This window comes from Streptomyces canus, from assembly GCF_001514145.1.
Lineage (GTDB): Bacteria > Actinomycetota > Actinomycetes > Streptomycetales > Streptomycetaceae > Streptomyces > Streptomyces canus.
The window spans coordinates 1,948-53,766 of the sequence record NZ_KQ948664.1 but is presented as its reverse complement, the minus strand read 5'-3'; the positions used below and the strand labels follow the sequence as shown (position 1 = coordinate 53,766).

The 51,819-nt window shown below is 70.9% G+C and carries 44 protein-coding genes, 1 tRNA gene and 5 pseudogenes; 22 read left to right on the top strand and 28 right to left on the bottom strand.

All coding sequences use genetic code 11. From position 1 onward, the window contains the following. Window positions 1-122 precede the first annotated feature (122 nt). The 8 genes from AQJ46_RS27230 to AQJ46_RS27195 all read left to right on the top strand — a co-directional run bounded on the left by AQJ46_RS27230 (window position 123) and on the right by AQJ46_RS27195 (window position 10,224). Complete coding sequence (locus AQJ46_RS27230) at window positions 123-998, top strand: DUF2797 domain-containing protein (protein WP_079072438.1); 876 nt, start codon at window positions 123-125, stop codon at window positions 996-998. A gap of 18 nt (window positions 999-1,016) precedes the next feature. Continuing rightward, complete coding sequence (locus tag AQJ46_RS27225) at window positions 1,017-1,508, top strand: hypothetical protein (RefSeq protein WP_059208089.1); 492 nt, start codon at window positions 1,017-1,019, stop codon at window positions 1,506-1,508. Between the two features lie 144 nt (window positions 1,509-1,652). Then, window positions 1,653-2,393 (top strand): response regulator transcription factor, encoded by a 741-nt coding sequence (locus AQJ46_RS27220; RefSeq protein ID WP_054235077.1) that lies wholly within the window; start codon window positions 1,653-1,655, stop codon window positions 2,391-2,393. Next, the gene (locus AQJ46_RS27215) at window positions 2,390-4,000 is read left to right on the top strand and encodes a sensor histidine kinase (RefSeq protein WP_167368229.1); all 1,611 of its coding nucleotides are present in this window, start codon (window positions 2,390-2,392) and stop codon (window positions 3,998-4,000) included. The genes AQJ46_RS27220 and AQJ46_RS27215 overlap by 4 nt, the downstream gene beginning before the upstream one ends. A gap of 14 nt (window positions 4,001-4,014) precedes the next feature. Further along, window positions 4,015-5,499, top strand: a complete 1,485-nt coding sequence (locus AQJ46_RS27210) for a bifunctional glycosyltransferase family 2/GtrA family protein (protein WP_059208087.1) — start codon at window positions 4,015-4,017, stop codon at window positions 5,497-5,499. Beyond that, complete coding sequence (locus tag AQJ46_RS27205) at window positions 5,499-7,721, top strand: ArnT family glycosyltransferase (RefSeq protein ID WP_059208086.1); 2,223 nt, start codon at window positions 5,499-5,501, stop codon at window positions 7,719-7,721. Before AQJ46_RS27210 ends, AQJ46_RS27205 begins: the two co-directional genes overlap by 1 nt. A 116-nt stretch (window positions 7,722-7,837) precedes the next feature. Next, window positions 7,838-9,319: an MFS transporter gene (locus AQJ46_RS27200; RefSeq protein ID WP_059208355.1), complete on the top strand. Its 1,482-nt coding sequence runs from the start codon at window positions 7,838-7,840 to the stop codon at window positions 9,317-9,319. Window positions 9,320-9,462: 143 nt separating this feature from the next. Continuing rightward, window positions 9,463-10,224 (top strand): TetR/AcrR family transcriptional regulator, encoded by a 762-nt coding sequence (locus tag AQJ46_RS27195; protein WP_059208085.1) that lies wholly within the window; start codon window positions 9,463-9,465, stop codon window positions 10,222-10,224. A 17-nt stretch (window positions 10,225-10,241) separates the two neighbouring features. Here the strand turns inward: AQJ46_RS27195 and AQJ46_RS27190 are convergent, their stop codons facing one another. The 5 genes from AQJ46_RS27190 to AQJ46_RS27170 form a co-directional block, all read right to left on the bottom strand. Then, a complete protein-coding gene (locus AQJ46_RS27190; protein WP_057609263.1) occupies window positions 10,242-10,715 on the bottom strand; it encodes a PPOX class F420-dependent oxidoreductase in 474 nt (157 codons plus the stop codon). Window positions 10,716-10,719: 4 nt separating this feature from the next. Continuing rightward, window positions 10,720-11,319, bottom strand: a complete 600-nt coding sequence (locus tag AQJ46_RS27185) for a class I SAM-dependent methyltransferase (RefSeq protein WP_059208084.1) — start codon at window positions 11,317-11,319, stop codon at window positions 10,720-10,722. Window positions 11,320-11,353: 34 nt separating this feature from the next. After that, window positions 11,354-12,175, bottom strand: a complete 822-nt coding sequence (locus AQJ46_RS27180; RefSeq protein WP_059208083.1) for a YceI family protein — start codon at window positions 12,173-12,175, stop codon at window positions 11,354-11,356. Window positions 12,176-12,264: 89 nt separating this feature from the next. Continuing rightward, window positions 12,265-14,808: an MFS transporter gene (locus AQJ46_RS27175; RefSeq protein ID WP_107117341.1), complete on the bottom strand. Its 2,544-nt coding sequence runs from the start codon at window positions 14,806-14,808 to the stop codon at window positions 12,265-12,267. 13 nt (window positions 14,809-14,821) lie between these two features. Further along, entirely contained in the window at window positions 14,822-15,328 is a 507-nt protein-coding gene (locus AQJ46_RS27170) for a MarR family winged helix-turn-helix transcriptional regulator (RefSeq protein ID WP_057609269.1), read from the bottom strand. A 195-nt stretch (window positions 15,329-15,523) separates the two neighbouring features. Between AQJ46_RS27170 and AQJ46_RS27165 the strand changes: the two genes are divergently transcribed. Next, window positions 15,524-15,730: a hypothetical protein gene (locus AQJ46_RS27165; protein WP_057609271.1), complete on the top strand. Its 207-nt coding sequence runs from the start codon at window positions 15,524-15,526 to the stop codon at window positions 15,728-15,730. Window positions 15,731-16,443: 713 nt separating this feature from the next. Here the strand turns inward: AQJ46_RS27165 and AQJ46_RS27160 are convergent. From AQJ46_RS27160 to AQJ46_RS52495, 8 genes are all read right to left on the bottom strand, one after another. Continuing rightward, a complete protein-coding gene (locus tag AQJ46_RS27160; RefSeq protein ID WP_057609273.1) occupies window positions 16,444-17,337 on the bottom strand; it encodes an RNA polymerase sigma factor SigF in 894 nt (297 codons plus the stop codon). Window positions 17,338-17,649: 312 nt separating this feature from the next. Next, a complete protein-coding gene (locus tag AQJ46_RS27155; RefSeq protein WP_059208082.1) occupies window positions 17,650-18,507 on the bottom strand; it encodes an RNA polymerase sigma factor SigF in 858 nt (285 codons plus the stop codon). Between the two features lie 145 nt (window positions 18,508-18,652). Next, window positions 18,653-18,946, bottom strand: coding sequence for a Dabb family protein (locus AQJ46_RS27150; protein ID WP_057609276.1), 294 nt, complete (start codon window positions 18,944-18,946; stop codon window positions 18,653-18,655). Window positions 18,947-18,965: 19 nt separating this feature from the next. Beyond that, window positions 18,966-19,142 (bottom strand): hypothetical protein, encoded by a 177-nt coding sequence (locus AQJ46_RS56285; RefSeq protein ID WP_167368228.1) that lies wholly within the window; start codon window positions 19,140-19,142, stop codon window positions 18,966-18,968. 107 nt (window positions 19,143-19,249) lie between these two features. Next, window positions 19,250-19,334, bottom strand: a tRNA-Ser gene (locus AQJ46_RS27145). Between the two features lie 45 nt (window positions 19,335-19,379). Further along, the gene (gene tadA, locus AQJ46_RS27140) at window positions 19,380-19,805 is read right to left on the bottom strand and encodes a tRNA adenosine(34) deaminase TadA (protein WP_057609278.1); all 426 of its coding nucleotides are present in this window, start codon (window positions 19,803-19,805) and stop codon (window positions 19,380-19,382) included. Between the two features lie 47 nt (window positions 19,806-19,852). After that, complete coding sequence (locus AQJ46_RS27135; protein ID WP_057609280.1) at window positions 19,853-20,395, bottom strand: tRNA adenosine deaminase-associated protein; 543 nt, start codon at window positions 20,393-20,395, stop codon at window positions 19,853-19,855. Between the two features lie 320 nt (window positions 20,396-20,715). Continuing rightward, on the bottom strand, window positions 20,716-20,898 hold the full coding sequence (locus tag AQJ46_RS52495) for a hypothetical protein (RefSeq protein ID WP_007383124.1): 183 nt from the start codon (window positions 20,896-20,898) through the stop codon (window positions 20,716-20,718). Between the two features lie 95 nt (window positions 20,899-20,993). Here AQJ46_RS52495 and upp point away from each other — a divergent pair, with 95 nt between their 5' ends. Continuing rightward, window positions 20,994-21,629, top strand: a complete 636-nt coding sequence (upp, locus tag AQJ46_RS27130; protein WP_057609479.1) for a uracil phosphoribosyltransferase — start codon at window positions 20,994-20,996, stop codon at window positions 21,627-21,629. Between the two features lie 425 nt (window positions 21,630-22,054). Here the strand turns inward: upp and AQJ46_RS27125 are convergent, their stop codons facing one another. Both AQJ46_RS27125 and AQJ46_RS27120 read right to left on the bottom strand, forming a co-directional pair. Next, on the bottom strand, window positions 22,055-22,696 hold the full coding sequence (locus tag AQJ46_RS27125) for a LytR C-terminal domain-containing protein (protein WP_225887405.1): 642 nt from the start codon (window positions 22,694-22,696) through the stop codon (window positions 22,055-22,057). A 99-nt stretch (window positions 22,697-22,795) separates the two neighbouring features. Beyond that, window positions 22,796-23,092 carry a type II toxin-antitoxin system VapB family antitoxin gene (locus AQJ46_RS27120; RefSeq protein WP_003999914.1) on the bottom strand — a complete coding sequence of 99 codons (297 nt, stop codon included), beginning with the start codon at window positions 23,090-23,092 and terminating at the stop codon, window positions 22,796-22,798. A gap of 170 nt (window positions 23,093-23,262) precedes the next feature. Between AQJ46_RS27120 and AQJ46_RS27115 the strand changes: the two genes are divergently transcribed. Beyond that, window positions 23,263-24,804, top strand: a complete 1,542-nt coding sequence (locus AQJ46_RS27115) for a helicase HerA-like domain-containing protein (RefSeq protein WP_059208353.1) — start codon at window positions 23,263-23,265, stop codon at window positions 24,802-24,804. A 190-nt stretch (window positions 24,805-24,994) separates the two neighbouring features. On the opposite strand, the gene AQJ46_RS27110 is transcribed toward AQJ46_RS27115, so the two are convergent. The 4 genes from AQJ46_RS27110 to AQJ46_RS27095 all read right to left on the bottom strand — a co-directional run bounded on the left by AQJ46_RS27110 (window position 24,995) and on the right by AQJ46_RS27095 (window position 28,119). Further along, window positions 24,995-25,312 (bottom strand): hypothetical protein, encoded by a 318-nt coding sequence (locus AQJ46_RS27110; RefSeq protein WP_059208080.1) that lies wholly within the window; start codon window positions 25,310-25,312, stop codon window positions 24,995-24,997. A 740-nt stretch (window positions 25,313-26,052) separates the two neighbouring features. Continuing rightward, window positions 26,053-26,703 (bottom strand): HdeD family acid-resistance protein, encoded by a 651-nt coding sequence (locus AQJ46_RS27105; RefSeq protein ID WP_059208079.1) that lies wholly within the window; start codon window positions 26,701-26,703, stop codon window positions 26,053-26,055. Window positions 26,704-26,760: 57 nt separating this feature from the next. Then, window positions 26,761-27,348, bottom strand: a complete 588-nt coding sequence (locus tag AQJ46_RS27100) for an HhH-GPD-type base excision DNA repair protein (protein WP_059208078.1) — start codon at window positions 27,346-27,348, stop codon at window positions 26,761-26,763. A 33-nt stretch (window positions 27,349-27,381) separates the two neighbouring features. Continuing rightward, window positions 27,382-28,119 carry a siderophore-interacting protein gene (locus AQJ46_RS27095; protein WP_059208077.1) on the bottom strand — a complete coding sequence of 246 codons (738 nt, stop codon included), beginning with the start codon at window positions 28,117-28,119 and terminating at the stop codon, window positions 27,382-27,384. Window positions 28,120-28,197: 78 nt separating this feature from the next. Between AQJ46_RS27095 and AQJ46_RS27090 the strand changes: the two genes are divergently transcribed. The 5 genes and pseudogenes from AQJ46_RS27090 to AQJ46_RS27070 all read left to right on the top strand — a co-directional run bounded on the left by AQJ46_RS27090 (window position 28,198) and on the right by AQJ46_RS27070 (window position 33,655). After that, window positions 28,198-30,288, top strand: a complete 2,091-nt coding sequence (locus AQJ46_RS27090; protein WP_059208076.1) for a penicillin acylase family protein — start codon at window positions 28,198-28,200, stop codon at window positions 30,286-30,288. 7 nt (window positions 30,289-30,295) lie between these two features. After that, window positions 30,296-30,907, top strand: a complete 612-nt coding sequence (locus tag AQJ46_RS27085; protein WP_059208075.1) for a GNAT family N-acetyltransferase — start codon at window positions 30,296-30,298, stop codon at window positions 30,905-30,907. Continuing rightward, entirely contained in the window at window positions 30,897-31,364 is a 468-nt protein-coding gene (locus tag AQJ46_RS27080) for a cupin domain-containing protein (RefSeq protein WP_059208074.1), read from the top strand. Before AQJ46_RS27085 ends, AQJ46_RS27080 begins: the two co-directional genes overlap by 11 nt. Continuing rightward, window positions 31,361-31,762, top strand: a pseudogene (locus tag AQJ46_RS56280) (SDR family oxidoreductase). The gene AQJ46_RS27080 and the pseudogene AQJ46_RS56280 overlap by 4 nt, the downstream one beginning before the upstream one ends. 123 nt (window positions 31,763-31,885) lie before the next feature. Then, window positions 31,886-33,655, top strand: coding sequence for a copper resistance CopC/CopD family protein (locus tag AQJ46_RS27070; RefSeq protein WP_059208072.1), 1,770 nt, complete (start codon window positions 31,886-31,888; stop codon window positions 33,653-33,655). Here the strand turns inward: AQJ46_RS27070 and AQJ46_RS27065 are convergent. Next, window positions 33,621-34,458, bottom strand: a pseudogene (locus tag AQJ46_RS27065) (DUF72 domain-containing protein). The gene AQJ46_RS27070 and the pseudogene AQJ46_RS27065 sit on opposite strands and share 35 nt — an antisense overlap. A gap of 30 nt (window positions 34,459-34,488) precedes the next feature. On the opposite strand from AQJ46_RS27065, the gene AQJ46_RS27060 reads away from it, so the two are divergent. After that, on the top strand, window positions 34,489-35,268 hold the full coding sequence (locus AQJ46_RS27060) for an SDR family NAD(P)-dependent oxidoreductase (RefSeq protein ID WP_059208071.1): 780 nt from the start codon (window positions 34,489-34,491) through the stop codon (window positions 35,266-35,268). Window positions 35,269-35,363: 95 nt separating this feature from the next. Here the strand turns inward: AQJ46_RS27060 and AQJ46_RS27055 are convergent, their stop codons facing one another. After that, complete coding sequence (locus AQJ46_RS27055) at window positions 35,364-37,793, bottom strand: helicase-associated domain-containing protein (protein WP_059208070.1); 2,430 nt, start codon at window positions 37,791-37,793, stop codon at window positions 35,364-35,366. Window positions 37,794-38,315: 522 nt separating this feature from the next. On the opposite strand from AQJ46_RS27055, the gene AQJ46_RS27050 reads away from it, so the two are divergent. Beyond that, window positions 38,316-39,404, top strand: coding sequence for a collagen-like triple helix repeat-containing protein (locus AQJ46_RS27050; protein WP_059208069.1), 1,089 nt, complete (start codon window positions 38,316-38,318; stop codon window positions 39,402-39,404). 27 nt (window positions 39,405-39,431) lie between these two features. Next, window positions 39,432-39,683 carry a hypothetical protein gene (locus AQJ46_RS27045; RefSeq protein ID WP_059208068.1) on the top strand — a complete coding sequence of 84 codons (252 nt, stop codon included), beginning with the start codon at window positions 39,432-39,434 and terminating at the stop codon, window positions 39,681-39,683. A 674-nt stretch (window positions 39,684-40,357) separates the two neighbouring features. Here AQJ46_RS27045 and AQJ46_RS55530 read toward each other — a convergent pair. The 6 genes and pseudogenes from AQJ46_RS55530 to AQJ46_RS27020 all read right to left on the bottom strand — a co-directional run bounded on the left by AQJ46_RS55530 (window position 40,358) and on the right by AQJ46_RS27020 (window position 43,525). Next, complete coding sequence (locus AQJ46_RS55530; protein ID WP_159064050.1) at window positions 40,358-40,522, bottom strand: hypothetical protein; 165 nt, start codon at window positions 40,520-40,522, stop codon at window positions 40,358-40,360. Between the two features lie 260 nt (window positions 40,523-40,782). After that, window positions 40,783-41,208 carry a PIN domain-containing protein gene (locus AQJ46_RS27040; RefSeq protein WP_059208067.1) on the bottom strand — a complete coding sequence of 142 codons (426 nt, stop codon included), beginning with the start codon at window positions 41,206-41,208 and terminating at the stop codon, window positions 40,783-40,785. Further along, the gene (locus AQJ46_RS27035) at window positions 41,205-41,483 is read right to left on the bottom strand and encodes a CopG family transcriptional regulator (RefSeq protein WP_225887404.1); all 279 of its coding nucleotides are present in this window, start codon (window positions 41,481-41,483) and stop codon (window positions 41,205-41,207) included. The genes AQJ46_RS27040 and AQJ46_RS27035 overlap by 4 nt, the downstream gene beginning before the upstream one ends. Before the next feature lie 271 nt (window positions 41,484-41,754). Further along, the gene (locus tag AQJ46_RS27030) at window positions 41,755-42,177 is read right to left on the bottom strand and encodes a PIN domain nuclease (protein WP_059208065.1); all 423 of its coding nucleotides are present in this window, start codon (window positions 42,175-42,177) and stop codon (window positions 41,755-41,757) included. Then, a pseudogene (locus AQJ46_RS59095) lies at window positions 42,174-42,311 on the bottom strand (type II toxin-antitoxin system VapB family antitoxin); the annotation flags it as partial. The pseudogene AQJ46_RS59095 and the gene AQJ46_RS27030, both read right to left, overlap by 4 nt. 251 nt (window positions 42,312-42,562) lie before the next feature. Beyond that, window positions 42,563-43,525, bottom strand: coding sequence for a LysR family transcriptional regulator (locus tag AQJ46_RS27020; RefSeq protein ID WP_059208063.1), 963 nt, complete (start codon window positions 43,523-43,525; stop codon window positions 42,563-42,565). A gap of 96 nt (window positions 43,526-43,621) precedes the next feature. On the opposite strand from AQJ46_RS27020, the gene AQJ46_RS27015 reads away from it, so the two are divergent. Continuing rightward, entirely contained in the window at window positions 43,622-46,969 is a 3,348-nt protein-coding gene (locus tag AQJ46_RS27015) for a S8 family serine peptidase (protein ID WP_059208062.1), read from the top strand. 45 nt (window positions 46,970-47,014) lie between these two features. On the opposite strand, the pseudogene AQJ46_RS27010 reads toward AQJ46_RS27015, so the two are convergent. Further along, window positions 47,015-47,263 (bottom strand): annotated as a pseudogene (locus AQJ46_RS27010) (aminoglycoside phosphotransferase family protein); the annotation flags it as partial. Window positions 47,264-47,967: 704 nt separating this feature from the next. Here AQJ46_RS27010 and AQJ46_RS27005 point away from each other — a divergent pair. Then, window positions 47,968-51,036 (top strand): FG-GAP repeat domain-containing protein, encoded by a 3,069-nt coding sequence (locus tag AQJ46_RS27005; RefSeq protein WP_059208061.1) that lies wholly within the window; start codon window positions 47,968-47,970, stop codon window positions 51,034-51,036. Window positions 51,037-51,102: 66 nt separating this feature from the next. Further along, window positions 51,103-51,310, top strand: a pseudogene (locus tag AQJ46_RS52475) (site-specific integrase); the annotation flags it as partial. Between the last annotated feature and the right edge of the window lie 509 nt (window positions 51,311-51,819).

Sequence of the window (51,819 nt, the reverse complement as noted above, 5' to 3'; positions counted from 1 at the left end):
GACGGATCTCCGGCTCCCGGGGACCAGCCTCCGGCTTCCGCGGACCGTGTCAGGACCCCGCGGACCGGTCTTGGACCCTCGCGTGAACCCGTTGTCAGTGGTGCCCCCTACCCTCGTGAGAGATGGCACAGGCGTGGAGATGCTCGGGGCTGCGGTGGTCGGCGGGTGGGCCCGTGCTGCGGTGGGTCGGCGGTCGGAACAGTGCGCTGACCTGGGGGAAGCGGGTGGCCTTCGGGGTCGCGGAGGGGGGTGTGCGGACATGTGTGGGAGCGCGGGGGCATGCGTGTCCGGCGCGGGCCGCGGTGTCGGGGCGGAGCACGGGGGCGCGGTGCGAGGAGTGTGCGCGGCTGGACCGGGCGCACTCCGTGGCCGCCGACACCCTCGCGGACGACCCCCGTCCATACCGGGTGTACCTGGCGTGGTTCGGGCCCGGCATGGTCAAGGTCGGCATCACGGCGTACGAACGTGGGAGCGCGCGCCTGTGGGAACAGGGCGCCGTCTGCTTCAGCTGGCTCGGCACCGGTCCGCTCATGGCCGCCCGGCGCACCGAGGAACTGCTGCGGGCGGCGCTCTCGGTGCCGGATCGCATTCCGTACGGCGACAAGCGGGCCGTCCGGTCCGCCCTGCCGGCATCGGCCACCGAGCGGGCCGCCGAGATCGCCGCACTGCACGCGCGGGCGGTGGCACTGGGCGGCTGGCCCGAGTCCCTGGAGCGCGCGCCCTACGAACCGGTCGATCACGTCGAGGTCTTCGGCCTCGCCGGCCTGCCCACCGCCGTCGGTGAGGTGAGCGGGCTCGTCGCGGCCGGGTCGGTGGGCGGCCGGCTCGTCGCGGCCGCCGGTCCGGACCTGCACCTGGAGACGGAGAGCGGGGGAGTCGTCGTACTGGACACACGGCTGATGACCGGGTGGGATCTGGTTCCGGCCGACGGGGCGGAAATCACCGTGCCGATGAGAGAGTTCAAGGAGACGCCGGGGGTGCAGGACGGGTTGTTCTGATGAGGGGGAGGGCCGGGGATGGACGTCACCGTGCAGTGGATACGCACGTCGTGGACGAAGCAGTCCCGTGGCGGCGAGGCCGCGACAAGGAGGAACGCGGCTCCGGTCGGCTTCGTGTTGCCGCCGTCCGCGGTGGGGCGCGACGGAGAGCCGTTCGTCCACGCGGTCCGGATGGACGAGCGGGACGACTTCGTGCCGCACGACCACCAGGGCGACAACCTCAGAGGCGTCGACGTCCAACTCCGTGAGGCCGACGGGCGGTTGCGGGTCCTGCCCAGGGTGAGACCGATGTTCGGGGTGCCGCCCCGGCCGCGACGGCGTCCGGGCGTGCGGCTCGAGCCCGGGCAGTGGGTGCGGTGGCGGCTCAACTACCGCTTCAGCAGTGCCGTCGGGCTGCGGGACTGGTCGTACTGGCTGGACACCTTCAACATCGCCTACGGCCCGGTCGGCACCGAGGTGTTCCTCGGAGCGCCGACGGTTCATGTGGACGAGCAGGGGCCGGTCCGTTAGCGGTCGGAGGCTCGGGCGGACGCCTCGTCCGCCCCGTCGAACAAGGGATTCTCCAGGGGTTTACTGAGAGCCGCCTGTGCGTTTCTCAGGAAAATCACAGATATCCGAAAGGGTGCTCTCAGGGGGCCCCGACATGGTGGCGCCATGACCACGACCTCGCCCCAGGGGCGCACCGAACTGCTGAGGCCGGACGGGAGCCCCGTCCGAGTGCTTGTGGTGGACGACGAGCTGTCGATCACCGAACTGCTCTCCATGGCCCTTCGCTATGAGGGATGGCAGATCCGGAGTGCGGGAGACGGCCAGGGGGCCGTTCAGACCGCGCGGGAGTTCCGGCCCGACGCCGTCGTTCTCGACATGATGCTTCCCGACATGGACGGACTGGCCGTCCTCGGGCGGCTTCGGCGTGACCTGCCGGACGTGCCGGTGCTGTTCCTGACCGCGAAGGACGCCGTCGAGGACCGTATCGCCGGGCTCACCGCCGGTGGCGACGACTACGTCACCAAGCCGTTCAGCCTCGAAGAGGTCGTGGCCCGGCTGCGTGGGCTCATCCGCCGGTCCGGTGCCGCCGACCGCCGCAGCGACTCCGTGCTGGTCGTCGGTGACCTCACCCTCGACGAGGACAGCCACGAGGTCTCGCGCGCCGGAGAGAACATCCACCTCACCGCGACCGAGTTCGAACTGCTGCGCTTCCTCATGCGCAACCCGCGGCGGGTGCTCAGCAAGGCGCAGATCCTCGACCGCGTGTGGTCGTACGACTTCGGCGGCCAGGCCAACGTCGTCGAGCTCTACATCTCCTACCTGCGCCGGAAGATAGACGCGGGACGTGAGCCGATGATCCACACCCGGCGCGGAGCCGGCTATCTGATCAAGCCCGCCGCCTCATGAGCGGACGACGACGGCCGCGGGCGCAGAAGCGAGCAGGGCGAGCAGGCAAGCCGCGCACGCTGCGGACGCGGCTCGTCGTCGCGTCGGTGGTGCTGATCGCCGTGGTCTGCTCGGTGATCGGCACCGTGACGACAGTGGCGTTGCGGACCCATCTGTACGACCAGTTGGGCGACCAGGTCTTCGACGCGGGGAAGCGCCTTTCGGGGCCGCCGTTCGGAAGGCCCGGGCAGGGCGTGAAAACCGACGACCAGGACCAGCTCGACGCGTTCGTCACCAACGGCCCGACACAGGAGAACACCGTGGCCGCCGAGGTCGGCGCGAACGGCACCATCTCCAAGGCGGTCGTCGCCGTACGGGAATCCAGCGACACCGGCCAGCGGATGAAGGCCAACGAGCTGACTGCGGCCCAGCGGGCCGTTTTCGCCGGCGTGTCCACCACCGGCAAGCACGTCGTGAACATTCCCGATGTCGGTGAGTACCTCGTGATGTACACCACGTCGTCCAGGGACAACACCGGCTACTACGTGGCGCTGCCCACCGACTCCGTGAGCAACACCATCAACACCCTGATCCTGGTGGAGATCAGCGTCACCGCCGCCGGTCTCGGCGCGGCCGTCATCGCCGGTTACGTCCTGGTCGGGCTCGCCACCCGCCCCCTGCGCAGGGTCGCCAACACCGCCACCCGGGTCTCCGAACTCCCGCTCCACACCGGCGAGGTCAACCTGAGCGAGCGGGTCCCCGAGTCGGAGTGCGATCCGCACACCGAGGTCGGACAGGTCGGCTCCGCGCTCAACCGCATGCTGGACCACGTCCATGGCGCCCTGCACGCCCGCCAGCAGAGCGAGATGCGGGTGCGCCAGTTCGTGGCGGACGCCAGTCACGAGCTGCGGACCCCGCTCGCCTCCATCCGCGGCTACGCCGAGCTCACCAGACGCGGCAGAGAAGAGGTCGGCCCCGACACCCGGCACGCCCTGGGCCGTATCGAGTCCGAGGCGGGCCGTATGACGCTGCTCGTGGAGGACCTGCTGCTGCTCGCGCGTCTGGACGCCGGGCGGCCGCTGCAGTTCGAGCAGACCGACCTCATCCCGCTCGTCGTGGACACCATCAGTGACGCCCGAGCGGCCGGCATGGACCACAACTGGCGCCTGGACCTGCCCGACGAGCCCGCCCTCGTCTCCGGTGACGCGGCCCGTCTCCAGCAGGTGCTCATCAACCTGCTCGGCAACGCCCGCAAACACACCCCGGAGGGCACGACCGTCACGGCGCGGATCCAGCGGCGCGGCCCCTGGATGTGCGTGGACGTCGAGGACAACGGCCAGGGCATCCCGTCCGACCTGCTCCCGCACGTCTTCGAACGGTTCGCGCGCGGTGACTCCTCGCGCTCGCGTGCCTCCGGCTCGACGGGTCTCGGCCTCGCCATCGTGCAGGCCGTCGCGACCGCGCACGGCGGCGCCGTGACCGTCGACAGCGTTCCCGGGCGCACCGTGTTCACCATGCACCTGCCCGCTCTCGGTCCCGTGACCCCGCGTCCGGCGCCCGAAACGAACTGGCAATCGCACTCACAGGCACAGCACAGCGCCGCCATATGGGTGCAACAGGGGGCTTGACCAGAGTCGTTCACATGCGAACCGACTCTTCTCCCGGCACCCTGCCGGCGCGGGAGCACCTCCCGGCCGGCGACGCCGGTACGCCTGTCCTGGACGTAGTGATCCCCGTCTACAACGAGGAGAAGGACCTCCAGCCGTGTGTGCTGAGACTGCACGAGCACCTCAAGCGCACCTTCCCGTACGCGTTCCGCATCACCATCGCGGACAACGCGTCGACGGACACCACTCCCCTGGTGTCGCAGCGGCTGGAGGCGGAGATCCCGGAGGTCAAGGCCTTCCGGCTGGAGCAGAAGGGGCGCGGCCGGGCCCTTCGGACCGTCTGGTCCGCCTCGGACGCCCCGATCCTCGCGTACATGGACGTGGACCTGTCCACCGACCTCAACGCCCTGCTGCCGCTGGTGGCCCCGCTGATCTCGGGCCACTCCGACCTGGCGATCGGCTCCCGGCTCGCCCGCAGCTCCCGGGTCGTACGCGGGCCCAAGCGCGAGTTCATCAGCCGCGCCTACAACCTCATCCTGCGCGGCTCCCTCCAGGCCCGTTTCTCCGACGCGCAGTGCGGCTTCAAGGCGATCCGGCGTGACGTGGCGCAGGTCCTGCTGCCGCTCGTCGAGGACACCGGCTGGTTCTTCGACACCGAGATGCTGGTCATCGCCGAGCGCGCGGGCCTTCGTATCCACGAAGTGCCCGTCGACTGGGTCGACGACCCCGACTCCACCGTCCACATCGTGAAGACGGCGACCGAGGACCTCAAGGGGGTGTGGCGGGTGGGCAAGGCCCTGGCGAGCGGATCGCTGCCGCTCGACCGGATCACCCGGCCGTTCGGCGACGACCCGCGCGACCGCGAGATCCAGGACGTGCCCAAGGGGCTGGCCCGCCAGCTCGTCGGGTTCTGTGTCGTCGGCGGTCTGTCGACCCTCTTCTACCTGGTGCTCTACAGCGCCTTCCGCCAGTTCGGCGGCTCCCAGATCGCCAACGCGCTGGCCCTGCTGGTCTCCGCGGTCGCCAACACCGCCGCCAACCGGCGCCTGACCTTCGGGGTGCGCGGGCGCGGCGGCGCCGTTCGGCACCAGGCGCAGGGCCTGGTCGTCTTCGGTATCGGCCTCGCGCTGACCAGCGGCTCGCTCGCCGCGCTCAACGCGGCCAGCAGCGACCCCGCGCACTCCACCGAGCTGGCGGTGCTGATCGCCGCCAACCTCGCGGCGACCGTGCTGCGCTTCCTGCTCTTCAGGGCCTGGGTCTTTCCCGACCGCGACGACGACCAGCCCGGCTCCACGGTGGTGGCCGCCCACACCCCGTCCTCGCCGACCTACTCCACCCAGCAGCCCTACCCGCCGCTGCCCCAGCGCCCCAGCGCGCACCAGTACGCCACGGCGCCGCAGTCGCCGTACGAGACAACCGAGTTCCGCGCCGGTGAAGCCGCGGAGCAGCGCTCCTGGAGGGACGCCACCGTGCAGTTGCAGCCGGTGCGCCCGACCGACACCGACCCGAGGAACTCCTGATGACCACGCAGACCGACCATCCGACCCAGCAGGGTTCCGGGTGGGGTCCGGCGGCGACGGCCCCCGAGGCGCCGGTCGCTCCCCCGGCCCCCGAGTCCGGTGAACCCCAGCAGCCCTTCGCGCGGAGACTGTGGCGCGGCCGCCCCGAGGACCCGCGCTGGGCACGCCCGGCCTTCTGGGGCCTGCTGCTCGCCACCGCGGCGCTCTACTTCTCCAACCTGAGCGCCTCCGGCTATGCCAACTCCTTCTACTCGGCGGCCGTCCAGGCCGGCACCAAGAGCTGGAAGGCGATGTTCTTCGGCTCGCTGGACGCGGGCAACGCCATCACCGTCGACAAGCCCTCGGCCTTCCTGTGGCCGATGGAGATCGCGGCCAGGATCTTCGGCCTGAACGCGTGGACGATCCTCGGCCCCGAGGTCCTCATGGGCGTCGGCACGGTCGCCGTCGTCTACGCGTCCGTGCGCCGCCGGTTCAGCCCCGGGGCCGGTCTGATCGCGGGCGCCGTGCTCGCGCTCACCCCCGTCGCGGCGCTGATGTTCCGGTTCAACAACCCCGACGCCATGCTGGCCCTGCTGATGGCGCTGGCCTGCTACTTCGTCGTCCGTGCCATCGAGGACGGCAAGACGAAGTGGCTGGTGTGGGCGGGTGTCGCGATCGGCTTCGCGTTCCTCGCGAAGACCCTCCAGGCCTTCCTGATCCTGCCGTCGCTGGCGATCGTGTACGCGGTCTGCGCGCCGGTGTCCCTGAAGAAGCGCTTCGGTCAGCTGGCCGCCGCGACCGGTGCCCTGATCGTCTCCGGCGGCTGGTGGGTCGCGATCGTCGAGCTGTGGCCCGCCTCCTCCCGCCCCTACATCGGCGGCTCGCAGAACAACTCGTTCCTCGAGCTGACCTTCGGCTACAACGGCCTCGGCCGTCTGAACGGCGAGGAGACCGGCAGCGTCGGCGGCGGTGGCGGCGCGGGCGGCACCGGCCAGTGGGGCGAGACCGGCTGGAACCGGATGGTCAACTCCGAGATCGGCAGCCAGATCTCGTGGCTGCTGCCGGCCGCGCTGATCCTGCTGGTCGCGGGCCTGGTGGCGACGCGCAAGCTCAGGCGGACGTCGGTGACCCGTGGTTCGTTCCTCGTCTGGGGCGGCTCGCTGCTGATCACCCTGGTGGTCTTCAGCTACATGGCGGGCATCTTCCACCAGTACTACACGATCGCCCTCGCCCCCTACATCGCCGCCGTGGTCGGCATGGGCGCCGGGACCCTGTGGGAGAAGCGCGCCGAGATGTGGGCCTCGCTCACCCTCGCGGCCGCGGTTGTGGCGGGGAGCACCTGGGGGTACGTCCTCCTCAACCGCACCCCCGACTACCTGCCCTGGCTGAAGTGGCTGGTCCTCATCGGCGGCCTGACCGCCGCGCTCGGCCTGATCTTCGTGGCCAGGCTCGGCCGGCAGCTGGCGCTCGGTGCCGCGGCCCTGGGCATCGTGGCCGCGCTCGCCGGTCCGACGGCGTACACGCTGAGCACGGTCAACTCCGCGCACACCGGGTCCATTCCGACGGCCGGCCCCGCGGGCGCGAGCATGATGGGCGGCGGTCCCGGGGGCGGCGGGCGCGGCGGCTTCGGCGGCGGCACCGGCGGCCCGGGCGGCCAGACCCAGAACGGCAACGGCACCACCCAGGGCCAGGGTCAGCAGGGCCAGGGCTTCCCGGGCGGCGGCACGGGCGGTACCGGCGGCTTCGGCGGCGGGATGCCCGGCCAGAACGGCAACACCCAGGGCAACGGCACCACCCAGAACCAGCAGGGCGGCATGCCCGGCGGCACCACGGGTGACGGCGGCGGCATGGGTGGTGGCGGCGGTGTCGGCGGCCTGCTCAATGGCGCGTCCGTCTCCGCCGAGGCCAAGAAGCTGCTGAAGGCCGACGCGGACGACTACACCTGGGCGGCGGCCGCGATCGGGGCCCAGAACGCCGCGAGCTACCAGCTGGCCACCGACGAGTCCGTCATGGCGATCGGCGGCTTCAACGGCACCGACCCGTCCCCGACGCTGGCCCAGTTCAAGGAGTACGTGGCGGACGGCAAGATCCACTACTTCATCTCCAGCGGCTCCGGCGGCGGCATGGGCGGCAGCAGCAGTGGTACGTCCTCGCAGATCACCTCCTGGGTCGAGGCCACCTTCAAGAAGGTGACGGTCGGTTCGGCCACCTTCTACGACCTCACCCAGAAGGCGAGCGGCTGACGTAGGACCGGATCAGGGCACAGGGGCGGCGACCGCGTGGGGTGCCGCCCCTGTGCCATGTCCATGGCCGGAAAGTTTGTTGTACAGCGTATGGGAACCGTTCTACGGTGTACGGCATGTCCGCTCCCGCTCCCGTCACCGTCTCCCAGGGCCATCCCCAGCGCTGGCTGATACTCGGCGTCATCTGTCTCGCGCAGCTGACCGTGCTGCTCGACAACACCGTCCTGAACGTCGCGATCCCCTCGCTCACCCGGGAACTGGGCGCGGCCACCTCCGACATCCAGTGGATGATCAACGCGTATTCGCTGGTGCAGTCCGGTCTGCTGCTCACCGCGGGCAGCGCCGCCGACCGCTACGGCCGCAAGAAGCTGCTGATGGCGGGCCTGGCCCTGTTCGGCGTCGGCTCCCTGGTGGCCGGTCTCGCCACCACCAGCGCACAGCTGATCGCGGCCCGCGCCGGCATGGGCGTCGGCGGCGCGCTGCTCATCACCACCACGCTCGCCGTCGTGGTCCAGATCTTCGACGACAGCGAACGCGTGAAGGCGATCGGCCTCTGGTCGACGGTCAACTCGCTCGGCTTCGCCGTAGGACCACTGCTCGGCGGTGTGATGCTCGACCACTTCTGGTGGGGCGCGATCTTCCTCGTCAACATCCCGGTCGCGGCCATCGGCCTGGTGGCCGTCCTGGCCCTGGTGCCCGAGTCCAAGAACCCGCAGGGCGACCGCCCCGACCTGCTCGGCGCACTGCTCTCCACGATCGGCATGACGAGCCTCGTCTACGCGATCATCTCCGGCCCGGACCACGGCTGGACCTCCGCCACCACCCTCACCTCCGCCGCGGTCGGAGCCGTGGTGCTGACCGGGTTCGCCATGTGGGAACTGCGCGCCCCGTACCCCATGCTCGACATGCACTTCTTCCGCAACCAGCGGTTCACCGGGGCCGTCGCGGGCGCGATCCTCGTCGCCTTCGGCATGGCGGGCTCGCTCTTCCTGCTCACGCAGCACCTGCAGTTCGTCCTCGGATACGACCCGCTGGAGGCCGGACTGCGGACGGCGCCGTTCGCCCTCACCATCGTCGCCCTCAACCTCACCGGGGTCAGCGCGAAGCTCCTGCCGAGGGCCGGCACACCGCTCACCATCGCCCTCGGGATGACCTGTCTGGCCGTGGGCCTCGCGGCGATCGCCGTGCTCGGCCGTCACGGGTACGGCGGCATGCTGGCCGGCCTGGTCGTCATGGGCGCCGGGGTCGCCTTCGCGATGCCGGCCATGGCCAACGCCGTCATGAGCGCGATTCCTCCGGAGAAGGCGGGGGTGGGAGCCGGTATCAACGGAACGCTCGCCGAGTTCGGGCAGGGGCTCGGCGTCGCTGTGCTGGGCGCGGTGCTGAACTCCCGCTTCGCGGCGCTGGTCTCGGTGGCGGCGGCGTCCCTGCCGGCGGCGCTGGCGCAGGCGGGGTCGGCACAGGAGCGGGCGCGGATCACCGAGGCGTTCGCCTCCGGCCTGGAGAGCAGTCAGTTGGTGGGGGCGGGCGCCGTGTTGCTGGGCGGAGTGGTCGCCGCGGTGTTGCTGCGGCGGGCTGAGCGGGCAGAGGGAGCCTAGGGATGGGGGCTTCGGGCCGTCGGCGGGTGCGAGTCCGTCGTGGCTGGTCGCGCCCGCGCGGCGGAGCCGCACGTCGATGCGGCTCGCACCCCGGTAAGGCCTAGCATCTTCGCAAGTGGACGGATGTACTCGAAAGGTGCGCCATGCCTAACGCAGGCCAGAAGGCCTCGAGTCGGACCAGTGTGTGGCTGGAGGGCAAGGTGCGCCGGGGCGGGCGTGGCGGCGGGCAGCCGTCGGGACTCGACCGGGACCGGATCACCGAGGTGACGGTCCGTCTCCTGGACGCCGAAGGGCTGGCCAAGTTCTCCATGCGGCGGCTGGCCGCCGAACTGAACGTGACCGCGATGTCCGTCTACTGGTACGTCGACACCAAGGACGACCTCCTCGAACTCGCCCTGGACGCGGCCTTCGGCGAACTGGAGCTGCCGGACCCGGAGGCCGACGAGGACTGGCGGGACCAACTGCGCACGGTCGCCAAGGAGTACCGGAGCCTGCTGGTCCGGCACCCCTGGGTCTCACCGCTGGCCGGGACGTTCCTCAACATCGGCCCCAACTCCCTGGCGCTCTCCCGGATCGTGCACCGGGTCGTCCGCAGGACCGGCCTGCCCGCACACGGCATCACCGGCGCGATCTCCGCCGTCTTCCAGTTCGTCTACGGCTTCGGCACCATCGAGGGCCACTTCATCGCCCGCTCCGCCCAGGCCAGCATGACCCAGGAGGCCTACTTCCGCCACGCCATGACCACCGCCACCCGGGCCCCCGGTGCCGCGGAGATCCTCAAGGAGAACGAGGAGATCATGACGGCGAGGGGAGGCGACACGGTGGAGGAGATGAGGGACAGGGACTTCACGTTCGCCCTTGACCTGTTGATCAAGGGAATCGAGGCGATGGCCGAACGCCCCTAGGCGCGCTCACCGCTCCCTCAGGCGTCCGGCGAGGCCAACCGCTCGGGAAATCCACCGGTAGCCACGGGACCCCACCGCACCGGAGTGACCCGAATGATCGACTTGCCCTGCTTCACCATCGCCGCCCGGTACTCGTCCCAGTCGGGATGCTCCCCGGCGATGTTCCGGTAGTACTCCACCAACGGCTCCACGGACTCCGGCGAGTCGACGACCTCCGCGGTCCCGTCGACCTGGACCCACGGTCCGTTCCAGTCGTCGCTCAGCACGATCACGCTGACCTGGGAGTCCCGCTTCGCGTTCCGCGTCTTGGCCCGCTCGGGGTATGTCGAGACGACGATCCGCCCGGAGTCGTCCACCCCGCAGGTCAACGGCGAGGCCTGCGGTGACCCGTCCCCCCGCCGCGTCAGCAGGATCGCCCGGTGCCGGGGGCGTACGAAGTCCAGCAACTCGTCCAGCGAGACGGCCTTGTTGGTAGCAATGTTCGGTGCCATGACGTCAGCCTAGTTGGAGCGCCACGGCGTTCCAGTGAACCGCGTCCCGGCCGAGTCGGTCCGCCTTCTCGTCCACGATCCGCAGCAGCCTCAGCCCCGCCGCTGCCCCGTGCCCGGCGACCTCCTCCGGCGCGATGTCGAACATCCGCCGGTCCACCGGCGGCTCACCGCGCCGCAGGGTGATCAGCAGGATGCCGCCGGGGCCGAGGAGTTCGGCCAGGCGCCGCATGGCGATGGGCCGTTCCTCCGGCCGCAGGTGCATCCACACCGCGGACAGCAGGACGATGTCGTACGGCCCCTGGACGCCGGGTATCTCCGGGAGCGCGCCCGCCCGCCAGGTCACCCCGCTGCCCGGATGCAGCCGCTCGGCCAGGTCCCGCAGCTCCGGCACCGGCTCCACCGCGTCGACCGTGAACCCGCGCCGGGCCAGCGCCGCCGCGTCCCGCCCCGTCCCCGCGCCGACGTCCAGCGCCCGCGCGGGCGGCTCCGGCAGCAGATCCAGCAGCGCCTCGTGCACCGACTCGAAGGAGACGCTCTCGTACACCCTTCCCAGCCGCTGCGCCGACTCGGCGTAGTAGGCCTGCACCCCCGTGGTTCGCTCCATGCCAGAACGGTACGACCTGCCACTGACAACGCCCTCAGGCCTGCGGCAGCGACTCCCCCTGCACCGCCTGGACATCGAGCTCGACCTTCAGCGTCGTACCGATCGCCGCGATCCCCGCCTGCACGACCTGGTTGTAGTTCATGGCGAAGTCCTCCCGCCGAAGCTGGGTGGTGGCCCGGAAGGCGGCACGGGTCCCGCCCCAGGGATCGGCCCCCGTCCCCAGATACGCCAGGTCCAGGTCGACGGGGCGCACGACACCACGCATCGCCAGCTCACCCCGTACGGTCCACCGGTCCGTGCCGGCCACGGCCAGCCCCGTGGACCGGTACGTGATCTCCGGGTGCCGCTCGACGTCCAGGAAGTCGGCCGACCGCAGGTGCTCGTCCCGCATCGCGTTCCCCGTGTCGATGGACGCCGCCCGGATCACCGCCTCCACCCGCGACTTGGTCACGTCGTCCGGGGCGACCTCGATCGCCGCCGTGAAGTCGGTGAAGCGGCCGTGCACGCTGGAGATCCCCAGGTGCTGGGCCACCGCGCCCACGCTGGAGTGGGCCGGGTCCATGGTCCAGGGCCCCGGCGGCGGAAGTTCGGCCCCGCCGATGCGGGCGAGTGTGACCGTGCCGACCTCGGCCCGGCCGCTCGCGGTGACGATCGCGCTCGACGCGGCGGGCGCGTAGCCGACGGCCGTGACGATGATGGTGTACGGCCCCGGCTCCAGCGGTGTGCCGTCCCGTACCGCCCCTTCGGCATCCGCCTCCGCGCGCAGCACCTGCGTCCCGGTCATGTCGGTCACCGTGACGACCGCGTGCGACACGGCCCATCCGTCCCGGGTCCGGATCCTCGCGCTCAGTCCCATTTCACGTAACTCCTCGAAGAAGACCGGCCCGTGGCGGGCGCGCACCTCCGCTCGGAGCGCGCCCCCTGCCACGGGCCGGAGTCGGTGGACTACTCGCCGGGGTGGGCGAGTTCGATGTCGTGGCCGTCGACCGCGGGGCCGTTCACCGTCAGGGCCGTCGCCTGCGGCGGGTAGCCCGTCGCGATGACCGTGTACTCGCCGCCGTCCAGGTCGGTGAAGGCGTACGCCCCGTCCGTCCCCGTGGTGGCGGTACCGACCACGTTGCCCGCACCGTCCACGAGGGTGACCCGTGCGTCGGCCAGCGGACCGTGCGGCGCCCGTACGACGCCCTGGAGGCGGGCCCCCGTATCGAGGTCGACCTCGATACGGGTGACGCCGGTGCCACCGACCTCGACGGGCAGCGCGCGCGGCCGGAACCCGGCGGCGTTCACCGCGACGGTCACCGCACCCGGCACCAGCTCGCCGAAGGCGAACTCGCCCTGCTCACCGGTGGTCCCGGTGGCCAGCAGATCGCCGCGCACATCGGTGACGATCACCATCGCGTCCTTGACCGGCTCCCCGCTCCGCGCGGCCCGCACGAGCCCGTTCAGCCCGCTGGTGCCGCTGAGGAGGACGTCGTAGGCCACCGGCTCGCTGTTCACGAGCACCGTGGACGCCTGCGGCTGGAAGCCGTCGGCGGAGGCGATCAGGACGTACGACCCCACGCTCGGCGCCTCGACCGCGTAAGAGCCGTCGGCCTGCGTCACCGACCGGCCCAGCTGCCGTCCCGCGAGCGAGATCAACGTGACCGCGGCCTGCGGGACCGGCGCGCTCTCGTTGCCGCGCACGAAGCCGCGGACCGGGATGCCGCCGGAGCCGGCCGAGGACTCCTCGGGGCGGGTCAGGGTGGCGACGGCGGACAACCGCTGCGTGCCGTCGGGAGCGGTCTCGGTGTCGGAGGTGGTGGTGGCCCAGCTGGGCGTGTGCCCTGCAGTCGTCGGAGCCGCAGCTTCCGCGGGGGCCGCGGCCTCCACGGGGGCCTCGGCGGGCGCGTCCTCGCCGGCCGCCTGCGCCAGTGCGCCCTTCGTCTTCAGCGGAACCTCCTTGATGAACAGCGTGATCAGGAACGCGACGGCCGCGAGGCCACCGGCGATCAGGAAGACGTCCGCGATGCCGTGGCCGTAGGCGCTCTCCATGAGGGTGCGCACCGGGGCCGGCAGCTTGGCCAGGTCCGGGATGCTGTCGGTGGACGAGCCGGAACCGGACAGCGCGGCCTGGTACTTGGGGTCGAGGGCGGCGACGCCGTCCGTGACGTAGTGCGTGATCCGGTGGGACATGACCGCGCCGAGCGCGGAGACGCCGACCGCACCACCGAGGGAACGGAAGAAGGTGACCGTCGAGCTGGCCGAGCCGAGGTCGCTCGGGTCGACCTGGTTCTGCGTGCACAGCACCAGGTTCTGCATCATCATGCCGATGCCGAGACCCAGCAGGGCCATGAAGATCGACATCTTCCAGTACGCCGTGTCGTACCGGATGGTGCCCAGCAGGCCCAGTCCGGCCGTCACCAGGACACCACCGCTCACCAGCCACGCCTTCCAGCGTCCGGTGCGGGTGATGAACTGCCCGGAGACGGTGGAGGAGACGAACAGACCACCGATCATCGGGATGGTCATCACACCCGACATCGTCGGGGACTTGTCGCGGGCCAGCTGGAAGTACTGGCTGAAGAAGACCGTGCCGGTGAACATCGCGACACCGACGAACAGCGAGGCCAGCGACGCGAGCGTGATGGTGCGGTTCCTGAACAGGCGCAGCGGGATGATCGGCTCGCGCACCTTGGACTCGACCAGCACGAACACCAGACCGAGGACGATCGAACCACCGACCATCGCGTACGTCTGCCAGGAGATCCAGTCGTACTTGTCACCGGCGAAGGTGACCCAGACCAGCAGCAGCGAGACGGTGGCGGCGACGAAGAACGCCCCGGCCCAGTCGACCTTCACGTCCCGCTTCACGACCGGCAGGTGCAGGGTCTTCTGCAGCACGATCAGCGCGATGACGGCGAAGGGGACGCCGACGTAGAAGCACCAGCGCCAGCCCAGCCACGAGGTGTCGGTGATGACACCGCCGAGCAGCGGGCCGCCGACGGTGGCGACGGCGAAGGTCGCGCCGAGGTAGCCGGAGTAACGGCCGCGCTCACGCGGGGAGATCATCGCCGCCATGACGATCTGCGCGAGGGCGGACAGACCGCCGACGCCGATGCCCTGGACGACGCGGCAGGCGATCAGCATGCCGGCGTTCTGCGAGAGACCGGCGGCCGCGGAGCCCAGGACGTAGATGACCAGGGCGATCTGGACGAGTGCCTTCTTGCTGTACAGGTCGGCGAGCTTGCCCCACAGGGGGGTGGCCGCGGTCATCGACAGCAGGGCGGCGGTGACGACCCAGGTGTAGGCGGACTGGCCGCCGCCCAGGTCGCTGATGATGTGCGGGAGCGCGTTGGTGACGATCGTGGACGACAGGATCGCCACGAACATGCCGAGCAGCAGCCCGGAGATGGCCTCCATGATCTGCCGGTGCGTCATGGGGGCGTACTCGGTGGAGCCTCCCCCGTGCTTGGCGTGAGCCCGCACACCGGTTGGTGTGGTCGTAGCCATGGGCTTCCTTCTCTTACTGGGTGGTCGCGGGTGTACGGGTTGTCTGTTCGAGTACGGGGGGTACGGGCGGCCGCGGTTCGGGGCCGTGGGCGCGCGTGTCGTCGAAACTCGCCCGGAGGCGGGCCATCAGCGCGGTCAGCTGGGTCACCTCGTCGTCGCTCCAGTCGCTCAGCCGTTCGGCGAGCAGCTGGCAGGTCCGGCGGGACAGCTGGTCCAGGAGCGCCTGGCCGGCCGGCGTCAGCCGCAGGATGCGTGAGCGCTTGTCCGCCGGGTCGGGGGAGCGTTCGATCCAGCCGCGCGCGGCGACGTGCGCCACGTGCCGGCTGGTCACGGACATGTCCACGGCGAGCAGCTCGGAGAGCCTGCTCATGCGCATGTCTCCGTAGCGCCCGAGCAGGGTCAGCACGGCGGCGGAACCGGAGGGGCACTCGGACGGCATCATCCGTCCGATCTCCCTCTTCACGGCGCCGAAGGCGCTGAACTGACGGATCAGCTCCTCGTAGCGCGTCTGCTCGGCCATCACACCTCCCGTATTCGTTGCTTAGGGCAACCATAGATGTGCTTGGTTGCTACAGGCAAATTAAACGGGGTGAGTGCGGCATAAAAACTTGGCAAAGGCAAGTATTGCGAACGTAAACCTGCGGGTGGCGGCCTGTGCTACCCCCTTGAGCCCCGCACTTGGGCCCGGCTCCCGGATTCGCTAGGGTCTCTGGGCATGGCTGAGAACCAGGTCCCCCAGGGCAACCACGACCCCGCCGGCAGCACTCAGATGTTCCGCGCGTTCGTCGACGAGGGCCCGCAGGGCCGCCGGCAGCAGACCGCTCCCGCCGCTTCGGGCGGCGGCCCGCGCATCGGCCTCATCATCGGCGTGGTGGTCGCAGTGGCGATCGTCGCGGCGGTGGCCTGGCTGGCGCTCAAGTAGCGGTTCCCTGCGGTTCCCTGCGGGGCTTGTGCGGGTTCGGTGGGGGCGGGCGTTGTGCGCAGTTCCCCGCGCCCCTGGATGCCTGCGGCGGCCTGTTTCGGCTTCGGTGGGGGCTGGTGTAGCGCGTGCGGGTGTGTTGTGGGTCGGGGCCGGGGTGGGGGTGTCCGTCCTCGGTCCGGCGGTTGCTGTTGCTTCGGCTGTACTGGATAATGGACGCCGGCCGCTGCGGGCGGACACCCCCCACCCCGGCCCCTTCGCGCCGTACGCGGCGAACGGTCCGTCGTGGCGCGCGAGGTGACGATCGGGCCGTCGTGGCGCCGGTGACTGCAGCTCCCCAGGGACGCGGGGAACTGCGCGACCAGCCCCCACCGGCCCGCACCCGCCCGGCTACCCGACCCGGCACATCCGTAGGGCGACCGGCCCAAGCTCCTGTGGTGGGCGGGGTGGGGATCGGTCCGTCGTGGCGCCCGTGACTGCAACTCCCCAGGGGCGCGAGGAACTGCGCGACCAGCCCCCACCGGCCCGCAGCCGCCCGACTACCCGACCCGGCACCCCCGTAGGGCGCTCCGCCAAGCCCAGCGCAGCTGCCCGCGGGGAACTGCGCGACCGGCCCCCACCGGCCTGCAGACGCGCAAGGACCCGGTGTGGCACCCCCATAGGCGCCCCACGACCTGACCGGGTGCACCCTCGGGTGCACCCGGTCAGGTCACAGGTCAGTCCGAGATGAGGCCCTCGCGCAGCTGCGCCAGTGTGCGGGTCAGCAGACGGGAGACGTGCATCTGGGAGATGCCGACCTCCTCGCCGATCTGTGACTGCGTCATGTTGGCGAAGAAGCGCAGCATGATGATCTGCCGCTCACGGGGTGGGAGTTTGGCCAGCAGCGGCTTCAGGGACTCCCGGTACTCGACGCCCTCCAGCGCCGTGTCCTCGTAGCCGAGGCGATCCGCGAGGGAGCCTTCGCCGCCGTCGTCCTCCGGGGCCGGGGAGTCCAGCGAGGAGGCGGTGTAGGCGTTGCCGACCGCGAGGCCGTCGACGACGTCCTCCTCGGACACGCCCAGGACGGAGGCGAGTTCGGCCACCGTCGGAGAGCGGTCCAGCTTCTGGGAGAGCTCGTCGCTGGCCTTGGTGAGGGCCAGCCGCAGCTCCTGGAGGCGGCGCGGGACGCGCACCGACCACGAGGTGTCGCGGAAGAACCGCTTGATCTCGCCGACGACGGTCGGCATCGCGAAGGTCGGGAACTCCACGCCGCGTTCGCAGTCGAAGCGGTCGATCGCCTTGATCAGGCCGATGGTGCCGACCTGGACGATGTCCTCCATCGGCTCGTTGCGCGAGCGGAAGCGGGCCGCCGCGTAGCGCACCAGCGGGAGGTTGAGCTCGATGAGGGTGTCCCGGACGTAGGCGCGCTCCGGGCTGTTCTCGTCGAGTGCGGCGAGCCGCAGGAAGAGGGAGCGGGACAGGGTGCGGGTGTCGATGGCTCCGGACACCGTCGGGGGAGCCGGGAGGGCCGGGGCCGGTGCGGCCTCGACGGCCGTGATGTCGTCGAGCACTGGCTCGGCCTCGCTCTTGGTGAGCGTAAGCACCTTCGAGCTGCCCTGATCTGCGGACATGCCACCCCCTTTGGGTCGCGGGACGGTCGTGGCGAACGCCCCGGGTGGAACGTCAGCCTTCACCTGAATACCGGAGCCGAAGCCTCGGCAAACGCGCTTCCCGCAGAATGTCACATGTCGGCAACACGCTGTAGTGACATGTCGACATGTGAGACCCGAATACGCCCTGGATAAAGGGGGTCTGACGGTCTTTCGGCACAGAAGTGTCGGGAACGGCGCTGGTGAGCGATTCGCTCGTGCCGGTTACGCCTCGATACTGCTTGCGAACTGCGGTGTTCCGGAACGTGCGACCGTGCGCCCCTTATGCATCGGCTAAGCGTCGATCCGATTGGCGGATCGCAGCCGCTGGAAGCTACGCGCGAGTAGCCTCGAAACGTGCATCTGCGAGACGCCGAGTTCCGCGCTGATTTGCGACTGGGTGAGATTGTTGTAGTAGCGCAGCAGCAGGATTCGCTGTTCGCGTTCCGGGAGTTGGACCAGTAGATGGCGGACCAGGTCGCGGTGCTCCACGCCGTCCAGTGCCGGGTCCTCGTAGCCGAGCCGGTCGAGCAGGCCCGGCAGTCCGTCGCCCTCCTGGGCCGCCTCGAGCGAGGTGGCGTGGTACGACCGTCCGGCTTCGATGCAGGACAGCACCTCGTCCTCGGTGATGCGCAGCCGCTCGGCGATCTCGGCGGTCGTCGGGGTCCGTCCGAAGGCGGTGGTCAGATCCTCCGTCGCGCCGTTGACCTGCACCCACAGCTCGTGCAGCCGGCGCGGGACGTGGACCGTGCGGACGTTGTCGCGGAAGTACCGCTTGATCTCGCCGACGACGGTCGGCATCGCGAAGGTCGGGAACTGCACGCCCCGGTCGGGGTCGAAGCGGTCGATGGCGTTGATGAGCCCGATGGTGCCGACCTGGATCACGTCCTCCATCGGCTCGTTGCGGGAGCGGAAGCGGGCGGCCGCGTAGCGCACGAGCGGGAGGTTGGCCTCGATGAGCGCCGTCCGCACCCGGCTGTGTTCCGGCGTGCCCGGCCGAAGCCCTTTCAACTGGCCGAAGAGCACCTGGGTGAGCGCCCGGGTGTCGGCGCCGCGGCTGCGTGGAGCGGCCTCCTGGGTGGCCTCCTGGGGAGGCGCGGTACTGGCCGACACGGTCAACGCCACCTCTTCGTTGATCAACCCATCCGTCAAAAGCGGTCATAGCATCACAAGACATGTGCACTGTGTGCAAGCACCGCATAACGTTGGGTTACGCCGTGTTGAAAGGGGCAAGTTGGGGTGGTGACGCAGAAAAGCCTCCCACCGTTCCCGGCGGGAGGCTTCGGAGCGCTCGGGCTCAGTACGCGTAGTCCGCGATCACCCAGGTGGCGAACTCCTTCCACAGCGCAACGCCCGCCTGGTGCTCCGGGTGCTCGACGTACGTCCGCAGCGCGGTCGCGTCCTCGAAGCCGGAGTTGATGGCGAAGTCGTAGGCGATGGGCCGGTCGCTGAGGTTCCAGCCCAGCTCCCAGAAGCGGATCTCGGGGATCTTGCTCTCCAGAGCGCGGAAGGCCTCGACGCCCGCCACCACGCGCGGGTCGTCGCGCTCGACGCCCTCGTCGAGCTTGAAGAGGACGAGGTGGCGGATCATGGGCGCTCCCTTGGTTCTGTCAGTGCGCCCCGTCGGCCAGCCAGGTGAAGAAGTCGCCGACGGCCCGGGCGGCGTCCGATATGCCCTCGAACCCTATCTGGACGTAGTCGGCTGCCTTGGCCGGGTCCGTGATGATCACATACAGCACGAAGACCACGAGCACATAGACGGCGATCTTCTTTCCGTTCACCGCCACCGCGGCCTCCCCCGCTTCTGGTGTGTCTGTTCCTTCTGGGGCGCGAGTGTAACCGGGGTGATCAGTACGCACGAAGGGCCCCGTCTCTCGACGGGACCCTTCTCAAGCGGTAGCGGAGGGATTTGAACCCTCGGTGACTTGCGCCACACTCGCTTTCGAGGCGAGCTCCTTCGGCCGCTCGGACACGCTACCGAGGGAGACCTTACAGCAAGGTGGGGCGTGGTTTGAAATCGGAATTCAGCGCTCGCGGAAGAACTCCGTGAGGAGTCCGGCGCACTCCTCCGCGAGGACACCTTCGATGACTTCGGGCCGGTGGTTGAGGCGCCGGTCGCGGACGACATCCCACAGGGAACCGGCCGCGCCCGCCTTCTCGTCCCGGGCGCCGTAGACCACCCGGTCCACCCGGGACTGGACGATCGCGCCCGCACACATCGTGCAGGGCTCCAGCGTGACGACGAGCGTGCAGCCGGTCAGCCGCCACTCGCCGAGCTCCGCCGCCGCCCTCCTGATCGCGAGGATCTCCGCGTGCGCGGTCGGATCGCCGCCGGCCTCGCGTTCGTTGTGGCCGGCCGCGAGCACGGTCGTACCGTCCGGGGACAGTACGACGGCGCCCACCGGCACGTCCGGGCCCGCCTTGCCGGCCTCCTCCAGGGCGAGCCGCATCGCGGCCCGCCAGCGGTCACGTACCGGGTCTGCCGCTGTGGTTCCGGTCAGCGGACGGTCTCCAGGACCTCCGAGGCGCCCAGGGATTCGGCGATCTCGGTGACAGCGTCCTCCGACAGGGACTTCAGCTGCTTCTCGCTGACCCCCAGGTCGTCGAGGACCTGGGCGTCGCCGACCGGGCCGTGCGGCACGATCTCTCCGGAGACGCCCGCCTCGGCGGCGGGGGTGTCGTCGTCCTCGTCCTCGTCCTCACCGTCCTCGGTGCCGTCGAGGTCGAGGGCGTCGAGGTCCGGGTCGTCGTCGCCGGGCTCCCTTCCGAGCAGTTCGTCGGTGAGCAGGATCTCGCCGTACGAGCTGCGGGCAGCGGCGGCGGCGTCCGAGACATAGATGCGAGGATCCTCCTCGCCGTCGATGCGGACGACGCCGAACCAAGCGTCTTCCTGCTCGATCAGTACGAGCACCGTGTCGTCCTCGGCCGCGGCTTCCCGGGCGAGGTCGGCCAGATCCGACAGGGTCTCCACATCGTCGAGCTCTGTGTCGCTCGCTTCCCACCCGTCTTCGGTGCGCGCGAGCAGTGCGGCGAAGTACACCGTGACTCTCCCACTGGTCATAGGCGTGCCGGTTGGGGGTCCCCCCGGCGGAGGTTGTAGGCGGGGAGAGCTCGGCTCCGAGCCCCGCCCACTCGGAATCGTGGCAGAAACAAGGCGTTCAGGGGACGTCTTCGGCACCCTGTGTCCGGTGGTTTTGATCGCACGTGCGTCGGCACGTCGGTGAAGGACCACCAGCGCACTCGTCGCCGCCACGAGCGGGATCGTACGCGGCTTTCCCAAGGACCCACGCACGGCCACCTGTTCAGCGCGCCGTCGGTGCGCCGCCGGTGCGCCTCCGGGCTCGGCGCGTGTGATCCTCCTTACCAGCGGAACGTCCGCATACGCATCGCGTGTCGCAGCCGGGCCACCTTCGCCCGGCGTGGCTGTACCCGGTCGCGCAGTTCTCTGGCCTCCGCGAGATCGCGCAGGAACTGCGCTCGACGGCGCCGGCGCTCGGCATCGGTCTCCTGTGACGACGGTTCGTGCTCAGGCAGGTCAGGCATCGGTTCACCACCCCAGTCCGTCCCTCCCACTTTCCCCCGGTCGGGCGGTTTGACGCCAGCGCGAGGGGGCGGTGGACCCGGCTACTGTTGTGGCCATGCGTCTCCACGTCGTCGACCACCCTCTGGTCGCCCACAAACTCACCGCGTTGCGCGACCAGCGCACCGACTCCGCGACCTTCCGCCGTCTCGCCGACGAGCTGGTCACCCTGCTCGCCTACGAGGCCACACGCGACGTGCGCACCGAGGCGGTCGACATCCGCACGCCGGTCGCCCCCACGACCGGTGTGAAACTGTCGTATCCGCGCCCGCTGGTGGTGCCGATCCTCCGTGCCGGGCTCGGCATGCTGGACGGCATGGTCCGTCTGCTGCCGACCGCCGAGGTGGGTTTCCTCGGCATGATCCGCAACGAGGAGACGCTGCAGGCCACCACGTACGCCGCGCGCATGCCGGAGGACCTGTCCGGGCGGCAGGTCTACGTCCTCGACCCGATGCTCGCGACCGGTGGCACGCTTGTCGCCGCGATCCGTGAGCTGATCAAGCGCGGCGCGGACGATGTGACGGCGGTGGTCCTGCTGGCCGCCCCGGAGGGCGTGGAGATCATGGAGCGCGAGCTGGCGGGCACTCCGGTCACGGTGGTCACCGCCGCGGTCGACGACCACCTCAACGAGCACGGCTACATCGTCCCGGGGCTGGGCGACGCGGGAGATCGCCTGTACGGCGCGGCCGAGTAGGGCGTGCGTGCGGCGCCCGGCCTGTGCGGGTTCGGTGGGGGCGGGCGTTGTGCGCAGTTCCCGCGCCCCTGATGCCTGCGGCGGCCCGTTTCGGCTCCGGTGGGGGCGGGTGTAGCGCGTTGCTGTTGCCTCGGCTGTGCTCGGCAACGGACGCCGGCCGCTGCGGGCGGACACCCCCCACCCCGTCCCCTGCGCGCCGTACGCGGCTAGCGGCCCGTCCGCGGCGCGCGGTACGGCGAACGGCCCGTCGTGGCGCGGGGTGCGAACGGTCCGTCGTGGTGCGGGTGACCGCAACTCCCCAGGGGCGCGGGGAACTGCGCGACCAGCCCCCACCGGCCCGCAGCCGCACAAGGACCCGGCGTGGCACCCCCATGGGCGCCCCGCCCAAGCCCGGCGCAGCTGCCCGCGCCGCGCCCTACGACACCTCAGCAGCTCTTCTTCGACGCCGTAGCCGTCGGCTCGGGTGCGCTCAGTGCGGCCAGTGCCTTGTCCGCGGAGGCCTTGCTGGTCAGGCTCTTGAAGCCCGTCCCGATGATCAGGTCGACCTCGGTGCCCTTGCGCGTGTCCGTCCGGGTCTCCGCGGCGGCCAGCTGCGTCGCGAGGACCGGCAGTGAGGTCTTGAGGGCGGATGACGGACCGAGCAGCACCCCTGTGCCCTTGACCTTCTTGTCGTAGGTCGCCGTCGCGTTGCCCACGTCGCCGATCTTGAAGCCCCGCTTCTTGAGCTCGTCCGCCGTCTTCTTGGCGAGCCCGCCGCGAGCCGTGGCGTTCAGGACGTTGACGGTGATCTGGCCCGGCTTGGCGAGAGGGGCAGTGGAGGCGGAGGGGGACGCGTCGGCCTTCGTCGTGCAGTCACCCTTGGAGCCGACCGCGGAGGCCTCGTCCCCGCCGCCCGTGAACACGTCGATGAGCTGGAGCGTGCCCCAGCCGACCAGGCTCAGCGCGGCGACGGAGGCCACCACGCCGAGCACGAGCCTGCCGCGCCGCCGGGGCCGACGCATCCGGGGGTATTTGTCGCCCGTGATCCGGTACTTACCGCCCATGCCGGGGGGCGTCAGCATGCTCATGGGCGCAGCGTAGTGCGCCCGGGCGGCAATGCCTACTAGATGATCATTGACCACGGCGCAGGTGAACCCGAAAGGGCGAAACCTTTACAGCGCGGTCACTCAGTCCAGTTCGAGCACGCGCGCGTGCAGCACCTGTCGCTGCTGGAGCGCCGCCCGCACCGCGCGGTGCAGCCCGTCCTCCAGATAGAGGTCGCCCTGCCATTTCACGACGTGCGCGAACAGGTCGCCGTAGAACGTGGAGTCCTCGGCGAGCAGGGTCTCCAAGTCGAGCTGGCCCTTGGTCGTCACCAGCTGATCGAGGCGGACCGGGCGCGGTGCGACGTCCGCCCACTGCCGGGTGCTTTCCCGGCCGTGGTCGGGGTACGGCCGGCCGTTTCCGATGCGCTTGAAGATCACACGGAAAGCCTACCGGTCAAGACCTTCCGGGCGCAGCCATGGCGACCGAGTGTGACGCTGGAAAAAAGCTGCGAAAAGGTGCGTAACGGGAGCAGGGGTTTGGCATGAGCGAGCGAAAGACCCCGCCGGAGGGCGTCACGGGGGCCGCCGCGGGAACCACCGACCGGTCCATGCCGGAGGCACAGTCCGGCTCCGCAGCCCTGCCCCGGGAGGCCCTGAAGATCGCCTCCGGCTACGCCTTCACCGGCCCCGCCCTTGATCTGGGCGCGCTGCTGTGGGACGGCGTCTGTCTGCCGGACGCGCAGGTCAGGATCCCGCTGCCGATGCTCAACCGGCACGGGCTCGTCGCCGGTGCCACCGGCACCGGCAAGACCAAGACGCTCCAGCTCATCGCCGAGCAGCTGTCGGCGCAGGGGGTTCCGGTCTTCCTCGCCGACATCAAGGGCGATGTGTCGGGGATCTCCGCGCCGGGTGTGCGCAACGAGAAGGTGCAGGCCAGGGCTGCGGAAGTGCATCAGACGTGGGCCGCCACCGGGTGTCCCGCCGAGTTCTACGCCCTCGGCGGCATCGGTCACGGCATCCCCGTCCGCGCCACCGTCACCAGCTTCGGGCCGGTGCTGCTGTCCAAGGTGCTCCAGCTCAGCCAGACCCAGGAGCAGTCCCTCGGCCTGATCTTCCACTACGCCGACCAGAAGGGGCTCGAGCTCGTCGACCTCAAGGATCTCAGGGCCGTCGTCGCCTTCCTGACCTCCGACGAGGGCAAGGGGGAACTGAGGAACATCGGTGGCCTCAGCACGGCCACGGCCGGGGTGATCCTCAGGTCCCTCACGGCCTTCGAGGCGCAGGGCATGGCCGACTTCTTCGGGGAGCCGGAGTTCGACACCGGTGAGCTGCTGCGGACACAGGACGACGGGCGCGGGCTGGTGTCCGTGCTGGAGCTGGCCGCCGTACAGGACCGGCCGCAGCTCTTCTCGACCTTCCTGATGTGGCTGCTCGCCGATCTGTTCCACGATCTGCCGGAGGTCGGTGACGCCGACAAGCCGAAGCTCGTCTTCTTCTTCGACGAGGCGCATCTGCTCTTCAACGGGGCCTCGAAGGCCTTCCTCGACTCCCTCACCCAGACCGTCCGGCTGATTCGCTCGAAAGGGGTCGGCGTCTTCTTCGTCACGCAGACCACGAAGGACGTACCTGCCGACGTCCTCGCCCAGCTCGGCAACCGGGTCCAGCACGCGCTGCGGGCCTTCACCCCCGATGACCAGAAGGCGTTGAAGGCGACCGTGAGGACCTTCCCCGACTCCGCGTACGACCTGGAGGAACTGCTCACCGGTCTCGGGACGGGGGAGGCCGTGGTGACGGTGCTGAGCGAGAAGGGGGCTCCCACGCCCGTCGCCGCGACCCGCCTGCGCGCTCCCGAGTCCCTGATGGGCCCTGTCGACGCCGGTGCGCTGGACTCGGCGGTCAAGGCCTCGCCGCTGTACGGGCGTTACGCACAGGCTGTGGACAGGGAGTCGGCGTACGAGAAGCTCAGCTCGCGTGGCGCCAAGGGCCCGGACGAGATGAAGGCCCCGCCCACGTCTCGCCGGAAAGACCCCTCCGTCGTCGAACAGGTCGTCGACAGCGGCATGTTCAAGTCGCTCGCGCGGTCGCTGGGCACGCAGATCGGGCGGGAGATCACCCGCTCGCTCTTCGGTACGGCCCGGAGGAGGCGGTAGTCCCGCCTCCTCCGGAGGATCAGCCGCGCTTCTCCTCCCCCGACGGCGGCTTCTTCTTCGTGCTCTGCGGTTTCGGCGCACTGCGCGCGGCCTCCGCGCGCAGCAGGGCGCGCAGGATCGCGTACGGGTCGTTGGGCATGACGGTGTTCCTTGCGTGAGTGCTGAGCAGACCTGCGGGAAGCGGGCTCTGTCAGCAGCGCAGGACCACGGAACGCAGGGCGCGCAGCACGTACGGCGGCCGCGGCAGCGCCGGGACGGGGCGGTCCGCCGGCACTCCGGGAGCCGTCTGCGGTCGCGGAGCGGGGCGCAGAGGTACGGCCGTACGGTGGACGGCCCGGGCCGGTGGCCGCAGGGGGGTGTCGAGGACGTCGTACTCGACGAGCTCCCCGGCCGGAACGGACGGCATCGCGTGCGCCTGGAAATGCGCCCCGGGAACCACCAGCGCGAGCAGCAGCACGAGCGTCCGCAGCCAGTCATGGCTGCGCGGGGCACGTCGTACGGAACTCACACAGGTCGTCTCCCCGCCCGGCGCACGGGATTCATCACTTCGGCGGCGGGATTCACCCGGTCGCAGCAGTGGGTCCGTTGGTGGTGCGGGGGGTGACCCTCACCGGTACCGGCCGGGGGGTGTGGCCGTCGGGAGGGCAGTGGTGTGGCGAGGGCGTGGCGGAGGCTCGCGGGTGGCGCCCCGGTTGCCGTCCGCGGGTGTGGCTCGTCGTCGGTGCGGCAGCCCGCATGCCGGGACGGGGCGGCGGCTCCGAGGCACCCATCGGTTCCCCGCCGGGGGTGTGACTCGTGATGTCGGCTGTGGGGTTCGTCCGGTCGAGGTGGCGTGCCCGTCGACCGTGTGCGGCGGGGTTGTGGCCGTCGGCAGGGCGAGGGCGTGGCGGAGGCTCGCGGGTGGCGCCCCGGTTGCCGTCCGCGGGTGTGGCTTGTCGTCGGTCGCGGTAGCACGCAGCCAGTGGTGGTGCGGAGGTGACTGAGGGGCGCCCATCGGTTCTCGTCCGGCGCGCGGTTCGGGATGTCGGCTGTGGGAGTTCGTCCGGTCGAGGTGGAGCGTCAGTCGGCCGTGCGGCGGGGCTGTGGCGGTGAGGGGCGGGGGGTGGCGCTCGCCGGTGACCGACCCTCGCCTGACGGCAAACACGTGGGATTCACCTGGTCACAGGCGGCCGGGGCATGACCGTGGGGGGCACATGCCGGCACCAGGGGCGGACCCAGGTCATGCGGTGCCGTGGTCTGCCGTCGCCGTCACAGCGCGCGCGGTACCTCCCCGGCCCGGCTGCGGATGCCGAGCGCGGTGATGATTTCCACGGCTCCGACGACGACCAGCCAGATGCCGCCGACCAGGGTGAGTACGGCGACCGATTCGAAGGGGGAGTCGATCAGCACGATCCCGGCGACGAAGGTGAGCGCGCCGAGGAAGATCTGCCGGCCGCGGGCCGGCATCGACCGGTCGGACGCGGCGGCCAGGGTCTGGGTGATGCCGCGGATCAGCCAGCCGATGCCGATCCACAGGGCGAGCAGCAGGATCGACCGCATCGGGCCGCGCAGACAGAACAGGCCCAGCAGGATGGAGAGGGCGCCGCTGATGAAGGCCAGGACGCGCAGGGCCGTCGTCCGGTGGGTGCCGAAGGCCGCGACCAGCTGGAAGACACCGCTGATCAGGAGGTAGACGCCGAAGAGGACACCGGCCGCGAGCAGGGTGGCGTCGGGCCAGACCAGGACCAGGACGCCCAGGATCAGGGAGGCGACGCCGGTGAGCAGGACGACCTGCCAGGCGGCCTTTGCGAGGGCGTGCAGGGGACCCTCGAAGGGCGTTTCGGGCGCGTGCGGCGAGACGCCCGGCGGGCGGCCCGCGTGGACCTTGCGGTCGTCGAAGCGGTCGTCGAACTCGGTCATGGTCCATGCTGGGACCGCCGGACACCGCACGGCCACCGGGGCGGGCCACCCGGCTGACTAGGACTTCTTGGCCGCCTTCGCCGCCGCCTTCATCTCCTGCTTGTGCGCGCGGACCTTGGTCAGCGACTCGGGGCCGGTGATGTCGGCGACGGACCGGAAGGACTTCGGCTCGCCGTACGCGCCCGCGGCCTCGCGCCAGCCCTTCGGCTGAACACCGAGCTGCTTGCCCAGCAACGCCAGGAAGATCTGCGCCTTCTGCTTCCCGAACCCCGGCAGCTCCTCCAGCCGGCGCAGCAGTTCGCGGCCGTCGGCCACGCCCTTCCACACCAGCTCGGCCTGACCGTCGTAGTGCTCGACCAGGTACTGGCACAACTGCTGGATCCGCTTGGCCATCGAGCCGGGGTAGCGGTGCACGGCCGGCTTCTCGGAGAGCAGCGCGGCGAAGGCCTCCGGGTCCTGTGCGGCGATCTCGTGCGCGTCGAGGTCGTTCGCGCCGAGGCGGTCCGCGATGGTGCGGGGGCCCTTGAACGCCCACTCCATCGGGACCTGCTGGTCCAGCAGCATCCCGACCAGCGCGGCGAGCGGGGAGCGGCCGAGGAGCTCGTCGGCCTCGGGGTCCTGGGCGAGGTGAAGGGTGACGTCCATGTCCCCGATCATGCCTGCGCCGACGGCTCGCCTCTACCGGGAGCCGGCGGACTGCTCCCTCCAGTAGCCGAGCGCGTTCACCCGCTCCTTGGCCAGGCCGAGGTCCTTGCGGACGTACGACGACAGCGCCCTGGTCGTCGCCGTGTCGCAGGCGATCCACACATACGCGTCCGGGTGGCTCTTCAGCAGACCGGGCAGGTCCGCCTTCACCTGGGCGACCAGATGCGTGCCGGAGTCGAGGCGGAGGACCCGGCGGACCTCGTGGCGGGACGGGTCGGTGCGGAAGGGGAGGCCCTCGTCGCCGCCCTCGAACCAGACGGTCGCGGGGGAGGAGTCCAGGGCGCCGAGGAGGGAGTTGAGGGCGGGCAGGGAGGCCGGGTCGCCGATGGCGAAGACATGGGTGGGCTCGGGGTCCGGGCGCTCGAAGCCGGTTCCGTGGACCGTGGCCTCGACGGTGTCGCCGGGCTTCGCCGTCCGGGCCCAGTCACTGGCCACGCCGTCGTGCAGCGCGAACTCCAGGGTGAAGGTGCCTGCCGCGGGGTCCGGGTCGACCAAGGTGTACGCGCGCTGGTGCGGTTTGCCCGCGGCGGAGAACCACAGGCGCACCCACATCGTCGGGTGGACGCCGGTGACCGCCAGCATCCCGCCGTCGGTGAGGTGCACCCGCCGGTACGCGCCGGTGACGTCCTCGGCGCCCGTCACGGTGAACACGAAGTCCTTCGCGCGCAGCAGTCGCAGGACCGCTCCCTCCCAGCCGTGCCCCTGCCCCATGACCTTTCACCCCTCGCGTACGATTCCCACACCGAGCAAACTTAGGTAAGGCTAACTTAAATGGGAGCGGGTGCGAGGGTGAGTATCGAGATCTACCGCGACGCCTGGGGGATTCCCCATCTCCGCGCGGGCAGCGCGCGTGAACTCGCCCGCGCCCAGGGCCGGGTCACCGCCCGCGACCGTGCCTGGCAACTGGAGGTCGAACGGCATCGCGCGCAGGGCACCTCGGCCGCCTTCCTCGGTGCCGGGGCCCTTTCCTGGGACACCCTCGCGCGACGGGCCCGCCTGGCCGACACGGCGAGACGCTGCTTCCGAGCGCTGGAGAGACGGGACCCGGAGACGGCCGACTGGGTGCGGGCGTACGTCGACGGCGTGAACGAGGAGCTGCCGGGCACGCGGGCCCCGGAGTTCGCCCGCGTCGGCCTCGCCCCCGGGCGCTGGGAGCCCTGGACCCCGCTCGGCGTCTGGCTTGCCACTCACGTCCTGTTCGCCGGCTTCCCGGCCAAGCTCTGGCGGGACGAGGCGCTACGACACCTGGGCCCGGACGCGGTCGGCCTGTTCGCCGCCGACGGCCCGGGCACCTCCGGCAGCAACGGCTGGCTGGTCGCCGGCACCCGCACCACCACCGGCCACGCCGTCCTCGCCGGCGACCCGCACCGCTACATCGAGGAACCCGGCGTCTACCAGCAGATCCGGCTCTCCTGCCCCGAGTTCGACGTCATCGGCCTCGCCGTCCCCGGCGTTCCCGGCATCGCCCACTTCGGCCACACCGGCACGGTCGCCTGGTCCATCACCAACGCCATGGCCGACTACCAGGACCTGTACCGGGAGCGACTGCGCCGCACGGGAGCCGGAGTGGAGGCCCTCGGCCCGGACGGCGCCTGGCACCGCGCCACCCGGCACACCGAGACGGTCGAGGTGGCGGGCGAGGTCCCGGTCGAGATCGAGGTGATCGAGACCGGGCGGGGGCCGGTCATTGCAGGCGGCCCGGAAGGGCTGGACGAGGGAGTGCCCGAGGAGCGGCCGGTCTTCCCGGGGGTGCCCGTGGCCCTCTCCCTCCGCTACCCGCCCCGCGTCACCGAGGACCTCGGCTTCAGTGCCCTGCTCCCTCTGCTCCGGGCCCGCCGAACCGCCGACGTGGACCGGGCGTTCGACCTGTGGGTCGAACCCGTGAACGTCGTCCAGGCCGCCGACACCGAGGGCGGCCTGCTGCACCGGGTCGCCGGAAGGGTCCCTGTGCGCGCGGAGGCCAACCGGCTGCGCCCCGTCCCCGCCTGGGAGCCGGGCCACGACTGGCAGGGCTGGCACGACTCTCCCCGCGCCGGTCTCACCGACGGCATCGCCGTGATGGCCAACCAGCGCGGCCCCGCCGCCCCGCTCGGCGTCGAGTTCGCCCCGCCCCACCGGGCCGACCGCATCACCGCCCTGCTGCGGGAGAAGGAGCAGTGGTCGGCCGCCGACATGCCCCTCATCCACACGGACACCCATCTCGCCTCGGCGCAGCCCCTGCTGGCTCACCTCGAGGCCCTGGACGGACTGAGCCCCGAGGCCGTGACCACGAGGGAAACGATCCTCCGCTGGGATCGCCGCATGGTCGCGAGCAGCCGTGAGGCCGCCCTCTACGCCGCCGTACGCAGCGCGGTCGTACGACGGCTCGCCGCCCACCCCGCGTTCGCGGCCCTGACCGCCCCGCCCGCCTACCCGGACGTCCTGCTCCCCTGGCTCGGCCTCGTCCCCCGTGTCGCCTTCGCGCTCGAACACCTCCTGCGCGCCGAGGAGTTGTACGGCATCGACCGCGCCGGGATCGTACGGGCCGCCGTGGAGGAAGTGGCCGCCGAGCCGCCGCGGGGCACCTGGGGCGACACCCATCGCCTCGCCCCCTGGCGGGCGCTCCCCGACGACGAGTGGCCGGCCGCGGCTCTCTCGGGCGACCACGACTGCGTCCTGTGCACCTCCGCGGTCCCCGGACTCACTGACCTCGCCGCCCGTGGCCCGGCCGCCCGTTACGTCTGGGACCTGGCCCGCCGCGAGGACAGTCTCTGGGTGGTCCCGCTGGGCGCCTCCGGCGTGTCCGGCTCACCCCATCACCGCGACCAACTCCCCTTGTGGCTCAGGGGGGATCTCGTCCCGGTCGGCACCGACTGGCAGCACCTGACGAAGGAGGACTGAGGAGACCATGTCCGAGACCCCCACCCGTGAAGCGGTCCACACCCGGACAGTGGACGGCTTCGGCACCGTCCGCGTCCTGCGGCTCGACCCGCACGCCGACGCCGCGACCGTTCACGCCTGGGTGCGCGAGGAACGGGCCGCGTTCTGGGGCATGAACGGCCTCACGCAAGAGCAAGTGGCCGGGATCTACGCCCACTTGGACACCCTCGACACCCACCACGCCTATCTGTTGGAAAAGGACGGCGAACCGGCCGGACTCCTGCAGACCTACGAGCCGGAGGCGGACCGCGTCAGCGAGTGCTACCCCGTGGAACCCGGTGACATCGGCATCCACCTGCTGCTGCCGCCCCCCGGCCCGCACGGCACGCACCCCGGCTGGTCGTCGGCGCTGCTGTCCGCCGTGGCCTCGTACGTGCTGCTGGTCCTGGACAAACGGCGGGTCGTGGTCGATCCCGACGTGCGCAACGAGAAGGCCATCGCCCGTTTCCTGAAGCAGGGTTTCGTGGCCGGTGCCGCGGTCGTGCTGCCGGAGATCGACCTCCCGGACGTGTACCTGCCCGAGAAGCATGCCCAACTGGCCTTCCTGACAAGGGAGGTAGCCTTCCCGGGTGACGCCTGACGACCTCGTCGCCCACTACGGCCTGATACCGATTCCCCGCGAGGGCGGGCTGTTCCGCCAGACCTGGGCGGGCGAGGAGCGCGGCGACGGCAGGCCGCACGGCACGGCGATCGTCGCCCTCCTCACCGCCGACGACTACTCGGCCCTGCATCGCCTGCCCAGCGACGAGATCTGGCACCACTACCTCGGCGACCCGCTGGACCTCCTGTTCCTCGCCCCGGACGGCACGACGGCCACTCCCGTCCTGGGCCCGGACATACGCGCCGGCCAACACCCCCAGCTGACCGTGCCCGCGGGCACCTGGATGGGTGCCAGGACCCGCGGCACGTGGACCTTCTTCGGCTGCACCATGGCCCCCGGCTTCACCTACGAGGACTACGAACACGGGGACGCGGCCGAACTGACGGCGCGTTACCCCTCCCAGGCCGCGCGCATCGCGGGACTGTGCCGCCCGTGAGGATTCTGGAAGGGCAGGTCGCCCTGGTCACGGGCGCGGGCGGCGGCATCGGACGAGGGGTCGCGCCAGCCGTACGGCGGAGGCGGCGGCCCAAGAGGTGGCGTCCCGGACTGAGGACTCGGGCGCCCGGGCCGTCGTACTGGAAGCGGATCTGCGGGACGAGGACGCGTGCCGGCGGCTGGTCCGGGATGCACGCGAGGTCGGCGGCCCTGGAGTACGGACCGCGGGGCATCCGCGTGAACACGGTCTCGCCCGGGCGGAAAGCGCCGCTCGGGCGGATCGGGCGGCCCGCGGACGTGGCCGACGCGGGCGTGTTCCTGGCCTCACCGCTCGCATCCTGGGTCGCCGGGCACGACCCGGTGGTGGACGGCGGGGTGTCCGTCCGGCCGACGTGGTGAGCGCTCGGGGGTTCGCGTGCGTACCTATCGGGAAGACCGCGAGCCCAGGTACGGAGTAGTGACGTGAGGTGTGAGCGTGCAGGCAGCAGCACAGGCCGGCGAAGGCGAGGACTTCAAGGGCTGGTGCTGCTGGGCACCGTGCTGGTCCTGCTCCTCTTCGGCGGTGCGGGAGCGGCGTCGGCCCATGCGGCCCTCCGGGCCACCGACCCCGAGGACGGAAGCGTCCTCAAGTCCGCCCCCCGGGACATCACCCTGACGTTCACCGAGTCCGTCGGCCTGCTCGACGACTCCTTCCGGGTGCTCGACCCCGACGGCAAGCGCCTGAAGGTCACGGACGCCGGACACGGTGCGGGCGGCTCGGACACGGCCAGTGTCTCGCTGCCCGCCAAGCTCGCCCAGGGCACCTACACGGTGGCCTGGCGGGTGGTCTCGGCCGACAGCCACCCGGTCTCCGGCGCCTTCACCTTCTCGGTCGGCAAACCCTCCCCGGCCACCGTGGTCATGGACACCGGCCCGACCGAGGACCCGGCCACGGAGAGCCTCTTCAACATGGGCCGCTACCTGGCCTACCTCGCCGCCGCCCTGCTCATCGGCACGGCCGTCTTCCTCCTCGCCTGCCGCCCCCCGGAGCCGTCCCGGCTGCGCCGGCTCCTGTGGGCGGGCTGGGGCACCCTGCTCGGCTCGACCGTGTTCCTGCTGGTGCTGCGGGCGCCGTACGAGTCGGGGGCGGGCCCGGCCTCCGCCTTCTCGCTGAAGGCCTTCGAACGCACCCTGACCACCCGCCCGGGCGAGGCGCTCCTGGTCCGCCTGGCGCTGCTCCTCCTCGGGTACTTCTTCGTCGTACGACTGCTGCGGCTCGGGGAGTCGAGGCTGCCCCGCGCCTGGCAGGCGGCGGGCGGCGCGCTCGCCGTGGGTCTCGCGCTGACCTGGGCTTCCGCTGAGCACGCGTCCGCCGGGATCCAGGTGCCGGTGGCGATGACGTCCGCGGTGCTGCACGTCCTCGCGATGGCGGTCTGGCTGGGCGGCCTCGCGGCCCTGCTCACCACGCTGCACGGGGCGTCGTCGCAGCTCCCGGCCGCCGTGGTCGCCCGTTTCTCCCGGCTGGCCTTCGCCTCCGTGACCGTCCTCGTCGCCACCGGCGTCTACCAGTCCTGGCGCGGCCTCGGCTCCTGGGACGCGGTCACCGGCACGACGTACGGCCATCTGCTCGTCTTCAAGCTGCTCGCGGTGACGCTGCTCCTGGGGGCGGCGCGGCTGTCGCGGCAGTGGACGGGACGGCTCGTGACGGCCGGGGCGCAGGTCGAGTCGGAGTCCGTCGTACGGGAGCGGGTGCCGGAGCCGGTGGGGGGACCGCCGGCCGCCTCCGACGCGGAGCGGGAGCCCGCCGCACCGGGCGGAGACTCCCCGGCGTACCAGCGTGGCCTGCGCCGTTCCGTCCTCGCCGAAGTGGCCGTCGGTGTCGTGGTCCTGGTGCTCAGCACCGTGCTGAGCGGCACGCTGCCCGGCCGGGCGGAGGCCGAGGCGGCCGAGGCGGGCCCGGCCACGGGCGGACTGCCGGCCGCGTCCCTGACCGACGTCCCCTTCTCCGTGGGGGGCGCCACGGGCCGGGTGCAGATCACCCTCGACCCGGGCCGCACCGGCGACAACTCGGTCCAGGCCATCGTCTACGCGGCCGACGGAGGCCTCGCCACGGTCCCCGAACTCCGGCTGTCCTTCACCCTCCCGGCCAAGGAGATCGGCCCGATCGACGCCGAACTGAAGGACAAGGGCGGCTACTGGGGCACGAACGACCTCACCCTGCCCCTCGCGGGCGACTGGAAGATGAAGACGACGATCAGGGTCTCCGACGTCGACCAGGTCAGTGTGACGAAGACGGTGCGGATCGTGGGCTGAGCAGGCCGGCCTTGGTCTCGGCGGCCTGCACGGCGGCTGCTCCGCAGCAGTTGTTGAACAGGACGTGGAGTTCGTCCACCTGCTCGGCCAGGGCGTGCAACCGCGGTAACCACTCGGTGAGTTCGGCGCGCCGGTAGGCGTACCGGAAACGCCCCTCCTTGCTGCCTCGCCCCCAGGAGGCACTGCGTCCGTGGAAGCGCACGACGGACAGCCGGGGTGCGGTGACGGGGGTGACCGGCGGCAGGGAGGTGGGCAGGTCCTGGCTCATGTCCACGGCCACGGCGGCGAAGCCGTACGTGCTCAGCAGCGCACGGGTGAGATCCCGTCGCGGCTCCCCCCAGTCCGGATGCCGGAACTCCACATGGACGGGCCATCCGGCGGTTCGCGCCGCGGTCTCCGCCAGGAACCGCTCCGCCCGCGCCCCGGGCCGGAACCACGGCGGGAACCGGAACAGCACCCCACCCAGCCGCCCGGCCTCCCGCAACGGCTCGATCCCTGCGGCGAACCGCGCCCACACCTCGTCAGGAGGTGTGTCCGCGAGCCGCCTGCTTCACCGGATGCCCCGTGAGCGGCGCGTACGCCTTCACGTCGAACACGAACCCCGCAGGTGTGCGCTCCACCCACAGACGGCTGTTGCGCTCGCTGGGCAGGGCATAGAACGTGCCGTCCACCTCCACCACCGGGAACCGCTCGGCGTAGTACCCCAACCGCCCCTCGGCGTCCCGCCGGCCGGGCGGATACCAACCGCTGCGGACGAGGGCGGGATCGGTCCAGGAGCAGGTGCCGACGAGGATGCTGGTCATGGGAAGTGGGTACCGACTTAGGGTTCGGCCATGACTTCCCAGGCGTACCTCTCCGAACTGTTCTCGCTGGACGGCCGTGTGGCGCTGGTGACCGGCGGGAGTTCGGGCATCGGCAGGGCGATCGCGGGGGCGTTGGCGCGGGCCGGGGCGAGCGTGGTGATCGTGGCCCGCAGGGAACCGGAACTGACCGCGACGGTCGAGGAGTTGACGTCCGGCGGCTGCCGAGCGGGCTGGGTGAGCGGCGACTTGAGCACGAGGGAGGGTGTGCGTACGGCGGCGGAGGCGGCCGCCAGTGTGTTCGGTGAGCCGGACATCCTGGTCAACTCCGCGGGGATCAACCTGCGTCCACCGATGACCGAGCTCACCGACGACGTGTGGGACACCACCCTGGCGGTCAACCTGGAGGCCCCCTACCTCCTGGGCCAGCGCTTCGGCCCCGGCATGGCCGAGCGCGGCTTCGGCCGGATCATCCACATCACCTCCCAGCAGGCCCACCGAGCCTTCGTCCAGAGCGGCGCCTACGGCGTCTCCAAGGGCGGCCTGGAATCCCTGGCCCGCTCCCAGGCCGAGGCCTGGTCCCCGCACGGCGTCACCTGCAACACCCTCGTCCCCGGCTTCGTCCTGACCCCCCTCAACGCCCGCCTCGCCACCGACCCGGAGAAGGTCGCGTCCCTGGCCGCCCGCACCATGACCGGCCGCAACGGCCTCCCCGAGGACTTCGCGGGCGCCGCGGTCTTCCTGGCGAGCGGGGCGTCGGGCTATGTCACGGGTCAGTCGATCTTTGTGGACGGGGGGTTGTCGGTGCACTGATCTCCCGGCGCCCAGGATCACGACGGACAACGTCGAAGGGCCCCACCTCGCGAGGTGCGCCCCGGCATCGGGGCCCCCGGCCCGGCCGCCGAGTCCTACGCGGGCATCACGCCATGGATGCGGGAGAGAGTGAAGACGCGTTCCGCTTCGCGCAGGTGGCACCAGGCGTCGAGGTAGGGCGGGTCGAGTTCCAGGTCGCTGAGGGTGCGTACGGTCCGGTTGCCCGAGGTGGCGATGTACTCGACCGTGATGGCCGCACCGATGTCGATGGCATGGGCGACCTGGCGGACGTCGCTGTACGACAGGTGCTTCGCGTATCCGGCGACGATCTCCTCGGTGTCCGTCGCGAAAGGCACGCCGCTGCCGAACGGGTCGGGTTCCGGTGCCGTCGGCGGGGCCTTGAGCAGCCGGTCGGCCAGAACGTCCATCCCAACGTCGGTGGGCGTGTCCGAGGCGCGGGTCGCGGTGGTCCGGGGGCCGCTCCGCCCGACGTTCCTTCGCGGGGGCGGGACGGCGGCGACGGCCCTCTGCGGCGGGCGCTTTTCGATGCGTACCGTTCCCCCGGCGGTCTCGGCGACCGGGGCGTAGCCCGCGGCGCGGAGCGCGGCGAGAGCCGCCGCGGGTGGGCTGCCGCTGACCAGGACCGTCGGGGCGAGCTGCCGCAGGGCGAGCTTGGACAGTGCGCGGTGGGCGGCGAGTTCGGCCAGGAGCGCGGGTTCGTCGCCGTGGATGACGCAGGCCGCGGGGGCGATGCGTACCCGTCCGTGACCTCGTGCGGTGTCGGCGATGAGATAGGTCAGGGGCTGCGGCAGGGCCGTGGCGGAGCCGGCTGCCAGGTCGGCCGTGATGTCGTCCGGGGTGCGGCCGGCATCCAGGGCCCGGCGGATACTGCCCGCGCTGAAGCGCCACACCGACGCCGTGCCACTGGTCTCCCGGTCGGCCGTCGAGTCCAGCAGAGCCGCGAGCCGCGCGGACGGGGTGCCGGTGACGACGGCGGTGAGGTCGGCGCCGATCCGGGCCGTCGTGGTCGCGGGGGGCAGCAGCCACCGGGCCGAGCTGTCGAGTTCTTCGTCGGCGTGGGCCGCCAGGTGGGCACCGAGCGAGGACAACGCACCCCGTGCCAGCACGCCCAGCAGTTCGCCTTCGCGGATCACGGTGCTGAACGGTGCCGCGTCCTGGGGCGAGGCGTCGTCGGCGAGCGGTCGGTGCCAGGCCACGAGCGGCCCCAGCTCCGAAGCGACCTTCACGCCCTGTCCTGCCGGGAGCCCCGCTGCCGCGGTGAGCAGCCCGTGGCGGGCCTGCAGACAGCCGCCGCAGTCAGGCGCGCCGGCGAGCGCGGGAAGCGCCTTGTCGTCCTCGTCGCGCGCCCGGGTGGGGGTGAGCGGCAGGTCCCGCCATGCCCGGAGCAGTACGGTGAGTTGTTCCGCGGGCTCCTGCTCGGCCCAGGCGTCGTACGCCTCGGTGGGAGCTACGCGATCGCCGTCGCGGGCCAGCAGTCCGGCGGCGTACGCGGTCTCCAGGGCGAGGCGTACGACGGCGTCGTCCGCCTGTGCGGCCCTGCCGAGCCGGGCAAGTTCACGCGCGCCGATCCCGCCCGACTTCAGCCGGGTCGGTGGAGCGGCCGCGCACGCCGAAAGGACAGATGTGGCACGGGCCGCGAACGCGGTGGCGGCCACTGCGGCCTCCTGCTCCACCTCCGAGGAGGTGATGGGCACGAACTGCGCGACGGGCGGCAGAGGTTCGAACGGAGCGTGCCAATCGGGGCCCCGCAGAGCCAAGGCCACCTCGACCGGCATCCGGGCGGGCCCGTACCGGTGACGGTCCTGGAGCAGAAGCCCGCGGTCGAGTGCCCATCGGGCGCCTGGCTGGAGGTCGCGGCCAGGATCCCCGAACATGACGAACTGGGACTGACGCGGCGTGGACCTGGCGCTCTGCTCAAGCAACTTCCGTGTGGCCGCCGGTGCCCCAGCCACCAACGCGGCGACCCGTTCCGCGTCACTGTGATGCTCCACCAGAGCCGCGAGTCGCTGCTGCTTGGTACCGGGTGGCTTGATGCCCAGGACCGCCAGCATGCCGCGCAGTTCCTCCGAGGTGGTGCCGGCCAGCAGCTCTTCCAGCGGGGCGTCAAGTCCCAGAGGCGTGCTCCACGCCTGCCGCAAGGACGTAGGCATGTGGAGTGCCTCGTTGCCGTCGTGCCACACGAGCGCCCGATCCGACAGCGACTCCAGGGTCGCGTCCAGTGCGTGAACCGCCGCGGGGGATGTCGAGCCGAGTAACTCCGCGAGGCTGTCCCGGGTCGCTCGCGCTCCCAGGGCTGCCAGCGCCTCGGCGGCCTGCAAGCACGGCAGCGTGAGGTGCGGCAGGGCGAGTGCCACGGACCCCGGACGCTGGAGACGGTCCGCCAGTTCCCCCACCGAGCGTGGTTCCGGGGAGGAGGCTGCGTCCTTCCGCATGGTGAGTACGCGTGCCAGGCGGGAACGGTCGAGTTCGCTCAGCCAGGTCGCAAGCGTCGATCGGGACTTCATGAGGGTGCACCTCGACAGGCAGGAAACGTCACGCGCGGGCCGAAGCCGCTTCGGCGCCAAGGTCAAGGATGGCGCAGTTCCATGATCCGCGGCTGCCGTACGAAGACAGAGTTCGGGACAGGCGCTGCACAGCACCCCTTCTGACGCCGTTTCCCGTGGTTCCCCGCGCGATCCGGCACGCGGTCTGTCCCCACAGCCTCAGTGCCGACGGTAAGGATGTTCCAGTCGAGGGAGGGTTCGCCGGACACCGGTTGGCGAGGACCTTCGTGCCTGTCCGGTCAGCTGTCCGGCGAAATCAGCACGTCTCGTTCAGAGCGCGGGTTGCCGCTCCGCGTGCCTGCCGGCCCAGTCCTTCAACCCATCTGACCTGCGCGTCAGCCCAGCTCTGCCGAGTCCGAAGAACCCATCCAGGCGCGCCTGGCCGCCATCGCCCTCGCTGGGGTGGACGGTACCTACCGCGCATAAATGAACACAACGGATGAAAATGGTCGAAACATATTCCAAAACCGCGGAGGCGTGGCGATGCGCGGCAACGCCGAGAACGACGAGGGCTTCGTCGAGGACCACGACGACGAACACGGTGACGAACTCGACGCCGAGGGCAGTGACGAGTACGCCGATCCCGAGGCTTACGACGAGGAGCCCGCATCCTTCGAAGAGGAGCCGGCGTTCTACGACGAGGAGGACGCAGCCGGTGCGAGCCCTGACGTCTTCCTCGACGTCCCGATCCTGAAGGTCGACGAGATCGACCTGGACGTCGAGGATCTGCGGGCGCATGTCTCGCTGCAGGCCGAGGTGCTGGATCTGCTCAAACTGAATGTGGGCGCCGACGTCGCGCTCGGCCGGGTGCACCTGGGCGTCTCGGGTGTCGAGGCACAGGCCCAGCTCAAGGTGCGTCTCCACCACGTTGCGAAGATCATCGACCGAGTGCTCACCACGCTCGACCGCAACCCGGAGATCCTGCACGAGTTGGCGCGGGGAATCGGGTCCGCCGTGCAAGATGTCGGCGGCGGAGCCCGTCAGGCCGTGGGGGAGCTGGGTACGGGTGCCGGAAGGGCCGTCCAGGAGGTCGGCTGGGGCGCCGGAGCCGCCGTACAGGATGTCGGCCAGGGAGCCGGGAGGGCCGTTCAGGACGTGGGGCAGGGCGCCGGGGCTGCTGTCCAGGACGTGGGCCGGGGCGTCGGCTCCGTGGCGCAGGATGTCGGCCAGGGAGCCGGGAACGCCGTTCAGGACGTGGGCGGTGGTGCCGGGCGCGCGGTGGAGGATGTCGGCCATGAGACGAGCCGGACCGTCGGAAGCGCCGGCGAGGCGGTGGGCACCACCGCCGGGAGCGTGGCCGGACAGGCCGCAGGCGTGACGGAAGCGGCGGGCGACACGGTACGGGGCGGCGGCCACACCGTTGCGGACGCTGCTGAGACGGCGAACGCCACCGCTGAACGGACCGATCCGGCCGAGCCGCGTGCGGCGCGCAAGGGCGCGGAGGGAGAGCGGGGCCGGGCCGGCCGGAGTCAAGGCGGCACCCGCACGCGCCGGGTGCGCGGAGAGGACGGAAAGCTGCCGCCAAGGTCCAGTCGCCCCCGTACCGCCAGGGAGCAGGAGGAGCCGCCCTGAACGCGAGAGGCGGGAGCCGGGAGCCCGGTGGGGGACATCCTGTTCCGGTCGACGGTCCACGCCGAACGGCTCCGCTTCACGCAGGAACCCCAGACAGCCGTCCGCTTCCCCGGCACCGGGAAGCGAGAGTCGACGAGCCACAGCGTCCGCACCCACCTACCGGACCCGGTCATCCCCGGTCAGGAATACCAGGACGTCACCGTCGCCTACCACCTTGCGACCCGGCTCACCAGGGAACCGGAGGCCGGGCGGAGCGGTGACGACGATTCGGACGGGTGATTCGCAGTGCCCACGTTCGCGGAGTCGGCAACATGGTGATTTCCGCTTCGGGCGGGACCGGCCGGTGGTGGGACCAGAGGTCGTAGTAGGTCCGGGAGCGGGTCTGCGCGGCGTCGGTGGTGACTGGCCAGGGCGCGGGTCTGGTCAAGCCGACGCCATGGCTCGCAGATGGACGGTCGCCACAGGGCGGCGGGCATGGAGACGAGTGGCGGCCAAGCAGTGCCGGATGGCGAGGACCGAGGGCCGCAGGAGATGGCCGGGATCAGCCGGCGGCCTCGCTCTCGTCGGTGCGAGAGGTCCGCGCTGATCTATCAGCACTCCGACGACGAACGGCAACGGGAGGTCGCCGCCGGTCTCGACGACCTTGTGCAGCGCGGAGCGGGCGACCCGCGCACGATGCGGGAGCGGCTCGGATGCGCGCCCGCTACAGGCACGTGACGGGGACCATGCTCCGCCAAGTTGCGCACCAGGTCGGCGACGCGCTCTGGGGTGACGTCTGACGCCCTTGGGGTCTCGGCTCAGCTGATCGCGAGGATCATGCTCAACGCCAGTAAGGCAGGTCCTCCCACGGCGATGACGCTGCCCATGAACTTGAAGAATCCGGGCCTGAGGCTCTCGGTGTCCACGAGGCTCAGATCGCCTGTGCGCCGGCCCCTCAGCTCCAGGGCGGCCCGTCATCGCGCCGGCGTGGTGTCAACGGCAACGCGCAGGTTGAAGGCCCACCTTGCTCCGATGTAGACGGCTGCGGTTCCCAGGGCGGCTAGGAAGATCAGGACCCTTGCCGGGTCGAGTGAGGCGGCGGCCGATGTCGCGGCGATCATGAACAGGGCGCGCAGCATCGCAGGCGGCTGAACCGGATGTCAGCGGATCGGTGAACTACTCCTCACGGCTCAGGTACGTGCCTTCCCGTTGCCACTGCTCGCGCTTTTCCTCCCGGCGCCGGTCGTCCGCCTCCGCCTGCAGTGCTTCCCTGCGGGCCCTCGCTCGGGCCCGCTGCTGCCGCTGCTCGCCTAGGCCGGGGAGGCGGTGGAACGGGTGGCGGCGGGCGTTTCGAACGGCGCTGGACGGGGGGAATGAGATCAAAACTAAGAGCGCCGGGTCATACCTTCTTGACGACAATCGAGTCCGGAACTAGCTGCTCCAGGTCGTCCACGTCCGAGGTGAAGACGGTGACCTGCCCCTTCTGCTGTCGCGCGATGACAGCGAGCACGGCGTCGATCGCGTACTTGTGGCCGTGCAGCTTGGCATCAGCCAGGAGGTGGCGGGCCTGGCGCGCCTCGTCCTTTCCGATGTCGGCGACCTTGAGCCGGGAAAGCACCCAGTCCCAGCGCTGCTCGGTGGTCCTGCCGTCGTACGCCTCGACCAGCGTCATCGGAGACGTCACCACCTCGGCTTCGCCTCGGGCCGCGAGGTCGATCCAGGCGATCATCTTGCGGTCGCCTCGTACGGCCAGGGACAGGGCTTCGCAGTCGAGTACGAAGACGCGAAGTGGCCGCTGCCTGTGCTCACCGGCCCGCTTCTTCACGCGGCCTCTCCGGCGTCGTGCTTGCCGGCGCGGCGACGCTCGTGCTCGGCGTCGAGATCCTCCAGCTCCTCGAACGCTGCCGTGCGCTCCTCCTCACCGAGGGGGCCGTGTTCCTCCTGTAGCCAGTCGGACAGCTCCCGTAGCCGGTCGCGGTCGCGCTTGAAGCGCAGGGCCTCGGTGACGTACGCCGACAGGCCCCGTTCCGCCGCCTCTGACCGGATCTCGTCGAGGAGATCCTCGGGGATCGTCACCGTCACCTTCTTGGTTGATGCCATACAAGAGACCATACTCCTGGTATCGAACCCCTTACCAGTGCGCGGCATCGAACGCACTGCGGTCCGACGCTCTGTTTCGCCTGTTCAGGCGGCTGCGGAGGATACGAGATTCGAACTCGTGAGGGTTGCCCCCAACACGCTTTCCAGATGTTCGTCTGGGGGTACAGGGGTGTGCGGGAGCGTTCTGACCTGCGGTGCGGTTGTGGTGGGTGGGGCTCCTGAACGGTGCTGTACGGAGGTGAATGCAACCAGAACTGCAACCATCGCCCGCCTATTTGCCGCTCTCCGGGCCGTACCACTGGAGAGCCTGGCCGGTCACTGCCGCGATGCGGGCGAAGTCGTGGTCGCGGTGCAGGAGGGTGAGCCCTTGGAGCTCGGCCGTTGCGGCGACGACGAGATCCACCGCACCCGCGCTGTGATGCTTTCCCTGTTTGGTGAGAGCTTCCTGGACCTGCCAGGCGCGGTCGTAGGCGCGGTCGTCGACGGGGACCCAACCGAAGATCAGTCGCATGTCCTCGATGCCGCGCGCCCTGTCGGCGGCCGACCGGGCGCTGTAGAAGAACTCAAGCTCGGTGATCGGGCAGGTGGTGATGAGCCCGGCGGCGGCCGCCTGGTCCCAGCCGTACTGCTCCGCGTCCTCGCGCATGAACCGGGCGAGCGCGCTGGTGTCGATCAGGAACTGGGCCGCGTTCACCGGCGGTAGTTCACCTTGTCCTCGAACAGCTCCAGATCGAATGCGCCGTCCCCGGCCGCGGCCCGCAGCCGGGCGAGAGCCAGGGCGCGGCGCCGGCTCTCCAGCACCTCGCGAAGGGCGGTGTTGGCTGTCTCCAGAGAGTGAAGACGCGTTCCGCTTCGCGCAGGTGGCACCAGGCGTCGAGGTAGGGCGGGTCGAGTTCCAGGTCGCTGAGGGTGCGTACGGTCCGGTTGCCCGAGGTGGCGATGTACTCGACCGTGATGGCCGCACCGATGTCGATGGCATGGGCGACCTGGCGGACGTCGCTGTACGACAGGTGCTTCGCGTATCCGGCGACGATCTCCTCGGTGTCCGTCGCGAACGGCACCCCGCTGGGGCCAGAGGGTCAGAAGGGCGGGGGCAGCAGACCCCTCCCGTCCAGCCACTCCCAGTAGACCCCCGCCCGCCGCACCTCCGCCCAGTACGCCTTCGTGAGCGCGTCGTGCAGCACCGGTGCGTGCTCGGCGAGGGGGCTGCCGGCCGCCCACACCAGCCGTTGCCGCACACCCATCGGGTCCCCGGCCAGCGGCCGTGCGACGACACCCTCGCGCTCGGTCACCAGCGGGTGCGCGAGAGCGACCCCGTGCCCCTGCCCGACCAACGGGAACACCACGCTCGCGCTCATCCGCTGCACCCGGCGCGGGACGAACCCGGCCCGTCGGCAGGCGGCCCGGAACTGCGCCCGCATCCTTACGTCCTTGTTCTCTCCGACGAGCCAGGCCTCGCCGGAGAGAGCCGAGAGAGGGATGTCGGGGCGGGCGGCGAGCGGGTGCCGTTCGGAGATCAGCACGAAGACGGGTTCCTCGGCGAGGAGGGCGTCGCTGAGCCCGGGGCGCAACGCCAGCTCGTACTCCGGGTAGTCCACGACCAGGCCGAAGTCGAGCCGCCCGGAGGCGAGCAGTTCGAGCTGCTCCTCCTCCGTGTCGCAGGTGTGCAGGGTGATCTCGGCCCGGGGGAGCAGCTGCTGCGCGGTCGTCACCAGTACGGCGGTGAGGGGGCCGGGGAGCGAGCCGAGCCGCAGGGCGGTCAGGTCGGAGTCCTCGGGGCCCCGCTGCCGTACGTCACGCATGAGGTCCTCGTGGGCCGTGAGGATGCCGTGCGCGTGTGCCAGCACCATCGCGCCGAACGCCGTGGGCCGGGAGCCGCTGCCGTCCCGTACGAACAGCGAACCGCCCAACATGCGCTCGATGCGCTGGAGTTGGGCGGTCAGGGCGGGCTGGGTGAAGCCGAGGGCCGCCGCGGCACGCGTGATGGAGCCGGCGTCGGCGATCGCGTTCAGGACGCGTAAGTGGCGGACCTCCAGATCCATAGCGCGATGTTATGGGCCGTTGGGAGTATCCGGAAGATCGCCTCCGAAGGGACAGTCGACCGCAACCGGAGTCACCACCGGCACAGGGGAGGTCGTATGTCCCGCATGTCTCGAAAACTGGTCGGCACACTGATAACCGCCTTACTGGTCCAGGGAGTTGCGGCGGCCACGCCGGCCTCCGCCGCGCCGGACCCCGTCGCCGTTCCCACCTGGACCCGCGGAACCGGACCGCAGGATGCCACCACCCATCGCGTCACCCTCGTCACCGGCGACCGCGTGGACCTGTCGGGCGCCGGTGTCGCCATCGAGCCCGGAGCGGGCCGCGAGGCGACGGGCTTCCAGCAGTTCGAGCGTGACGGCCACCAGTACGTCGTACCGAACGACGCACTGCGCCTGGTCGCCGACGGTCAGGTGGACGAGCGGCTGTTCGACGTGACGGAACTCGTCGCGGCCGGGTACGACGACGCCAGTACGGCCGAACTGCCCGTGATCGTGACGTACACCGACGCGACGCTCGGCAGCCGCAGCCTGCGCGCCGCGGACGGAGCCCGGGTGACCCGTGCCCTGCGCGCCGTCGACGGCGCCGCGGTGGCCGTGGGCAAGGAGACGGCAGGCGCCTTCTGGGATGGGGTGACCGCGGGCAGCCGTACGACCGGACTGCGCGCCGCGAGCGGTGTCGCGAAGCTCTGGCTGGACGGGAAACGGCAGGTAACCCTGGACCGGAGTGTGCCGCAGATCGGTGCGCCGACGGCCTGGCAGGCGGGATACGACGGGCACGGCGTGACCGTCGCCGTCCTCGACACCGGGATCGACGCGACGCACCCCGACCTGGCCGCACAGGTCACGGAGACCGTGAACTTCACGGACGCGCCCGACGCCGACGACAACGTAGGTCACGGCACGCACGTGGCGTCGACGGTCGCGGGCGTCGGTGCCAAGTACAAGGGAGTCGCGCCCGGGGCCTCACTGATCGTCGGGAAGGTGTGCAGCGACCGCGACTGCGCCGAGTCGTCGATCCTGGCCGGAATGGAGTGGGCCGCCCCGCGCGCCAGAGTGATCAACATGAGCCTCGCCGGTGACGACACCCCCGGCCTGGACGTGTTGGAAGAGGCCGTGAACACGCTGACGGCGAAGACCGGCGCCCTCTTCGTGGTGGCTGCGGGCAACGACGGCGGCGCGGACGGCACTGTCGACTCCCCCTCCACGGCGGACGCCGCGCTCTCCGTGGGCGCCGTCGACAAGCAGGACGTCATGGCGTCCTTCTCCAGCCGGGGCCCGCGCGAGGACGGCGCGATCAAGCCGGAGATCACCGCACCCGGCGTGGACATCGTCGCCGCCCGTGCCGCGCACGCGGGCAGCGACTACATCGAGGTCGAGCCCGGCTACACCTCCCTCTCCGGCACCTCCATGGCCACCCCGCACGTGGCCGGAGCGGCGGCCCTGCTCGCCGGACAGCACCCGGACTGGCGGGCGACCGAGCTGAAGGCGGCCCTGATGGCATCGGCGACGGCGACCGGCGGCGCGAACGTCAACGCGCAGGGCGCGGGCCGGGTGGACGTCGCCAGGGCCGTCCACCAGTCGGTCCTCGCCACGCCGACGTCCCTGCCCCTGGGCACGCAGGCCGCCCCGGCGGACGACGACACACCGGTCGTCAGGACGGTGACGTACCGCAACGACGGCACGGAGCCGGTGAACCTGGACCTGGCGGCGCAGGTGAGCGGACCGGACGGCTCGCCCGCCCCGGCAGGCATGTTCACGGTCAGCCCGGAGCACGCGACCGTACCGGCGGGCGAATCGGTCGAGGTGACGGTGACGGCCGACACGCGCGTACAGAGCGGTACGGGGGTGTTCCAGGGCGCGCTGGTGGGCACGGACACGACCACCAGAACCTCGGTCCGCGTACCCCTGACCATCACCAAGGCCACACCCACCCACAACCTGAACGTCAAGGTCATCGACCGCGCGGGCAACCCGGCCGCAAGCTACTGGACCGACATCACAAGCCTCGACGGCTCGGTCTACCGCTTCGTGTACGACCCCTCGGGCTCGGGCACGGTGGCCCTCCCGGCAGGCCGCTACACGGTGAACGCGTCGGTCGTCACACCGTCGGACGGCAGTACGACCCTGCTGGTCCGCCCCACGCTCACGGTGACCGGCGACAGCGAGATCGTCCTCGACGCACGCAAGGCCACACCGGTCTCGGCGACCCTCCCGCGCAAGGACGCGAGTCTGCGCCTGGCGGCGGTCGGCTTCCGCCGCGAACTCACCAACGGGTTGGGCTTCGGCATGCGGGCCATCGCCGACTCCTACGACAAGCTGTTCACAGCCGCGCTGGGTGACGACGTGGGCCCGGGCGAGGGCACGCTGGTGGCGGACGTACGCGGCTTCTGGGCGCAGAAGAACGCGGACGGCACGTACGACGACTCGCCGTACGAATACGTGCTGGTGTGGTTCGAGCGGGGGCACCTGCCGACGAACTTCCGCCACGTGGTGCGGCAGAGCGAACTGGCGACGGTGAAGCACCAGTACTACTCGGTGAACTCGGAAGGCCAGTCGAGGGCGTTCACGCACAACTTCGGCTTTCCCCCGGAGGGCGGCAGCGCGCTGTCGGCGGGTGCCATCTGGTTCGACACCCCGGGCCGCTCCCGGACCGTCTACTACAAGGCCGACGACACGATGTGGGAGACCCGCTACAACCAGTACGCGCCCGACGGCACTTTCCAGACCCAGTTCCTGACGGACTACGAGACCTACAAGCCCGGCAAGCGCTACACGACGGAGTGGCAGAAGGCGGTACCCGGCCCGCGCTTCAGCCGCACGACGACCGTCGCCCGGGACGGCAACCGGCTGTCCTTCAACGTCCCGATGGCAGGCGACCAGGCCGGCCACACCGGCTACTCGGCGTACGACACGAGCAGGGTCGCCTTCTACCACGGCGACCAGAAACTCGTGGAGCTGGACTACCCGTGGACGGACGCCGCGGGCACGGTCCCGGCGGCCGAGGCGACCTACCGCCTGGAGTACTCCGCCGAACGCAGCGCGGCAGGCGGCGGCTTCGGACTCGGTACGAGCATCAGCGGCTCCTGGACCTTCCGCTCGGGCGAGGTGAGCGGCGGAGAGACGCCGCTCGGCCTCTCGGCGTTCGACTTCGCGCCGGTCGTCGACCAGAACAACACAGGCGGGCTGCCGGTCGTCCCGATGCGGCTGGTACGACAGCCGGGGGCGGCTGCATCGGCGGTGCGGTCGGTGTCGGTGGAGGTGTCCTACGACGACGGGAAGAGCTGGCGGAAGGCGCGCTTGGCGAAGACCGGGCGGGACGCGTGGGTGATGCCGCTGCCTGGACGGCCCGTGTCCGGGGGGTATGTGTCGCTGCGGGCGAGTGCGGAGTTCGCGGATGGGGGAGCGGTGGAGTACCGGGTGATCCGGGGGTACCGGGTGGGGTGAGGGGCTGATGCGGCTGCTGGAGGGCGGCTCAGCCCAGCGCGTCCATCAGTCCATCAGGACGGTGAGGTAGGCGTCGAGCCGCTTCTCCACGCCTCGCGTCGTCAGCTCGGTCCTGCCCGCTTCCTGCCACGGCCGCGCGACCCACTGCACCCCCGCAGCGAACGCCAGGGCGTCCAGCAGCCGCCGGTACAGCCGCTCGTTCGCGGCGGCTGCCGGCACCCCGCCGGCCTCCTCGTACGCCTCGGCGAACCGCAGACCCCACGCCGGGCCGTGCAGCAGCGCGAGGTTGGTGGAGTTGGGGGCACGGGCGCAACGCCTGCCGGCGGCTAGGGCGGCGACTGCCTCTTCGTCTACGCCGTTGAGGACGGCCAACTCATCGTGTGGGTCCTGGAGTCTGCGCCGGTCGCCCTATAGGGCGTGAGCGTGCGTCTCCCCTGCTTGATGGCATGTCCTAAATGTCGCCTATAAATGCAACCGAAACTGCAACCAGGGCACGCCGAAGAGTCGGACCGCAATGAGCGGTCCGACTCTTCGTTTCGCCTGTTCAGGCGGCTGCGGAGGATACGAGATTCGAACTCGTGAGGGGTTGCCCCCAACACGCTTTCCAACTGTCCGCGCGGCCGTCCGGGGGCGTTCGATCACCGGACACAGACCCGGACAGTGAGGTCGCTCCCTGGCCGCCCCGCCGGACGCCGTCGGGTTGTCTGATCGTAATCCCGTCAGGGCGGACTGGGACTTCGTTGATCGGCTAACGTCTACCGCAAGCGGTCGGCAAGATCCACCGCGGCCACAGGGGGTGACGCGGGAGCGCGTCCGGCCACATCGGGGCGCCGCGCGGCGGCAGATCGTCACATCAACGAGGGGGAGACGTGAGGGCATCGCCCAGGACGTCGACTGAACCACTGCACGGAGGTCGCCGCCGCAGAGGCGGCGCGGGCCTCAGGGTCGGTGCGGCCGCCACGATTCTGGCGGTCGCGGGAACGGCCATCCCGCTCGCCGTGGACGCGTCGCCCGCGTGGGCCGCTCAGCCGGCGACCGCGGCGGACTCGTCCCAGGAGGTCGTGATCCCGCCCGCCGATCGGGCCACACCCCGTGTGGACACCCCGCTGGCGGCGGGCAACACCGGTTTCCTGCACCAGCAGGAGGGCCGGAACGGCTACACCTGGACCGACTTCGCGAGCGGCACCTCGACGCAGGTGCCCGGCCTGCAGACCCTGCCGGCCAACGCGCTCGTACGCCCCGTCGGTGCCGGCGGAGACCTGCTCGCCATCTCACCGAGCCCGGCCCGGGGCACCGCCTGGTACACCCTGCTCGATCCGCACACCGGTGAGCGCCGGGAGGCGCAGCTCCCGGCCGGCTACACGTTCCGGGGGACCGTCGCGGGCAAGGTGCTGGCCCTGGAGTCCGCGACCAGCACCACCAGCTCCGCCGGTGTGCTCCTCGACACCGGCACCGATCCCGCGCAACCGCTGCACATCACCGGCCTGCCCGCGGGTGCGCAGCTGAGCAGCCTCTCACTGCAGCAGGGTGCCACGGACGACCGTGGCGCGGTGATCTCCTTCCGGCAGGACGGCGCGTACCGCTACGGCCTGCTGGACCCCGGGACCGCCGAGATCACACCTCTTCCCGAGACGATGAGCGGCGAGGGCCTGCGCATCCTGCTGAGCGCCGACCGCGTCGCCTGGTGGAAGCACGGCTTCAGCGGGCTGCGCTGGCTGCCCCGCGGTGACGTCTCCTCCGGGGCGCAGGAGTTCCCGATCCCCGACGACGCGGCTCCCGTGGCCCTCCTCGGCGGCACCCTCCTGACCTCGAGCCCGGACACCACCTCGGGCACCACGCTCGGCCGGCGGCTGACGGCCCGGCCGCTCGACGGCGGTGAGTCGAGCACCGCACTCGACCACATCGCGATCGTGTCGGACTCCCCACCGCAGACGGCGGACGGGAGCGCCCTGCTCGTCGGCGGCTCCGGCACCGGCGACTGGGCGGTGCACCGCTTCGCCGCCGGCTCCGACGGGTCGACGGCGCACGAGGTGGCCCAGCCGCTGCCCCCGGTGATCGTCAAGGTCCTGGGACTGAACCTGTACCGGGGCACCCTGAACCGGGTGGACAGCCTGGCGGGCAAGCTCTCCCTCCACCAGCAGGACGTCGGTACCGGGCCGGTCCCCGTCGCGGGAGCGGCGGGGCCCCTGCCCGTGGGCCTGCCCTCTTCCGCCGTGCGCTGTGCGACGGGTGAGGACTGCGTGCGGATCGTGGAGGGCAACTGGTACGGACTGTCCTTCCTGTCCGAGACAGCAGGGCGGACCTACCTGGAAACCCGCGTGGACGCGTACACGTCGCACGTGCAGGTGCCGTTGCCCGGCAGTGGCGGCGCGGTCAGGGACGCGTCGTACTCGTACGTGGTGGTGGACGGCGGGTTCCCGAAAACCCAGTATCTGATCGCCCCGGGCTACAACAAGGTCGTACGCAGCCGCCCGGTGCAGGCCGCGGCGCTCTGGTACTCCACCCTGTGGAGCGCGACCCCCGGCAGCCCCGGCACGCTGACCGCGGAGCGGCTGACCTCGGACGCTGCCACTCCCGGCAAAACCGTCCGCACCGTGCGGACCGGTACCGCCTGCGTGCCCACCGAACTGCAGGCGACAGCGCGTTGGCTCTACTGGTCCTGCGGTGCCGACAAGCAGGCCGGCGTGTACGACCTGACGAACAACCGCGGCTTCGCAGTGCCGTCGGGCCCCGCCATGCTCGGTGACGGCTACGTGGTCCGGCACGACCGGGACGCGGGCGAGCTCAAGCTGACGGACTTCCACACCGGCAGCCCGCTCGCGGAGCGCTCCATAGCCGCCCTCCCGGCCGGAACGCTCGCGGACGACCGCAGGATCACCTGGACCGTGGACAAGTACAGCGGCCACATCGCCTACGTGGACGCCGATCGCCGCGTGCATGTGAGTGCGGCCGGGGTACCGGGCTCCGCTCCGGTGATAGGGGAGGCGTACACCTCCGGGAGCGTCGCGCCGAGGACCACGTCGTCGTACTACTCGACCTGGACGGCCTCGTTGCTGCTGAGCCGCCCCGTGGACTCCTGGGAACTGGACATCGCCCAGAAGACGACCGGGCGCCGGGTGGCTGTGGTGCGCGGTGGGGCCGAACGTGGTCTCAACGGCATCTCGGCCTCGTGGAACGGCCGGGAGTCGAACGGTGCTCCCGCCCCGAGCGGTCTCTACACCTGGCAGCTGACCGCGAGGTTCAACGGTGGAACCGTGCCGGTGCGGGTGGGAAGCGGCGGCCTGGACGTGATGTGCGGCGCCTTGCCGACCCATGTCTACGACTGCGACGGGTTTCCTGACATGGTGGCGGTCCGGAAGGACGGCCGGACCGACTCGTGGGAGGGGCATCCCAAGGGGCACTTCTACAACCGCAGCTACACCGCGGACTGGCCGACCTCCTCCACCCTGGTGCCGGTCGGCGACATCAACGGCGACGGGTACGCGGACATGCTGGTCCGCAACTCCACCGGCGAACTGCGTGCGTACTGGGGCTTCGGGCAGGTGTACTTCGCCCGGGGAACCAACAAGTCCACTGCCATCGGCAAGGGCTGGAACCAGTACAACCTGCTGACGTCGTCCGGGGACCTCAACCGTGACGGCCGGTCCGACCTGCTGGCCCGTGACCGGTCCGGAGCCCTGTGGTTCTACGCCGGCACCGGCAAGGGCCCGTTCAAGGCCCGGGTGCGCATCGGCACCGGGCTGTCCGGTTACACGGCGCTGGTGGGCGTGGGCGACCTCAATGGCGATGGAACCGGAGACCTTCTGGGCCGGGACAAGGCCGGGAACCTCTATCGCTGGTACGGCAACGGAAAGGGCGGCTTCGGGGGGCGCGTGAAGATCGCCTCGGGCTTCAACGCCTACAACGCCCTGGTCGGTGTCGGCGACCTGACTCAGGACGGGCGCAACGACCTCGTCACCCGCGATACCGCGGGCAACCTGTACCGCTGGGCGGGCAACGGCAAGGGCGGCTTCGGAGCACGCGTGAAGATCGGCAGCGGCTGGGGCGTCTACAAGGCGCTGTACTGACGGTCCGGAACAGCAACCTCCAGCCTGCAATGCCAGAGGGGTGCCCCCGTGTCCCGGGCACCCCTGGCGGCCGGCGATCTGTGGGAAGCGTCGGCCTACGTGTTCACCAAGCCGTTGGGTGGGCCGCTGAGCCGGAACACGGGCTATCACGACTGGAAGCGGCTGCTGGAAGACGCGGGAGTGCGGAACGGCCAGCTGCACGACGCCTAGCACCGTCCCAGATCGCGTCATCGATCAGACCATGGGGGCGCCAGGCATCTCCGCCAGCATGCGGACAACGAGGTCTGAGGACAACGTCGAAGGGCCCCCTGTTTCCAGGGGGCCCTTCGACATCGTGCCCGGTGAGGCACTGGCGGAGGATACGAGATTCGAACTCGTGAGGGGTTGCCCCCAACACGCTTTCCAACTCTGCTGATTACCGTTCCTGGTAGTTCAGGCTCGTTCAGATCCTGCGTGCTGCCGTCTACTGACACAGCTTTGAACGAGCGCGAACTACCATGGATGAGACTGCCGTTGAGACTGAAGGACAGAGGCAGGGGCCCGCCACGGTCGCGCCAAAGGGCCAATGGTCACCTGTGGGTGGCGTCTGTCGGCGTTTGTCGGCTTCGGACGGCCCAGGGACGGCCCAGACTCGGCGCTTAGGAGAGACGGGCAAGCCTTGGTGGGGCGGTCCAATCGTCTTCCCTTGGCCCCGCGACGGTTCGCCGAGTGCCGCTGCCGTCACTGCCGTCGGCGGTGCTGCCGTGTGACCACCGCATTAGGAGTTCGATCCGAGGCGCCACG

What these genes read in the sequence shown, in the direction of transcription:
- AQJ46_RS27230 (WP_079072438.1), top strand. Translation starts at nt 123, where the DNA reads ATGGCACAGGCGTGGAGATGCTCGGGGCTGCGGTGGTCGGCGGGTGGG.
- AQJ46_RS27225 (WP_059208089.1), top strand. Translation starts at nt 1,017, where the DNA reads ATGGACGTCACCGTGCAGTGGATACGCACGTCGTGGACGAAGCAGTCC.
- AQJ46_RS27220 (WP_054235077.1), top strand. Translation starts at nt 1,653, where the DNA reads ATGACCACGACCTCGCCCCAGGGGCGCACCGAACTGCTGAGGCCGGAC.
- AQJ46_RS27215 (WP_167368229.1), top strand. Translation starts at nt 2,390, where the DNA reads ATGAGCGGACGACGACGGCCGCGGGCGCAGAAGCGAGCAGGGCGAGCA.
- AQJ46_RS27210 (WP_059208087.1), top strand. Translation starts at nt 4,015, where the DNA reads ATGCGAACCGACTCTTCTCCCGGCACCCTGCCGGCGCGGGAGCACCTC.
- AQJ46_RS27205 (WP_059208086.1), top strand. Translation starts at nt 5,499, where the DNA reads ATGACCACGCAGACCGACCATCCGACCCAGCAGGGTTCCGGGTGGGGT.
- AQJ46_RS27200 (WP_059208355.1), top strand. Translation starts at nt 7,838, where the DNA reads ATGTCCGCTCCCGCTCCCGTCACCGTCTCCCAGGGCCATCCCCAGCGC.
- AQJ46_RS27195 (WP_059208085.1), top strand. Translation starts at nt 9,463, where the DNA reads ATGCCTAACGCAGGCCAGAAGGCCTCGAGTCGGACCAGTGTGTGGCTG.
- AQJ46_RS27190 (WP_057609263.1), bottom strand. Translation starts at nt 10,715, where the DNA reads ATGGCACCGAACATTGCTACCAACAAGGCCGTCTCGCTGGACGAGTTG.
- AQJ46_RS27185 (WP_059208084.1), bottom strand. Translation starts at nt 11,319, where the DNA reads ATGGAGCGAACCACGGGGGTGCAGGCCTACTACGCCGAGTCGGCGCAG.
- AQJ46_RS27180 (WP_059208083.1), bottom strand. Translation starts at nt 12,175, where the DNA reads ATGGGACTGAGCGCGAGGATCCGGACCCGGGACGGATGGGCCGTGTCG.
- AQJ46_RS27175 (WP_107117341.1), bottom strand. Translation starts at nt 14,808, where the DNA reads ATGGCTACGACCACACCAACCGGTGTGCGGGCTCACGCCAAGCACGGG.
- AQJ46_RS27170 (WP_057609269.1), bottom strand. Translation starts at nt 15,328, where the DNA reads ATGGCCGAGCAGACGCGCTACGAGGAGCTGATCCGTCAGTTCAGCGCC.
- AQJ46_RS27165 (WP_057609271.1), top strand. Translation starts at nt 15,524, where the DNA reads ATGGCTGAGAACCAGGTCCCCCAGGGCAACCACGACCCCGCCGGCAGC.
- AQJ46_RS27160 (WP_057609273.1), bottom strand. Translation starts at nt 17,337, where the DNA reads ATGTCCGCAGATCAGGGCAGCTCGAAGGTGCTTACGCTCACCAAGAGC.
- AQJ46_RS27150 (WP_057609276.1), bottom strand. Translation starts at nt 18,946, where the DNA reads ATGATCCGCCACCTCGTCCTCTTCAAGCTCGACGAGGGCGTCGAGCGC.
- tadA (WP_057609278.1), bottom strand. Translation starts at nt 19,805, where the DNA reads ATGCGGCTCGCCCTGGAGGAGGCCGGCAAGGCGGGCCCGGACGTGCCG.
- AQJ46_RS52495 (WP_007383124.1), bottom strand. Translation starts at nt 20,898, where the DNA reads ATGCCTGACCTGCCTGAGCACGAACCGTCGTCACAGGAGACCGATGCC.
- upp (WP_057609479.1), top strand. Translation starts at nt 20,994, where the DNA reads ATGCGTCTCCACGTCGTCGACCACCCTCTGGTCGCCCACAAACTCACC.
- AQJ46_RS27125 (WP_225887405.1), bottom strand. Translation starts at nt 22,696, where the DNA reads ATGAGCATGCTGACGCCCCCCGGCATGGGCGGTAAGTACCGGATCACG.
- AQJ46_RS27115 (WP_059208353.1), top strand. Translation starts at nt 23,263, where the DNA reads ATGCCGGAGGCACAGTCCGGCTCCGCAGCCCTGCCCCGGGAGGCCCTG.
- AQJ46_RS27105 (WP_059208079.1), bottom strand. Translation starts at nt 26,703, where the DNA reads ATGACCGAGTTCGACGACCGCTTCGACGACCGCAAGGTCCACGCGGGC.
- AQJ46_RS27100 (WP_059208078.1), bottom strand. Translation starts at nt 27,348, where the DNA reads ATGGACGTCACCCTTCACCTCGCCCAGGACCCCGAGGCCGACGAGCTC.
- AQJ46_RS27095 (WP_059208077.1), bottom strand. Translation starts at nt 28,119, where the DNA reads ATGGGGCAGGGGCACGGCTGGGAGGGAGCGGTCCTGCGACTGCTGCGC.
- AQJ46_RS27085 (WP_059208075.1), top strand. Translation starts at nt 30,296, where the DNA reads ATGTCCGAGACCCCCACCCGTGAAGCGGTCCACACCCGGACAGTGGAC.
- AQJ46_RS27060 (WP_059208071.1), top strand. Translation starts at nt 34,489, where the DNA reads ATGACTTCCCAGGCGTACCTCTCCGAACTGTTCTCGCTGGACGGCCGT.
- AQJ46_RS27055 (WP_059208070.1), bottom strand. Translation starts at nt 37,793, where the DNA reads ATGAAGTCCCGATCGACGCTTGCGACCTGGCTGAGCGAACTCGACCGT.
- AQJ46_RS27050 (WP_059208069.1), top strand. Translation starts at nt 38,316, where the DNA reads ATGCGCGGCAACGCCGAGAACGACGAGGGCTTCGTCGAGGACCACGAC.
- AQJ46_RS55530 (WP_159064050.1), bottom strand. Translation starts at nt 40,522, where the DNA reads ATGCTGCGCGCCCTGTTCATGATCGCCGCGACATCGGCCGCCGCCTCA.
- AQJ46_RS27035 (WP_225887404.1), bottom strand. Translation starts at nt 41,483, where the DNA reads ATGGCATCAACCAAGAAGGTGACGGTGACGATCCCCGAGGATCTCCTC.
- AQJ46_RS27020 (WP_059208063.1), bottom strand. Translation starts at nt 43,525, where the DNA reads ATGGATCTGGAGGTCCGCCACTTACGCGTCCTGAACGCGATCGCCGAC.
- AQJ46_RS27015 (WP_059208062.1), top strand. Translation starts at nt 43,622, where the DNA reads ATGTCCCGCATGTCTCGAAAACTGGTCGGCACACTGATAACCGCCTTA.